42 protein-coding genes are annotated in these 42076 nt (G+C 73.2%); 7 read left to right on the forward strand and 35 right to left on the reverse strand.

Annotated elements, in window-relative coordinates; genetic code table 11:
• Positions 1–169: 169 nt before the first annotated feature.
• The 28 genes from AB0O40_RS26955 to AB0O40_RS27090 all read right to left on the reverse strand — a co-directional run bounded on the left by AB0O40_RS26955 (position 170) and on the right by AB0O40_RS27090 (position 28690).
• Positions 170–1612: a GuaB1 family IMP dehydrogenase-related protein gene (locus AB0O40_RS26955; RefSeq protein ID WP_365046880.1), complete on the reverse strand. Its 1443-nt coding sequence runs from the start codon at positions 1610–1612 to the stop codon at positions 170–172.
• 140 nt (positions 1613–1752) lie between these two features.
• The gene (locus AB0O40_RS26960; protein WP_365046883.1) at positions 1753–2916 is read right to left on the reverse strand and encodes an XdhC family protein; all 1164 of its coding nucleotides are present in this window, start codon (positions 2914–2916) and stop codon (positions 1753–1755) included.
• Positions 2917–2923: 7 nt separating this feature from the next.
• The gene (locus tag AB0O40_RS26965; RefSeq protein ID WP_365046886.1) at positions 2924–4210 is read right to left on the reverse strand and encodes a transposase; all 1287 of its coding nucleotides are present in this window, start codon (positions 4208–4210) and stop codon (positions 2924–2926) included.
• Positions 4211–4282: 72 nt separating this feature from the next.
• Positions 4283–4927, reverse strand: a complete 645-nt coding sequence (locus AB0O40_RS26970) for a TMEM175 family protein (protein WP_365046888.1) — start codon at positions 4925–4927, stop codon at positions 4283–4285.
• 94 nt (positions 4928–5021) lie between these two features.
• Entirely contained in the window at positions 5022–5363 is a 342-nt protein-coding gene (locus AB0O40_RS26975) for a nuclear transport factor 2 family protein (RefSeq protein ID WP_365046891.1), read from the reverse strand.
• Position 5364: 1 nt separating this feature from the next.
• Positions 5365–6849 (reverse strand): ATP-binding protein, encoded by a 1485-nt coding sequence (locus tag AB0O40_RS26980; protein WP_365046894.1) that lies wholly within the window; start codon positions 6847–6849, stop codon positions 5365–5367.
• Complete coding sequence (locus tag AB0O40_RS26985; protein ID WP_365046897.1) at positions 6846–8111, reverse strand: MFS transporter; 1266 nt, start codon at positions 8109–8111, stop codon at positions 6846–6848. Before AB0O40_RS26985 ends, AB0O40_RS26980 begins: the two co-directional genes overlap by 4 nt.
• Before the next feature lie 129 nt (positions 8112–8240).
• Positions 8241–9062, reverse strand: coding sequence for an FAD binding domain-containing protein (locus AB0O40_RS26990; protein ID WP_365046900.1), 822 nt, complete (start codon positions 9060–9062; stop codon positions 8241–8243).
• Positions 9059–11449, reverse strand: a complete 2391-nt coding sequence (locus AB0O40_RS26995) for a xanthine dehydrogenase family protein molybdopterin-binding subunit (RefSeq protein ID WP_365046902.1) — start codon at positions 11447–11449, stop codon at positions 9059–9061. The genes AB0O40_RS26990 and AB0O40_RS26995 overlap by 4 nt, the downstream gene beginning before the upstream one ends.
• 5 nt (positions 11450–11454) lie before the next feature.
• The gene (locus tag AB0O40_RS27000) at positions 11455–11970 is read right to left on the reverse strand and encodes a (2Fe-2S)-binding protein (protein WP_365046905.1); all 516 of its coding nucleotides are present in this window, start codon (positions 11968–11970) and stop codon (positions 11455–11457) included.
• Between the two features lie 26 nt (positions 11971–11996).
• A complete protein-coding gene (locus AB0O40_RS27005) occupies positions 11997–12614 on the reverse strand; it encodes an NAD(P)-binding domain-containing protein (protein ID WP_365046908.1) in 618 nt (205 codons plus the stop codon).
• A 67-nt stretch (positions 12615–12681) separates the two neighbouring features.
• On the reverse strand, positions 12682–14166 hold the full coding sequence (locus AB0O40_RS27010; RefSeq protein WP_365046911.1) for an aldehyde dehydrogenase family protein: 1485 nt from the start codon (positions 14164–14166) through the stop codon (positions 12682–12684).
• 65 nt (positions 14167–14231) lie between these two features.
• The gene (locus AB0O40_RS27015; RefSeq protein WP_365046914.1) at positions 14232–14969 is read right to left on the reverse strand and encodes a type 1 glutamine amidotransferase domain-containing protein; all 738 of its coding nucleotides are present in this window, start codon (positions 14967–14969) and stop codon (positions 14232–14234) included.
• Positions 14970–15039: 70 nt separating this feature from the next.
• Positions 15040–15786, reverse strand: coding sequence for a MinD/ParA family protein (locus AB0O40_RS27020; protein WP_365046917.1), 747 nt, complete (start codon positions 15784–15786; stop codon positions 15040–15042).
• Positions 15786–17027, reverse strand: coding sequence for a PP2C family protein-serine/threonine phosphatase (locus tag AB0O40_RS27025; RefSeq protein ID WP_365046920.1), 1242 nt, complete (start codon positions 17025–17027; stop codon positions 15786–15788). The genes AB0O40_RS27020 and AB0O40_RS27025 overlap by 1 nt, the downstream gene beginning before the upstream one ends.
• Positions 17009–17482 carry an anti-sigma regulatory factor gene (locus AB0O40_RS27030; RefSeq protein ID WP_365046923.1) on the reverse strand — a complete coding sequence of 158 codons (474 nt, stop codon included), beginning with the start codon at positions 17480–17482 and terminating at the stop codon, positions 17009–17011. The genes AB0O40_RS27025 and AB0O40_RS27030 overlap by 19 nt, the downstream gene beginning before the upstream one ends.
• Positions 17475–17786: an STAS domain-containing protein gene (locus tag AB0O40_RS27035; RefSeq protein WP_365046926.1), complete on the reverse strand. Its 312-nt coding sequence runs from the start codon at positions 17784–17786 to the stop codon at positions 17475–17477. Before AB0O40_RS27035 ends, AB0O40_RS27030 begins: the two co-directional genes overlap by 8 nt.
• 59 nt (positions 17787–17845) lie before the next feature.
• Positions 17846–19987 carry a glycogen debranching protein GlgX gene (gene glgX, locus AB0O40_RS27040; RefSeq protein WP_365046929.1) on the reverse strand — a complete coding sequence of 714 codons (2142 nt, stop codon included), beginning with the start codon at positions 19985–19987 and terminating at the stop codon, positions 17846–17848.
• Positions 19984–20346, reverse strand: coding sequence for an STAS domain-containing protein (locus tag AB0O40_RS27045; RefSeq protein WP_365046932.1), 363 nt, complete (start codon positions 20344–20346; stop codon positions 19984–19986). The genes glgX and AB0O40_RS27045 overlap by 4 nt, the downstream gene beginning before the upstream one ends.
• 35 nt (positions 20347–20381) lie before the next feature.
• Positions 20382–22202 carry an AGE family epimerase/isomerase gene (locus tag AB0O40_RS27050; RefSeq protein ID WP_365046935.1) on the reverse strand — a complete coding sequence of 607 codons (1821 nt, stop codon included), beginning with the start codon at positions 22200–22202 and terminating at the stop codon, positions 20382–20384.
• On the reverse strand, positions 22195–22656 hold the full coding sequence (locus AB0O40_RS27055; protein ID WP_365046938.1) for a VOC family protein: 462 nt from the start codon (positions 22654–22656) through the stop codon (positions 22195–22197). Before AB0O40_RS27055 ends, AB0O40_RS27050 begins: the two co-directional genes overlap by 8 nt.
• Positions 22656–23267 (reverse strand): DJ-1/PfpI family protein, encoded by a 612-nt coding sequence (locus tag AB0O40_RS27060; RefSeq protein WP_365046941.1) that lies wholly within the window; start codon positions 23265–23267, stop codon positions 22656–22658. Before AB0O40_RS27060 ends, AB0O40_RS27055 begins: the two co-directional genes overlap by 1 nt.
• A complete protein-coding gene (locus AB0O40_RS27065; protein WP_365046944.1) occupies positions 23260–24858 on the reverse strand; it encodes a GMC oxidoreductase in 1599 nt (532 codons plus the stop codon). The genes AB0O40_RS27060 and AB0O40_RS27065 overlap by 8 nt, the downstream gene beginning before the upstream one ends.
• Positions 24859–24871: 13 nt before the next feature.
• Positions 24872–25261, reverse strand: a complete 390-nt coding sequence (locus AB0O40_RS27070) for a nuclear transport factor 2 family protein (RefSeq protein WP_365046947.1) — start codon at positions 25259–25261, stop codon at positions 24872–24874.
• A 12-nt stretch (positions 25262–25273) separates the two neighbouring features.
• Positions 25274–25729, reverse strand: a complete 456-nt coding sequence (locus AB0O40_RS27075) for a nuclear transport factor 2 family protein (RefSeq protein ID WP_365046950.1) — start codon at positions 25727–25729, stop codon at positions 25274–25276.
• A gap of 19 nt (positions 25730–25748) precedes the next feature.
• Positions 25749–26183: a nuclear transport factor 2 family protein gene (locus AB0O40_RS27080; RefSeq protein ID WP_365046953.1), complete on the reverse strand. Its 435-nt coding sequence runs from the start codon at positions 26181–26183 to the stop codon at positions 25749–25751.
• A 24-nt stretch (positions 26184–26207) separates the two neighbouring features.
• Positions 26208–27851 carry a thiamine pyrophosphate-binding protein gene (locus tag AB0O40_RS27085; protein WP_365046956.1) on the reverse strand — a complete coding sequence of 548 codons (1644 nt, stop codon included), beginning with the start codon at positions 27849–27851 and terminating at the stop codon, positions 26208–26210.
• Positions 27852–27865: 14 nt separating this feature from the next.
• On the reverse strand, positions 27866–28690 hold the full coding sequence (locus tag AB0O40_RS27090) for a type 1 glutamine amidotransferase domain-containing protein (RefSeq protein WP_365046959.1): 825 nt from the start codon (positions 28688–28690) through the stop codon (positions 27866–27868).
• Positions 28691–28935: 245 nt separating this feature from the next.
• Here AB0O40_RS27090 and AB0O40_RS27095 point away from each other — a divergent pair, with 245 nt between their 5' ends.
• The 6 genes from AB0O40_RS27095 to AB0O40_RS27120 all read left to right on the forward strand — a co-directional run bounded on the left by AB0O40_RS27095 (position 28936) and on the right by AB0O40_RS27120 (position 33412).
• Positions 28936–29214 carry a UBP-type zinc finger domain-containing protein gene (locus AB0O40_RS27095; protein WP_365046962.1) on the forward strand — a complete coding sequence of 93 codons (279 nt, stop codon included), beginning with the start codon at positions 28936–28938 and terminating at the stop codon, positions 29212–29214.
• Between the two features lie 68 nt (positions 29215–29282).
• A complete protein-coding gene (locus AB0O40_RS27100) occupies positions 29283–30959 on the forward strand; it encodes an FAD-dependent oxidoreductase (RefSeq protein ID WP_365047000.1) in 1677 nt (558 codons plus the stop codon).
• Positions 30960–31054: 95 nt separating this feature from the next.
• The gene (locus tag AB0O40_RS27105) at positions 31055–31549 is read left to right on the forward strand and encodes a hypothetical protein (protein WP_365046965.1); all 495 of its coding nucleotides are present in this window, start codon (positions 31055–31057) and stop codon (positions 31547–31549) included.
• Positions 31550–31650: 101 nt separating this feature from the next.
• Positions 31651–31980, forward strand: a complete 330-nt coding sequence (locus tag AB0O40_RS27110; RefSeq protein ID WP_365046968.1) for an antibiotic biosynthesis monooxygenase family protein — start codon at positions 31651–31653, stop codon at positions 31978–31980.
• Positions 31981–31996: 16 nt separating this feature from the next.
• Complete coding sequence (locus AB0O40_RS27115; protein ID WP_365046971.1) at positions 31997–32473, forward strand: group II truncated hemoglobin; 477 nt, start codon at positions 31997–31999, stop codon at positions 32471–32473.
• 120 nt (positions 32474–32593) lie between these two features.
• Positions 32594–33412 (forward strand): MBL fold metallo-hydrolase, encoded by an 819-nt coding sequence (locus AB0O40_RS27120; protein ID WP_365046974.1) that lies wholly within the window; start codon positions 32594–32596, stop codon positions 33410–33412.
• A gap of 26 nt (positions 33413–33438) precedes the next feature.
• Here AB0O40_RS27120 and AB0O40_RS27125 read toward each other — a convergent pair whose 3' ends face one another.
• The 6 genes from AB0O40_RS27125 to fmt all read right to left on the reverse strand — a co-directional run bounded on the left by AB0O40_RS27125 (position 33439) and on the right by fmt (position 38973).
• The gene (locus tag AB0O40_RS27125) at positions 33439–33864 is read right to left on the reverse strand and encodes a barstar family protein (protein ID WP_365046977.1); all 426 of its coding nucleotides are present in this window, start codon (positions 33862–33864) and stop codon (positions 33439–33441) included.
• The gene (locus AB0O40_RS27130; protein WP_365046980.1) at positions 33861–34322 is read right to left on the reverse strand and encodes a ribonuclease domain-containing protein; all 462 of its coding nucleotides are present in this window, start codon (positions 34320–34322) and stop codon (positions 33861–33863) included. The genes AB0O40_RS27125 and AB0O40_RS27130 overlap by 4 nt, the downstream gene beginning before the upstream one ends.
• Positions 34323–34398: 76 nt before the next feature.
• Positions 34399–35445 (reverse strand): sugar-binding domain-containing protein, encoded by a 1047-nt coding sequence (locus AB0O40_RS27135; RefSeq protein WP_365046983.1) that lies wholly within the window; start codon positions 35443–35445, stop codon positions 34399–34401.
• A gap of 139 nt (positions 35446–35584) precedes the next feature.
• Positions 35585–36271, reverse strand: a complete 687-nt coding sequence (gene rpe, locus AB0O40_RS27140) for a ribulose-phosphate 3-epimerase (protein ID WP_365046986.1) — start codon at positions 36269–36271, stop codon at positions 35585–35587.
• A gap of 175 nt (positions 36272–36446) precedes the next feature.
• On the reverse strand, positions 36447–37934 hold the full coding sequence (locus AB0O40_RS27145) for a transcription antitermination factor NusB (protein ID WP_365046989.1): 1488 nt from the start codon (positions 37932–37934) through the stop codon (positions 36447–36449).
• Between the two features lie 106 nt (positions 37935–38040).
• On the reverse strand, positions 38041–38973 hold the full coding sequence (gene fmt / locus AB0O40_RS27150) for a methionyl-tRNA formyltransferase (protein ID WP_365046992.1): 933 nt from the start codon (positions 38971–38973) through the stop codon (positions 38041–38043).
• Between the two features lie 255 nt (positions 38974–39228).
• On the opposite strand from fmt, the gene AB0O40_RS27155 reads away from it, so the two are divergent.
• Positions 39229–39753, forward strand: coding sequence for a hypothetical protein (locus AB0O40_RS27155; RefSeq protein WP_365046995.1), 525 nt, complete (start codon positions 39229–39231; stop codon positions 39751–39753).
• Positions 39754–39828: 75 nt separating this feature from the next.
• Here AB0O40_RS27155 and AB0O40_RS27160 read toward each other — a convergent pair whose 3' ends face one another.
• The gene (locus AB0O40_RS27160) at positions 39829–41937 is read right to left on the reverse strand and encodes a primosomal protein N' (RefSeq protein ID WP_365046998.1); all 2109 of its coding nucleotides are present in this window, start codon (positions 41935–41937) and stop codon (positions 39829–39831) included.
• Positions 41938–42076 lie beyond the last annotated feature (139 nt).

Here is a 42076-nt window from a genome sequence, read left to right on the forward strand (position 1 = left end):
GCCTGGGGCGGGCCGTCGGCGCGCCCGTGACCGTCGGGGGGGGCGGGCCGCCCCACCCGCCCCCGGGCGTCCCCGCCGCCGAACGGGGGGGGGGCCGCGGGCGGGGGGGCCCGGGCGCGCCGGGGCGGCGCCGGCGCGGCGGGGGGAGCCGGGAGGGCTCCGGAGGGGGTTAGCTCCAGGAGGCGTGGAGGGGCTTGCCCTCGGCGTAGCCGGCGGCGGACTGAATGCCGACGACCGCCTTCTCCTCGAACTCCGCGAGGGAGCCCGCACCGGCGTACGTGCAGGAGGACCGCACGCCCGCGATGATCGAGTCGATCAGGTCCTCGACGCCCGGACGCGCCGGGTCGAGGAACATCCGCGAGGTGGAGATGCCCTCCTCGAACAGCGCCTTGCGCGCACGGTCGTAGGCGGACTCGTCCGACGTGCGGTTGCGCACCGCGCGGGCCGAGGCCATGCCGAAGGACTCCTTGTACAGCCGGCCGTCCGCGGCCTGCTGCAGGTCGCCCGGGGACTCGTACGTACCGGCGAACCAGGAACCGATCATGACGTTGGAGGCACCGGCCGCCAGCGCCATCGCCACGTCGCGCGGGTGCCGCACTCCGCCGTCGGCCCAGACGTTCTTGCCGTACTTCTTCGCCTCGGCGGCGCACTCGAGCACCGCGGAGAACTGCGGGCGGCCCACGCCGGTCATCATGCGGGTGGTGCACATGGCGCCGGGGCCCACACCGACCTTGATGATGTCCGCGCCGGCCTCGATGAGGTCGCGCACGCCCTCGGCGGCGACGATGTTGCCGGCCACGATCGGGACCTTCGGGTCGAGCGCCCGGACGGCCTTGATCGCGTTGATCATCGACTCCTGGTGGCCGTGGGCCGTGTCGATGACGATGGTGTCCACGCCCGCGTCGAGCAGCTGCTTGGCCTTGCCGGCGAAGTCGCCGTTGATGCCCACGGCGGCGGCGATCCGCAGCCGGCCCTCGGCGTCGACGGCCGGGCTGTACAGGGTGGCGCGCAGGGCGCCCTTGCGGGTCAGGATGCCGACCAGCCTGCCGTCCGCGTCCACGGCCGGCGCCAGCTTGCGGTGGCCGGCGTCGAGCTTGTTGAAGGCCTCGCGGGGGTCGATGTCGGCGTCGATGAGCAGCAGCTCCTTCGACATGACCTCGGAGAGCTGGGTGAAGCGGTCCACGCCGGACAGGTCGTGCTCGGTGACGACGCCGACCGGGCGGTTGTCCGCGTCGACGACCACACCGGCGCCGTGCGCGCGCTTGGGCAGCAGCGAGAGGGCGTCGGCGACGGTCTGGGTGGGCGCCAGCGTGATCGGGGTGTCGAGCACGAGGTGGCGGGTCTTCACCCAGGAGATGACGTCGGTGACGACCTCGATCGGGATGTCCTGCGGGATGACCACGATGCCGCCGCGCCGGGCGACCGTCTCGGCCATCCGCCGGCCCGCGATCGCGGTCATGTTGGCGACCACCAGGGGGATGGTGGTGCCGGTGCCGTCCGGTGAGGAGAGGTCGACGCCCTGACGGCTGCCGACCGCGGAGCGGCTCGGCACCATGAAAACGTCGTCGTACGTCAGGTCGTACGGCGGCTTGAGGTCATTGAGGAAACGCACGTGCAGACATCCCAGTCGTTCGGAGGTGCCTCGGACAGGGCGACAGCCGAGGAAAACGCACGTACTTCATTCTCCCATGTCCGGACCATTGCCACGCCCGGGACGATCGTCCGAGACATACCGGGCCCGGTGGTCCTTTCCTACGGGACCTTGGTCCCGGACGCGACTCCGAGGAGGGCGGGACGGCGGTGCAGGGGGCCCCGGGCCCCGGTGAGCGGGCCCCCGGCGGCGCCGTGCCGGACGGCGACGATCTCGGAGGCGATCGACAGCGCGGTCTCCTCCGCGGTGGTGGCACCGAGGTCCAGGCCCAGCGGCGAGCGCAGCCGGGCCAGCGCCTCCCGCGGCAGGCCCGCCGCCCGCAGCCGGTCCAGCCGCTGGGCGTGGGTGCGCCGCGAGCCCATGGCCCCCACGTACCCGACCGGCAGCCGCAGGGCGAGCTCCAGCAGCGGCAGGTCGAACTTGGCGTCGTGGGTCAGCACGCACAGGGCCGTCCGGGTGTCGAGGCGGCCCGCGGCGGCCTCGGCGGCCAGGTAGCGGTGCGGCCAGTCCACGACCACCTCGTGGGCGTCCGGGAAGCGCTCGGGCGTGGCGAACACCGGCCGGGCGTCGCAGACCGTGACCCGGTAGCCGAGGAAGGCGCCGGCCCGGGCCAGCGCGGCGGCGAAGTCGATGGCGCCGAAGACCAGCAGCCGGGCGGGTTCCGCGGCGGACTCCACCAGGAGGGTGAGCGGTTCCCCGCACAGCCCGCCCGCGGTGCCCAGCTCGGCGGTGCCGGTACGGCCGGCCAGCAGCAGGGCGTGGGCCCGGCCCGCGGCGGCCCGGTCCAGTACGGGGCCGCCGCCCAGGCAGCCCTCGTACGTCCCGTCGGGCCGGACGGCCAGGGCCCGGCCCAGCTGGCCGGGCGGGCCGGTGACCACCCGGGCCAGGGCCGCCCGGCCGCCGCGCAGGGCGGTGTCCAGGACGGCGCCCAGCACCGGCCGCACCGGGTCGGTGCGCCGGACCGGGGTGACCAGCACGTCCAGCACTCCCCCGCAGGTCAGCCCGATGGCGAAGGCGTCGTCGTCGCTGTAGCCGAAGCGGTGCACCCCCGGCCGCCCGGAGGCGATGGCCTCCAGGCACAGCTCGTGCACGGCGCTCTCCACGCAGCCGCCGGAGACGCTGCCCAGGGCGGTGCCCCGGTCGTCGACGGCCAGTGAGGCGCCCGGGCCGCGCGGCGCGCTGCCGCTGACGGCGACCACGGTGGCCAGCGCGAACTCCCGCGGGGCCACACACCACGCGCGTAGCTCTGAAGCGATGTCCAGCACCGGGGCCTCAGCGGATGTACTCGTGCCGGGCGGTCTGCCCGGGGATGAGGGGGCGCCGGGCCGGGTGGACGGGGGGCGTCCGGGGCGGTCCGTACAGGCCGCGCTCATGGGTGGTGGCGCGCAGCGGTCCGGCCGGCAGCGGCCGGGCGGCGAGCAGCATCGCGGCGTGGGCGACGCTGGCGAGGGTGGCGTGGTGGTGCCAGCCGCGGAAGGACCGGCCTTCGAAGTCGCGGATGCCGGCCTGCTCGCAGACCTCGGCGAAGTCCAGTTGGACCCGGTCGATGAGCTTGGCCAGGAGGAAGATCTGGGCCAGCGGGCGGTCGCCGATGTTGGTGAGCCAGAACTCGGTGGGCAGCAGGGCCGCCTCGGTCCAGGCGCCCATCAGCAGCAGCGGTGGGCCGGCCGGGGCGGGCCGGTCCTCGCAGTGCGGGCCGAGCACGGGGGCCGAGGTCAGCAGGGTCACCGCGCCCTCGGTGCGGCCGTGCCGGGTCCACTCGACGACCCGGCGCTGGGAGCGCAGGGAGTCGATGAGCTCGCGGGCCGGGGCGACGTGCGGCCCCGGGCGCTGCCGGCCGGCGCCCCCGAAGGCCACCGGCAGCGAGCCGTCGACCTTGAGGACGTAGGGGATCTCCTGGACCGTCAGGGCCTCGATGCTGCGCGGGAGTTCGGCGTTGCTGAGGTCCATCACCACGGGACGGCGCTGGAGCTGCCAGGTGGCGGCCATCCGCTGGACGGCGTGCACGGCGTCCTGGGCGGGGGTGAGGGAGCGGGCGGTGTCCGGGATGCCGGCGCGCCGCCGGCGCAGGAGTTCGTTGGTCCAGGGGCCCGGGAGGGTGAGGGTCCATTCGACCGGGAAGCCCGCCTCGCTGGAGGTGAGCCAGATGCCGCTGGCCTGTTGGCAGTTGGCGGTGCGGCCGAGCTGGGGGACGAACTGCCGGCCGACGCCGACGGAGCGGTCGCCGGCCTTCTCGATGACCATCGGGCGCACCACCCAGGCCAGCGGCCGCTGCGCGGTGCGTTCGAGGTGCTGGGCCAGCGCCCGGCGGACCGGGGTCCAGTCCCAGGGGGATTTGCTGATGAACTGCTGGAGGCTCTGTTCCACCGAGCTGGCGCCCGCCCCGGCGATATTGCGAATTGTTTTCTTGCCCTGGGTGGAAACGAGGCCGTTGAGATAGACGCGGGCCCAGTTGCGCTGGTCCCGCCGGGGTAATGACTCGAAGAACAGACAAATCATTTCGTCGATCAGTTCGGAGACTTCCTTCGAGGATTCCTCCGGCAGGACTCCGCGAGCCATCTGCGCCTCCCCCGCCCACATCTAGATCCAATACCCTACTTGACCGAATAGCGGGCCTGTAGGCGCCCGCGACTACTTCCTGAGGTCGCTGGCGCTTTCGAGCCGCTTCTCTTCCACCACGAGCGGGACGGGGATCTGGTTCGCCGCGTAGTAGACCGCGATGAGTCCGTGTGCGACCAGTGTGGCGGGAGCGGAGAAGAACGACAGAATGACGGTGAAGGGATATGCGACGGCCCCCAGACCGAAGCGGACCCGGGTCGCCCGGGCACCCCCTTTGTCCACCGATTCGTGGAAAAGGTGTCCGACCCGGGTGACGTACCACCAGAAACCGAGGAACACGAGGGCGTAGACGACGGTCCAGGAGCTGTACAGGACCGCCGCGGCATTGGCCGATTCGCCGTCGCGGAGGTGTTCGGCCAGGACCGAGGTGGTCCAGGGGATGACCGAGACGACCATCAGCAGCAGGAGGTTGAGGAAGAGCAGTGGCCGGTCCACGCACTTGAGGTGGCTGAAGATCGTGTGGTGGTTCACCCACATGACGCCGATCACCATGAAGCTCACGATGTACGCGGCGTAGTGCGGCCACTGGGCACCGAGTGCCGGCCACAGGTCCTCGCCGTGGGTCTCGGGAACCTTGATCTCGAGGACGAGGATGGTGATGACGATGGCGAACACCCCGTCACTGAAGGCCTCGACGCGGTTGGTCTCCTGCTCCATGTACCACCCCTTGAATGATCCGTACGGGACCGCAGAGCGTGCGGAGGGGGCGCTTCCCGCACCCTCCCCGCACACGCTACCCAGATGTCGCCGGTCAGCCGCCGAAGCCCGCGGTCTGCCGCCAGATCCGGCCATCGCGGACGACCAGTGTCCCGAACGCGTGCTCAGGAGCGCCGTTCAGGTTCATGATCGCCCGGTAGAAGATGGTGTCCTCGGTCTCGATGTACTCCTGGAGTTCGACCAGCGTGGGCTTGAGGGTGAGATAGCCGGTGAACGTCTCGCGTACGGCGTCGATGCCGACCGAGACCCCCTCGAAGCGGAGCAGGACCGCGTCGTCGGTGTAGTTCTTCATCACCGCGTCGATGTCCAGGGCGGCCAGCGCGTCCATCTGCCGGACGAACACCGGGTGCAGCTTGTCGATCTCGTACTCGGGCATGTCAACTCCCTCTCTCCACCTGGTCGGTGGGGGTACTCGGTGCGATGGGCAGTCGTACGGTCATCCGGGTGTCGCCGGGTACCGAGCGGGCGGTGAGCGAGCCCCGGTGCCGCTGGGTGACGATCCGGTAGCTGAGGTGCAGGCCGAGGCCGGTGCCCTTGCCGACGTCCTTGGTCGTGTAGAAGGGCTCGAAGATCCGCGGCAGGGACGCCTCGGGGATGCCGCGGCCGGTGTCGTGGACCTCGACGACCATGCACCCGCCCTCGGCGCGGGCCCGCAGGGTGAGCGTGCCGGCCCCTTCCATGGCCTCCGCCGCGTTGTCCACCAGGTTGGTCCACACCTGGTTCAACTCGCCGGGGTAGCCGGTCAGTTCGGGCAGGTCCGGGTCGTAGGCGCGGACCACCGTGATGCCGGCGAGCTTGGCGCGCAGCACCACGAGGGTGTTCTCCAGGCCGTCGGTCACCGGGAAGCGCTGTTCGGGTGCCCGGTCCAGGTTGGCGTAGTCCCGGGTCGCGGCGACCAGCTGGGAGATCCGGGGGCCGGCCGCGCGCAGCTCGGCGGTCAGCGCCCGGGTCTCCAGGACGGCCGCCAGGTGGTCCAGGGCGGCCGGCAGGGCCGACTCGCCGACCCCTTCCAGGCGCTCCAGCAGCCAGCCCAGCTCGAGTCCGAGGTCGGCGACGCCCGCGGCGAGCAGGCCGGGGCGTTCGGCGCCGGTCTCCTCGGCCCAGTCGGCCAGCTCCTCCTCGGCGTCGGCCTGGGCGATCGGGTCGCTGGTGGCGGGCGGCGGGAGCTTGGCCAGCTCGTCGGTGAGCCGGTCCAGCACCCCGCGTTCGGCACCGCCGGCCTCGGCGCCCCAGTCGTGGCCGGTCGCGGTGAGCCGGTCCAGGGCGGGGGCCAGCTCCTGGGCGGCCCGGGCCACCGCGGCGGCCGGGTTGTTCAGCTCGTGGGCCAGTCCGGCCGCCAGGGTGCCCAGGGCCTCGACGGTGGCCCGTTTGCGGGCCTGCACCTCGGAGGACTTTATCCGCCAGGCCAGCACGGGCAGCAGCACGGCCGCCACGCCGTGGCAGCGGGTCAGCATCTCGAAGAAGACCGGCCGCGGGTAGCCGACGACCACGGTGGCCGGTCCGGAGCCGGCCGCGGTGGCCACGTACCCGCCCTCGGTGAGCAGCGGCAGCTCGCCGGTGAAGCGGTGCGCGGCGGCCGGCTTGCCGTCGTGGTCCTCGGCGCCCTCCTCCTCGGTGGAGTGCCGGGTCAGCACCTCCTCCCGGCCGTCGACGACCTTGGTGACCACCAGGCCGCCGCTGAGCAGGACGTGGAACTCGGTCGCCGGGTCCCCGTCCCGGAACAGCACCTCGCCCTCGGCCAGGGTCCGCGGCCGGGAGACCGAGACCAGCCAGTCGAGCTGGTCCTCGGTGAGCCCGGCGAAGAGTTCCAGGGCGTGCAGCGCGGTGCGCAGCCGGCCGGGGGTGAGCGGTTCGGCGGTCACGGGGTCCCTCCTTGCGCCGGGGCGGGCCCGCCGCGGGCGCCCAGCCGTACGGTGGCCAGCAGGGCCGCCGCGCAGACGACGGCGACGCCGGCCATGAAGCCGACCGAGGTGCGGTGCAGGCCGTGGATGTTGGTGAGCAGCCCGGCCAGCACCGCCGGGACGCTCATGGCCAGGTAGGCGAAGACGTAGACGGCGGCGGTGAGTTCGCCGCGCCTGGCCGGGTCGGCCAGGGCGCTCAGGGCCCGGAAGGAGCCGAGGAAGGCGGCCCCCCAGCCGCTGCCGAGGACGGCGGTGGCGACGAGGAAGAGCGCCGCCGAGGAGAGCCCGAGGGAGAGCAGCACCAGGGCGAGCCCGGCGAGCAGCAGGAGCAGTCCGACGACCGCCGTGCGCAGCGGGGCGACCCGGCCGAGCAGTAGCTGCGCCCCGGTGGCGGCCCCGGCCAGCAGGGCGACGGTGGCCCCGCCGACGAGGTAGTCGGTGCTCTTGAGGAGCGAGAGGGCCAGGTGGGGGCCGAGCGAGAGGTAGAAGCCGCCGACCGACCAGACGGCGACGACGGTGAGGACGAGCACCGCGAACCGGCCCCGGACCTCGGCGGGCACCCGGATCCGGTGCGGTGCCACCCGCAGCCGGCCGCCGGCCCCCGGGGCGCTCTCCCGCATCCGGGCCACGCCCACCAGGCAGCCGGCGAAGGCCCCCACCAGCAGCAGGTAGCTGAGCACGGTCGGGGCGGGGGCGTACTGCACCAGGGCCCCGGCCCCGAGACCGCCGAGGCCGATGCCGACGGTCGGTCCCGCGCTGTTCACCTGGGCGCCGAGCGCGGGTCTGGTACGGGGCGCCAGCTCCAGCAGGGCGGCGCCCATGGCGCCGGTGGCCAGGCCCACGGCGAGCCCTTGGACGGCCCGGGCGGCGAGCAGCCAGGCCAGGCCCCGGGCCCCGGCGAAGAGCAGCATGGAGACGATGGCGAGGACCAGGCCGGCGGTGAGCACCGGCCGTCTGCCGAGGGTGTCGGAGAGGGAGCCGAACACCAGCAGTCCGAGCAGCACGGTGACGGCGTAGAGGGCGAAGACGACGGTCACGGTGCCGGAGGAGAGCTGCCACTGCTGCTGGTAGAGGACGTAGAGGGCGGAGGGGACGGCGGAGGAGAGCATGAGGAGGACGAGGACCGTCCCGACCAGCCAGAAGCCGGCGCCCGGCCTGCGCGCGCCCCCCTGTGGCGCCCTTCGCAGCCCGCCGGGCCGGCGGTCGGACGTGTCGCTGAGCATGGCCCCTCCCCGTCTCGTTTCCCACGTCCGGCCGGTGGCCGGTACCGCTGCGCGGAGCCGGCCCCTCCCCGCCCCTTTCACCGTTTCCCGGGGCACGCCCCGGACCCCGTACCGACGCTCCGCGCCGGGTCACTCCAGGGCCACTGCCCTGGCGAGGGCGCGGGCGGTCAGGACGCCCGCCAGGTGGCCCAGGTACTCGGCGGAGTTGCCGCGGCCGGGTACGAAGAGCGTCCGCGGCTCCGCGCGGAAGGCGGCCAGCACCGCCTCGGTGCTGAAGGACCCGTCGCGCAGCCGGTCCTCCACCCCCCGCAGCCGCACCGGCCGCACCGTCGCCCCCGTGACCGCGATCCGGAGCCCCGCGGGACCGACCCGGACCGCGGCCGCGCAGACGGGGTAGCGGGTGGCCCGGTCGGCGGTCTTCTCGAAGGCGCCGGCCCGGGCGGGCGGCACGGTCAGTGCGGTGACCACCGAGCCGGCCGGCACGCCCTGGGCGGCGAACTCCTCGGCCGGCACCGAGCGGCGCCCGCCCGGCCCGGCGACGAGCACCCGCGCGTCGGTGGCGATGGCCGCGGCCGGCAGGTCGGTGGCCCGGCCGCCGGCGGACAGGTTGCCGCCGACGGTGCCGAGGTTGCGCACCTGCGGGTCGCCGTTGGCCCGGGCCGCCGCGGCCAGTGCCGGGGCCTCGTCCAGCACCCGCCGGTCGGAGGCGAGTTCGGCGAGGGTGGTGGCCGAGCCGATCCGCAGGTGGCCGCCCTCGGTGCGGCGCACGCCGCGCAGTTCGGCCAGCCGGCGGACGTCGACCAGCAGCGGGGCGGTGGTCTCCCCGGTGCGCAGGTCGGCGATCAGGCTCTGGCCGCCGGCCAGCACCCGCGCGCCGGGGGTGCCGGCCAGCAGCTCCAGCGCCTCGGCGAGGTCGGCGGGCCGGACGTAGTCGAAGTCGGTGAGGATCACTGGGCTTCCCCCTGGAGGCGGCGCCAGACCTTCTCCGGCGTCAGCGGCATGTCGATGTGCTGGACGCCGAGGTCGGACAGGGCGTCGACGACCGCGTTCACCACGGCGGCGGCCGGCGGGACGGTGGCGATCTCGCCGGCCCCCTTGGCGCCGAGCGGGTTGTGCGGGGTGGGCGTGGTCGTCTTGTCCAGGGCGAAGAAGGGTGCGTCGAAGGCCCGCGGCAGGGCGTAGCTGCGCAGGTCGGAGCTGACCAGCCGGCCCTCGTCGTCGTAGACGGCGGCTTCCATGAGGGCCTGGCCGAGGCCGTGCAGGATGCTGCCCTCGATCTGTCCCTCGACGACCTTCGGATTGCCGATGTTGCCGGCGTCGTCGACCGCCGTGTAGGCCACCACCTCGGTCTCGCCGGTCAGTTCGTCCACCTCGACCACGGCCACGTGCGTGCCGAAGGGGTAGTTGAAGTCCGGCGGGTCGAAGTGGGTGGTCTCGTCGATGGCCGGTTCGATCTCCGGGGGCAGGTTCCAGCCGTACCAGAGCGCCATCGCGAGGTCGGCGAAGGCCTTGCCGTTCTCCGGGTTCGCCCGCTCGAAGACCCGGCCGCCCTCGTAGGCGACCTGCTCCTCGGGCAGCTTCATCAGGGCGGCGCCGGCCAGCCGCATCTTCTCCTTGACCTTGCCGGCCGTGATGGCCACGGAGGGTCCGGCCATGCTGTAGGAGCGGCTGCCGTAGGTGCCCTGGCCGTAGGGGGCCTTGAGGGTGTCGCCCTCGTAGACCTGGACCTGCTCCGGGGTGATGCCGAGGACGTCGGCCGCGACCTGGGCGAAGACGGTGCCGTGGCTCTGGCCGGTGGAGGCCGAGCCGACGGTCACGGTGACCTCGCCGGTGGGGTGGACCCGGATGTTGGAACTCTCCCAGGTCCCGCCGAGCATGCCCTCCTGGGACATCCGGGTGGAGGGGCCGACCCCGCAGATGGCGACGTACGTGGCGATGCCCACGCCGAGCCGCTTGCCGCGGGCCCGGGCGCCGGCCTTGCGGGCGGCCATGTCGCCGTAGCCGGCCAGTTCCAGGGCCTTGTCGAAGTTCTCCCGGTAGCTGCCGGAGTCGTAGGTCCAGCCGAGGCCGTTGTCGTACGGGAACTTCTCCGCGGGGACCAGGTTCCGGCGCCGGACCTCGGCGGGGTCCTGCCCGATCTCGGCGGCGTACCGGTCGACCAGCCGCTCCATGAGGAAGGCCGCCTCGGCCCGGCCGCTGCCGCGCTGGGCGCCGAGCGGGACGGTGTTGGTGAAGGCGGCGTAGACCTCGCAGAAGGCGGCGTCCACGGCGTACATGCCGGTGATGGAGCGGCCCATCAGGGCGGTGGCCACCCCGGGCCCGATGGTGGAGGGGTAGGCACCGAGGTTGGCGTAGCTGGTGCAGCGCACGGCGGTGATCCGGCCGTCGCGGGTGCCGCCGAGGGTGACGTGCTGGCGGTGGTCGCGGCCCTGGACGGTGGAGTTCATCAGTCCGGTGCGGGTGTCCACCCACTTCACCGGCCGGCCCAGGGCCTTGGCCAGCAGCAGGACCAGCGCCATGTCGGGGTAGAGGTACCCCTTGGTGCCGAAGCTGCCGCCGACGGTGGGGGCGATCACCCGGAGTTTGTTGAAGGGGATGCCCAGGACCAGCGCGGAGAGCAGGAAGCGGTGGTTGTGCGGGCCCTGCGTGGAGGCGTGCAGGGTGTACTCGCCGGTGGCCGCGTCGTACTCGCCGACGGCGCCGCGCGGCTCGATGGGGCTGTTGATGGTGCGCTGGTTGACCAGGTCGAGCTCGACGGTGACCTCGGCCTCGGCGAGGGCGCGGTCGGTGCGCTCCTGGTCGCCGCAGGTCCAGTGGGCGTTGAGGTTGCCGGGTACGGCCTCGTGCAGCTGCGGGGCCCCTTCGGCCAGGGCGTGGTCGGCGCGGGTGACCACCGGCAGCGGTTCGTACTCCACGGCGATGGCCCGCAGCGCCGCATGCGCCTGTTTGGGCGTCTCGGCCACGACCAGGGCGATGGCGTCGCCGACGTGCCGGACGGTGTCGCCGGTCAGGACCGGGCGGGCGCCGGGCAGGCCGTACGGGTGCGGCGGGAAGTGGCTCTCCACCCCGCCGGGTATCCAGATGCAGGGCAGCGGCATGACGTCCGGGAAGTCCGCGGCCGTGGCGACCTTCAGGACGCCCGGCATCTGGGCGGCGGCCTTGGTGTCGATGGCCAGGATGCGGGCGTGCGCCCGGTCGCTGCCGAGGATGGCCATGTGCGCCATGCGGGGCAGTTCGATGTCGGCGACGTACCGGGCCTGCCCGCGCAGCAGCTGCGGGTCCTCGCGGCTGTCGAGCGGCGCGCCCAGCGGGCCGGTGTGGTCCCCCACCACGGTCATGTCCGTCATCCCTCCGTCGTCGCGGCCGGTCTGGAGGCGGCGGCCGCCGGTTCCGCGGCGGCGGCGCAGGCACGCTGCACCCCGCGCACGACGCTGTGGTAGCCGGTGCAGCGGCACAGGTTGCCGGTGAGCCATTCGCGGATCTCGGGCTCGGTGGGGGCGGGGCCCTGGCTGCTGTCGTCGAGGAGTTCGCCGAGGGACATGACCATGCCCGGGGTGCAGAAGCCGCACTGGGTGCCGTGCTCCTGGCGCAGCGCCTCCTGGAGGCCGGTCAGGTCCTGGCCGGCCGCGACGCCCTCGATGGTGGTGACGCGGCTGCCGTCGGCCTGGACGGTCAGCAGCAGGCAGCTCTTGACGGACCTGCCGTCGAGCCGGACCACGCAGCTGCCGCACTGGCCGGTGTCGCAGCCGACCTTGGTGCCGGTGAGGCCGAGCCGGTCGCGCAGCCGCTCCACGAGGAGTTCGGCGGGTTCGGCCGGAAACCGCTCCGGCACCCCGTTGACGTTCAGTTCGACATTCATGACCACGCCCCTTCGCTGTGCTCTGTTCACCGCGCGCCGATTGCGGTGAGCGCCTGCTGTTCCGTGAGCGCCCGGTTGAACAACGGACCACCGGGTTGCTGGAGAATGCCGCCGGTGTGCAGGGATCCGGTGTCGAGTACCGGGAATCCGAGGTCCCGGATGATTCCGGCGACGGTCTTCTTCGCCTCGGCGTCGTCTCCCGCGACGTAATGCGCCGGTCGCGTTCCGGTGTCCGTGCCCGCCGTGGCGAGGGTTTCGAAGTGCATGGTGTTGAGGGATTTCACCAGCCGGGCGCCGGGGTACCAGTCGGCGACGATCTCGCTGGAGGCGCGCCCGCCCAGGGACCGGGGGGCGCCGCGGCCGGCGAAGGCGTTCATGGCGTCGACGAGGACCTTGTCCCGGACGGCCGCGGCGGGCAGCAGCCCTTCGGCGCTGTCGAACGGCACCATCAGCACCAGCAGACCGGCCTCCTCGGCCACCTCGGCCGGCGTGCCCGCGCGGGCCCCGGGGCCCAGTTCGGCCAGGAGCGGGGCGAGCGCGGCCGGACCGGCGGCGCGGGCGAGGAGCACGGGGTGGCCGGCGGCCACGAGGATGCGGGCGAGGACGGTACCGATCCGTCCGGTGCCGATGATGCCTGTGTTCATCAGGGGATACGCCTTCCGGGTCGTCGCGGGCCGCGCTCCGCGCCCTGCGCAGGAGCCGTGGCCCGGCTCAACTCATGCCGATCCAGACGGATTTGGTCTGGGTGTAGCTTTCGAGCGATTCGGGGCCGCACTCGCGGCCGAAGCCGGAGGCCTTGTAGCCGCCGTAGGGCACGGAAGGGTCGTACTGGTTGTAGCAGTTGACCCAGACCGTGCCGGCCTTGATCTGCGAGGCGACGCGGTGCGCCCGCTTGAGGTCGGTGGTGTGCACCCCGGCGGCCAGTCCGTAGGCGCTGTCGTTGGCGATCCGCACGGCGTCCTCCTCGGTGTCGAAGGGGATGATGCCGAGCACCGGGCCGAAGATCTCCTCCTGCGCGATGCGCATGGAGTTGTCGACCCCGGTGAAGATCGTGGGCAGGAAGTACAGGCCCTCCGAGGAGGCGCCTTCCGGGGTCCAGCCGGTGCCGCCGGTGCGCAGCGTGGCGCCCTCCTTCTGGCCGACCTCGATGTAGGAGCTGACCTTGTCGAACTGCGCGCGGTGGGCGAGCGGTCCGAAGAGGGTGGCCGGGTCCCGGGGGTCCCCGGGGCGCAGCGCCGCGGCCCGGGTGACCAGGCGTTCGACCAGCTCGTCGTGGATCGGGCGCTGGAGCAGCAGCCGGGAGCCGGCGGTGCAGATCTCGCCCTTGTTGTAGTAGATGCCGAAGAAGGCGAGTTCCTCGGCGAGGTCGAGGTCCGCGTCGGCGAAGACGATGTTGGCGGACTTGCCGCCCAGTTCCATCGTGACCTTCTTCAGGGTGCCGGCGGACTTGCGGATGATGTTCTGGCCGACGGCCGTGGAGCCGGTGAAGGCGATCTTGTCGATCCCGGGGTGGCCGGTCAGGGTCTCGCCGAGCTCGACCCCGGGGCCGGTGACGACGTTGAGCACCCCGTCCGGGATCTCGGCCTCCTGGAACAGCTCCGCGATCTTCAGGGCGGTCAGCGGGGTGGCCGGGGAGGGCTTGTGCACCACCGTGTTGCCCGCCGCGAGGGCCGGGGCGATCTTCGTCATGGACAGCAGGAGCGGGAAGTTGAACGGGGTGATCGCGCAGACCACGCCCAGCGGTTCGCGCAGCGTGTACGTGAGCTGGCCGCCGGCCGGGGCGCGGGAGGCGCCGTCGACCCGGGTGACCGCGCCGGCGTAGTAGTGCATCAGCTGGGCGGCCATGGGCGCGTCGACCGTGCTGGAGAAGGCGAAGGGCTTGCCCATGTCGACGGTCTCCAGCAGGGCGATCTCCTCGAGGTCGCGCTCGATGAGCTCACCGACCCGGTTCAGCCGCAGCGCGCGCTCCTGGGCGGAGAGTCTGCTCCAGGGACCTTCCTCGTAGGCGGTGCGGGCCGCGGCCACGGCGGCGTCGGCGTCCGCGGCGGTGGCCTGAGCCACCGGTACGATCTCCCGTCCGTCGATGGGGCTGAGGTCCGGCTCGGTGCGGCCGTCTTCGGCCGCACGCCATTCGCCTCCGATGAACAGCTTGCCCGGGTTGGCCAGGGGCTGGTCGCTGAGCGCGCGCTTGGTCATGGCTGCCTTCCGGTGTCGGTGGGGGGTGCGGATGCCCCCTGGGCCGTGCGCCGTGGCGCGGTGGCCTAGGCGCCGAGCTGCGCCAGGAACGTCTCGGCGAGGGCCTTGGAGGAGTACGGGTTCTGCCCGGTGGTCAGGTTGCGGTCCACCACCACGTGGGAGTCCCAGATGGCTTCGGCCTTCTCGTACCGCGCGCCGAGCCGGGTGAGTTCGACCTCGAGGATCAGCGGCAGCCGGCCCGCCATGTTGGTGACCAGCTCCTCGCTGTGCGAGAAGGCGGTCATCCGGTAGCCCTCGAAGGGCCAGCGGCCCTCGCCGTCGCGGAGCGCGAGCAGGGAGGTGTGGCCGTGGCAGACCGTGGCGATCTTCTTGTCCTGGGCGATGGCCCAGCGCAGGATCTGGGCGAGCTCGTCGGACTTGGGCAGGTCGCCGATGGCGCCGTGGCCGCCGCTGACGTAGATCCCGTCGTAGTCGGCGACGTCCTTCTCGCCAAGGGCCTCCAGGGCGATCGGGTGCGCGAGGGCGGGGGTGCTCCCGATGACGCGGACGTACTCGGCGGCGTTGGCCGCGTCCTCGTCCGGCGAGCCCTCGGGGCGCACCCACTGGAGGAACTGCGGGTCGATGCTGGTCTGGTCGACCGTGGGGGCCCGGCCCCCGATCGTCGCCACGTCGACGGAGTGGCCCGCGGCGCGGAAGAGCTGATAGGGCACGACGAATTCCTCGGCCCAGAATCCGGAGGGGTGGAGTTCCCCGTCCAGCAGGTGGAGCGTCGCTTTGGCCGTCATGACGACGAGAATCTTCATGACTGTTCTCCTCTTTCTGGAGTGGTGCCGATTCAACACGCCAGGTTCGGTCGGCGCGAGGGGTGTGCGGTCAGGCCCGTGATACTTCGTCACGTGCGTCGAGTACCGAGATGATGCGCCGGAATTCATCGACCAAAGGGTGGTCCGGGCGGGCTTCCGCGAATATGCGTTCGCCGCACAGGGCCGCCATTTCCGGTACGTAGGGGAGAATTCCGGCCAACGGGGTTCCGTAGACGTGCTCGACCCGTTCCCGCACCAGGTCCCGGTCGACGCCCTCCGGCGCCATGCTCATCACGAGCGTGCGCCGGCAGGTGAGCCGGCCGGCCAGCTCGATGGTCTCCTCCACGCCCGTGAGGTCGATCCGGTCCGCCCTCGCCATGATCACCAGCACGTCCGCGCTGGCCATGGCGGTGACGGTCTCGTTGTTCAGCCCGGCGTGCGTGTCCAGCAGCAGGACGTCCAGCCGGTAGCGGTCCACCAGCCGGCCGAAGGCCTCGGGCAGCAGGCCCACGTCGTAGCCGGTGGCCATGATCTCCGGGAGCGAGGAGGTGGTGGTCCGGGCCGGTACGAGGTACAGCCCGGGCGGGCCCACCGGGTGGGCGGCGGCCTCGATCTCGCACCGGCCGAGCAGGTAGTCGGTCAGCGACCAGGCCCGGGGCCCGACCCGGAAGAGCACGTCGAGCGTGGGTGACTGGATGTCGGTGTCCACCAGCGCGACCCGGCGGCCGGCCGCGGCGATCAGCAGGGCGAGGTTGGCCAGGACGGTGGACTTCCCGGTACCGCCCCGGTGCGAGTGCACCACGATGGTGGTGGCCATCACGCCACCGACCGCCCGGTCGCATGCGGCCCCCGCGCCGCACGTGGCCGGTGCAGGGCCAGCATGGTGACGTCGTCGTGCTGTTCGGCCCGCCCGGTGTGGTCCCGGACGGCCCGGTCCATCAGGTCCACCACCGCCCGGCCGTCGCCGACCGCCCCCGAGAGCATGGCGAGCATCCGCTCGTCGCCGAGGAAGCGGCCGTCCGGACAGCGCGCCTCGGGCACTCCGTCGGTGTAGACGAACAAGGTGTCCCCCGGATCAAGTTGGGCGTACCCGAGGGCGTAGGAGCAGTCCGGCAGCACGCCGACGGCCGGTCCGGTCGGCTCCAGCGGGAGCGGGTCGCGGCCGTCGCCGGCCAGCAGCAGGGGCGGGTTGTGGCCGCCGTTGATGTAGACGAGGCTGCCGGTGAGCGGGTCCAGCACCCCGAAGAAGAGGGTGGCGAAGTAGCCCTGGCGCAGGTGGTTGCGGGTGAGGTAGCCGTTGGTCGCGGTGACCGCGTTGAGCAGCGGGGTGGCGCCGACCACCGGGATACGGCCGCCGGAGCGGTCGGCCACCAGGTGCTGGAGGCCGCTGCTCTCGGCGGTGTGCCGCAGCAGGGACCGGATCAGGGCCATGAAGAGGGCCGCACCGACGCCCTTGTCGCAGACGTCCGCCACGACCAGGGCGAGTCTTCGGCGGTGCACCAGCTCGAAGACGTCGTAGAAGTCCCCGGCGACCTGGCGGGCCGGGCGGAAGCGGACGTCGATCTCCCAGCCGTCCGGGACCGGCAGCGCCTCCGGCAGGAAGCCGGCCTGGATCTCCCGGCCGATCTCCAGCTCCTTCTCGTACCCCATCAACTCCGCCCGGGCATCCGCCTCCTGGAGGGTGCGGCCCAGCTCGGCGCGCTCGGAGCAGCTGTGCAGCCGGGCGCCGACCAGGGCCGGCAGGAAGGGCGGGACGAGGTATTCGTGGCCGAGCCTGACGTGGGCCTCCAGCGCCCCGAAGTCGTCAGTGGTCCACACGACCGCGATCGGCGCCCCGGCCCGGCGGCGCAGCCGCCGCACGGCGGTGCGCACCGACTCCCCCGGCGCCCCGGCCGGCGCGAGCAGCACGTCCGCGGCCGGCAGGGCCGCGACCGGCCCGGACAGCAGCTGGGCCAGGGAGCGCACCGAGAGTTCCGCGTCCATGCCGGCCAGGGCGTCGAGCAGGGCCCGGGGCGGCTGCGGGGACTCGTCCAGGATGATCACGGAGGTGGAGGGCATGCGGGCGTCCTTCTCACGTCGTCGCCGATGACCGTCAGTGCACTGATGTTGCGGTCCTCGATCCGTACGTAGCTGAACTCGTCGACGCTGGTGAGCGCGAGGTGGATGCCCAGGCCGCCGACCCGCCGCCGCTCGGGGGGCACCCCCGTGGCGGGCGGCAGGCAGCCGGCGACCGGGTCGAAGGCCGGGGCCGTGTCCTCCAGGAGGACCCGGACCCAGCCGGCCCCGGCGCGGCCCCGGACGGTGATCCGCCCGTCGCCGCCCCGGTAGCCGTGGGTCACGACGTTCGTGGCGAGTTCGTCCACCGCCAGCCGCAGCCGGTAGGCGGGGCCCCGGCCGAGCCCGGCCGCGTCGGCCAGGCCCAGCACGAAGCCGGCGATCTCCGACAGGGCGGCCAGGGTGGCCGGCACCTCCAGGGCGACGGGCCGGTCGGTCAGCCGGACCGCCTCACTCATCGGAGAGGACGATGCTGTGGTGCAGGCCGGCCGTCCGGATGGTCCGGGCCACCGGCTCGATCGCACCGACCACCTTGAGGGTGACGTCCGGGGCGACCTTCTGCTGGGCGAAGACCAGGGAGCGCAGGCCGGCGCTGGCCATGTAGCCGACCCCGGCCATCCGGATCTCGACGGTGCTGGTGCCGTGGCCCGCGGCCTTCTCGAGCGTCTGGTGGAAGTCCGGCGCGGTGTTGGCGTCCAGCTCGCCGTTGAGCTCGATGACGGTGGTGTCGCCGGTGATGGTCAGGGACACGGAAAGCGGCATGTCAGGCTCCTTCGACTGCGGTCCCCCGGCGGGGCCGGGGGGTGGTGGCGTTCGGTCGGTCACTCCTCGCCGGGCGCCCGGCCCACGAGGATCACCACCGAGCGCGGACCGATGAGGTACGTGCCGGCGTTCTCCAGTTCGCTCTCGCCGCCCGGGGTGCGGATGTCGTACGGCGCCGCGGCCCCGGTGTCGGCGAACAGGTGCCAGCTGCGGCCCCCGGGCAGGGCCGGCAGTTCGAGGTCGTGCGGCTCCCAGTGGGAGTTCATCGCCACGTACACCACGTCGTCGTCGCCGGCCCCGCACCGCGCCACCGCCAGCAGCCGGGACTCGGGCGACCAGTCGGGCAGCCAGGCCCGGGCGCCGTGCCAGCTGATGTCCGGCAGGCCCAGGCCCTCCCGGATGGCCCCGGTGGGGTGGGTGGTGGACCGCAGTTCGCGGTGGCGCTTGCGGAAGGCGATCATCTGCCGGACGAAGCGCAGCAGTTCGGAGTTCTCCTCGACCTGGTCCCAGTCGAACCAGGAGAGTTCGTTGTCCTGGCAGTACGTGTTGTTGTTGCCGTACTGGGTGCGGCCCACCTCGTCGCCGGCGAGCAACATCGGGATGCCCTGGCTGGTGAGGAGGATGGCGACGGCGTTCTTCATCTGCCGCAGCCGCAACGCGTTGACCTCCGGGTCGTCCGTGGGGCCCTCGGCGCCGCAGTTCCAGCTGTTGTTGTCGTTGGCGCCGTCGTTGTTGTCCTCGCCGTTGGCCTCGTTGTGCTTGCCGTTGTAGGCGACCAGGTCGGCGAGGGTGAAACCGTCGTGCGCGGTCAGGAAGTTGACCGAGGCGGCGGTCCCGCGGGTGGAGTAGAGGTCCGGGGAGCCGGCGATCCGGGTGGCCAGTTCGCCGGTGACGCCGGGGTCGCCCTTGACGAAGCGGCGCACGGTGTCGCGGTACTTCCCGTTCCACTCGGCCCAGCGGCCGTAGGCGGGGAAGTTGCCGACCTCGTAGAGCCCGGCGGCGTCCCAGGCCTCGGCGATCAGCTTGGTGTGCCGCAGGACCGGGTCGAAGGCGAGCGATTCCAGCAGCGGCGGGTTGGGCAGCGGCGTGCCGTCCAGGGCCCGGCCGAGGATGGCGGCGAGGTCGAAGCGGAAGCCGTCGATGTGGTAGTCCGCGACCCAGTGCCGCAGGCAGTCCAGGACGTAGTTGCGCACCACCGGGTGGTTGCAGTTGACGGTGTTCCCGGTGCCGCTGAAGTTGAAGTAGTACCCCTCGGGGGTGAGCATGTAGTACGTGGCGTTGTCGAGGCCCTTGAAGGAGATGGTGGGTCCCATCTCGTTGCCCTCGGCGGTGTGGTTGAAGACCACGTCGAGGATGACCTCGATGCCCGCCGCGTGCAGGTCCTTGACCAGGGTGCGCAGTTCGTCGCCCTGCATGCCGTACCGCCCGGTGGCCGCGTAGCCGGCCTTGGGGGCGAAGAAGGCGACGGTGTTGTAGCCCCAGTAGTCGTACAGCTTCTCGCCGGTCTGCGGGTTGCTGCGCGGGTTGTCGGTCTCGTCGAACTCGAAGACCGGCAGCAGCTCGACGGCGTTGACCCCGAGCTCCTTGAGGTACGGGATCTTCTCCCGGAGCCCGGCGAAGGTGCCCGGGGCGGTCACCCCCGAGGAGGGGTGCCGGGTGAAGCCGCGCACGTGCGTCTCGTAGACCACCAGGTCCTCGGCCGGGATCCGCAGCGGTCCGTCGTCCCCCCAGTCGAAGTCCTGGAGGCAGACCCGGGAGCGGTACTGGTAGCCGCGGGTGTGGTCGGGCTCGGTGCCCCACACGTCCCGGCCCGCGATCAGCCGGGCGTACGGGTCGGAGAGGACCTGGCGGGGGTCGAAGCGGTGCCCGGTGACCGGGTCGTAGGGTCCGTCGGCCCGGTAGCCGTACTCGATGTTCTCGTGGTCGAGGCCGAAGACCGTCATGGCGAAGACGCTGCCGGTGCGGAACTCCAGCGGGAACTCCAGTTCGGCGAAGGGCTCGGGCTCGGCCCTCTTGTAGAGGACCAGGGTCATGGCGGTGGCCTGGTCGGAGTAGACGGAGAAGTTGACCCCGCCGGGGACCACCCAGGCCCCGAAGGGGTAGGGCTTGCCGGCCCGGACGCCGTACCCGCCCACCTCGTGGGTCGGGTACGCGTCGATGCGGACCTGGTCGGCCCGGGACAGCACGGGCTCCGGGCTCACCGGGCGGCCCTCGCGACCGGCCGCCGGGTGCGGGCGGCCTCGGCCGCGGCGGCCTCCCCGGTCTCGAAGAAGTCCAGGAAGCCGGTGGCCGACATGACGAACCGGACCTCGTCGCTCACCCCGCTGAGGGTGACCGCGACCCCGGCGTGCTGGGCCTCGCGGTAGACGACGAGCAGGGTGCGCAGGCCCGCGCTGGAGACGTACGTGACCGACTTGAGGTCGATCCGCAGCGTCTGGCCCTCGCGGACCAGGGGCAGCAGCTTGTCGAGCAGCTGCCCGGAGGTCTCGCTGTTGATCTCACCGGTGGCGGCGAGCACGGTCGCCGCCTTGGTCCGGCGTTCCTTGAGCGTGAGAGTCATCATTTCCCCTTGGTGTGGGGCGCCCCCGTCGAGCGCTACTTGGCCACCGGCCGCAGCCGGACCTTGACCTTGACCCGTCCCTGGACGTCCGGAAGCGTGATGGTGAGCGCTTCGGCGTCGAAGTCGTCGTACGGCTTCTCGTCGATCTCCACGGCGGCGATGCGCACCGAGCCGGCCGGCAGCAGGTCCGGCGAGACCCGCAGCAGGCGGCCGGGCAGGTCGGCCGGGTCGGGCTTGAAGTGGAAGTCCATGTCGCGGCCGTTGACGAGCAGGTTGTTGTACACGGCGGCCAGGTAGCACAGCTCCGCCGAGTGGTACATGGACATCGAGTGGCTGCCCTTGAGCCGCTCGGTGCCGAGCAGGTACGGCGTGCCGCTGGCGAGCACGTTGAAGTAGACGGCTCCCTCGTCGTGGTCGAGGAAGAAGGTGTTGTAGAAGGCCTCCGCCTGGCGGGCCTCCTTCTTGAAGAGGTCGCCGCCCAGGGTGCCGTCCAGGATCAGGTAGGCGAGGATCGCCTGCTCCTGCTGCCACCAGGCCTTGCGGTCGTGCCAGGCGAAACGATACGTCTCCTGGTCGCCGTCCTTGACCCGCTCGACCACGTCGTACCAGCCGCCGCGCTGCCGGTCGCTGCCCACCTCGGGCATGATCTCGCCGATCCGCCGGGCCAGCTCCTCGTAGGCCGGCTTGGCCTTCAGGGAGTTCATCCGCAGCAGGTTCCAGGCGATCTTGAGGTTGTGGCCGACCACCGCGCGGTCCTGCTGCCAGCTGTGGCCCTTGTCGTGGGACCAGTCGCGGAAGAACCGCTCCTGGACGAAGGGGCTGTTCTCGTAGTCCGGGAACCGCTCGGCGATGGTGTCGAAGGTGTACTCGAGGAAGTCCGCGTACTTCTGGTCGCCGGTGGCCAGGTACAGGTTGATCAGGTAGGCGGGCGCGTGGTCGCCCACCGAGTTCCAGTTCTTGCGCTCGGCGTTCTCGCCCAGGGACTCGTGGTCCGCGCTGAAGAGGATCGGGTCGATGTGCGAGTAGTAGCCGCCCTGCTCGCGGTCGAAGAAGAACTTGTCGAAGAGCCGGATCGTGCCGTCGGCGTCGTCCTTGATCCGCGCGTCGCCGGTGACCCGGTAGGTCTGGATCGGGCCGGCCAGGGCGTAGATCTGCTCGTACATCGGGATCGCGTCGAAGTCGTCGTAGAACTCCGAGGTGAAGAGCTTGCGCTCGGCGTCCCCCTCGACGCTGATGCCGTGGTACCAGTACGTGACGTCCTCTTCGGAGTCCACCACCCGCATGTGGGCGCGCAGGTACTCGGTGCCCCGCTCGGCGACCTCCAGGTACTCGTCCTTGCCGGTGAGCAGGTAGGCCGAGGCCATGCCGTAGACCAGCCGGGAGATGGTGTCGGTCTCCTGGACGTGGCTGGCGGTCTTGTCGCCGCCGAGCCGGATCTCGGTCCGGTACTGGGCGAAGTCCACCGGCCCGTCGCCGAACTGCGCCCGCTTGTAGAAGGCGGCCAGCGACTCGATCTGCTTGATCCACCAGCCGGACTCCTCGAAGCGGTAGTCCTCGGCGCCGCGGCCCAGGAAGACCAGCCGCTTGGCGTCGAACCGGCCGCCGTGCTCCGGGTAGTGGACGCCGTAGACGAAGAGGAACCGGCCCGGCGACAGCATCTCGTCGATGTGGCCGGAGGCGTCGGCGTACGGCTCGTCGAGGTTGCGGACCAGCTCCGCGCTGGGGCCGGAGGCCAGCGACACGGTGAACTCGCGGCCGTCGGTGGTGGTCAGCCGCAGCTGCCGGCTCTCGGAGTCGAAGTGGCCGACGTAGCCGGCGATGGTGTCGGAGAAGGAGAAGCTCACGGCGTCAGCCATGTCGGGCACCCTTCATGTCGTTGGTCCGGTCAGCGTCGGTACGGTCCGCTTGCGTGTGCTCGTCCTCGAAGCCCTGGCTCACCTCGACGATCACCCCGTCCGGGTCGCGGACCCAGACGGTCCGCCAGCCGCAGACGAAGTCGTCGAAGTCCAGCGGGCCCAGGGTGACCTCCGCCCCGTCGCCGAGGTCGGCGAGGAAGGCGTCGACGCTGTCGGTCTGGAAGGCGAGGTGGCGCATCCGCCCCGGGGTCCGGGGTCCGTCGTCCACCGCCGCCCGGGCCGGCTCGGCGTCCGCCGGGAACAGCTCCAGGTACGCGTCGCCCTTGCGCAGGAAGACGATCTGCGAGGCGCCGAGGTCGACCACCCGGGCCCGGGCGAAGCCGAACCACCGCGTGTAGAACTCCTCGGTCACCTTCTGGTCCGTGCAGTTGAGGCCGACGTGCGACCAGCGCATCAGTCGGCCCTCCGGCCCCGGCCGGCCGCCACCAGCTCGATGATCCGGCGGGCGAAGAGGTGGTGGTGGGCGCCGGTGCGGCCGGTGACCAGGTCCCCGTCGACCACCACGTCCTCGTCGACGTACTGGGCGCCCATGTTGCGCACGTCCCCGATGAGGTTGTTGTGGCAGACCACCTTGCGGCCCCGGACCTTGCCGGGGATCGAGGCGGCCAGCCACATGCCGTGGCAGATGATCCCCTTGAGGACGGTCGGCTCCTCGAAGGCGCGGCGCAGCAGTTCGGTCGCGGGCGCCAGGACGTCCACGTCCTCGGTGTAGCGCAGCCGGTCGGCGACCATGCCGGAGGGCACGATCAGCGCCGCGTACGCGCGCAGTTCGTCGTCGGAGAGGCCTTCCAGGCTCCGGTCGGCGGTGAACGGCGCCCGGTACTCGTGGCCGGTGAAGGTGATGGAGTCCTGGCCCCACAGCCGGGTCAGGAAGTCGACCCGGGCACCCTCCTCGGCGAACCGGTGCCCGTAGTAGAAGATCTCGGGCTCGTAGAAGTCGCTCTCCACCAGGACCGCGATCCGGGTCCCGGTGAGCGCTCCCTCGCGCAGCACGGGGTCAGGCACGGGACACCCCCTTGATGAGGTCGGCCGCCCGCTCGGCGATCATCGCGATGGCGGTGTGGCAGTTGCCGGACGGGACGGCCGGCATCACGCTGGCGTCGGCCACCCGCAGGCCGCGGACGCCGTGCACCCGCAGCTCGGGGTCGACGACCGAGAGCCCGTCCACGCCCATCCGGCAGGAGCCGGCCTGGTGGTGGTAGCTCTCCGCCTTGCGCCGGACGAAGGTGCGCAGCTCGTCGTCGGTGACGGTGCCGGGCCCGGGCTGCAGCTCCTGCTTGTACCAGGGCGAGAAGGCCGAGGTGGCGAAGATCTCCCGGGCCAGCCTGACGCCCTGCACCATCCGGTCGAGGTCCCAGTCGTCGCCCAGGTAGTTGGGGTGGATCAGCGGCGCGGCCAGCGGGTCGGCGCTCGCCAGCCGGATCCAGCCCCGGGAGACCGGCCGCACCACGCCGGGCAGGATGGAGACGGTGTTCGGGTGCGACTGCCCGACGATCACGTCGAACGGCACGTGCACGAAGGCGATCTGGAGGTCGGGGGCGGGCAGCCCGGGCCGCGAGGCCAGGAACAGCGCGCTCTCGGAGAGGTTCTGGGCGGGCGGCGGGAGCTCCTGGGTGACCTCCGCCATCAGCCCGGTCAGCACGTGGTTGTGGAAGTTCTCGCCGACGCCCGGCACCGCCGCGGTCGGCGCGATGCCGTGCTCGCGCAGCCGGTCCGGGTGGCCGATGCCGGAGAGCAGCAGCAGCTTGGGCGACTCGATGGCGCCGGCCGCGACGATCACCTCGCGCCGGGCCCGGACGGTGTGCGTGCCGGGGGTGCCGGTGGTGCCGGCCACGTCCGCGACGGTCCGGCCGGCGAAGTCCGCCGGCGGCTCGCCCTGGACGTACTCGACGCCCGTGCAGGTGTCGCCCTCGAAGAGCAGCCGGGTGGCCTGCGCCCCGGTCCGCAGGGTGAGGCCGGGGCGGGTCAGGGCCGGTTCCAGGTAGGAGACCAGGGCGCCCTGCCGGCGGCCGTCCGCGACGTCGATGTGGTGCCAGCCGGTGCCGAACAGCCCGCGCCGCGGACCGTCGGTGTTGAAGTCGGCGATCTCCTGGTGGCCCAGCTCCACGGCCGCGTCGATGAAGGCGCGGGAGACCGGGTTCGGGCCGTGCCGGCCGGCGTTGGTGACCCGCTGCGGGCCCGCGGTGCCGATGGCGGCCGTGGTGCGGTCCTCCTGGGACTCCAGCAGCGCGAAGTACGGCAGCACGTCTTCGTACGACCAGCCGGCGGCGCCCTGGTAGGCCCAGTTGTCGAAGTCCGAGGCGTGGCCCCGGATGTGCATCATGATGTAGAGGTTGCTGCTGCCGCCGGGGGCCTTGCCGCGCGGCTCGTAGGTCTGCCGGCCGTCCAGCCCCGGCTGGGGCACGGACGTGTAGCCCCAGTCCACCGGCCCGCCCAGCAGCTTGTACCAGGAGGACGGGTCGTCCACCTCGGGCGGGATGCGGGGGCCGCCGGCCTCCAGCACGAGCACGGTGGTGTCCGGGTCCTCGGTGAGCCGGTTGGCCAGCACGCTGCCGGCCGTGCCGGACCCCACGATGACGTAGTCGTACTCCGTCACGACGCCCGCCCCCTCAGCCCTGGCCGAGGACCTGGAAGGGGACCGTGTCGTGGAAGTTGGCCATGTAGGCGATCTTCCCGTCGGCGATCTCGAAGAAGTTCATCACCTCGGCCTCGATGGCCTCGCCCGAGGCACTGACCGCGGTGAGGTGGGAGACCGCGGCGGCCTTGACGGTGCCGTCCGGTCCGGCGGCCTCGACGACCAGGTGCCGGGGCTCGTTCCGGAAGACCCGGTACATGGTCCCCATGCCCTTCATCATCGAACGCAGCGTCTCCAGGCCCTCGATGTGGCCGGCCAGCTGCTCGTCCATGACCTGGGCGTCGGCGAACAGGTCGCACCAGCGGTCCCAGTCACCGGCGTTGGCGCGCTCGTAGTAGTCGGTCAGGATCTGGCGTGCGTCCATCGCGCTCATCCCCTATCGGTCCCTGCGGAGGCCGTCCGGAGCGAACGGCGCCCAGAACTGGCTGAAGGCGCTGGCCGTGTCGCCGAAGAGGCCGTCCCGGCCCTCCACGACCCGGCCGTCCCGCCAGCGCATGAAGTGGAAGACCGGGTAGTCCATCCGCTCGTACGGGGACTGCGCGTCCTCCGGGGCGCCGGCCCGCAGCCCGGTGTTGCGGCACACGTCGGCCGAGCAGTCCGGACCGGTCAGGACGGCCTCGATCTCCATCCGGAAGGTGCCCCCGGTGAGCTTGTGGGTCTGCCCCATCAGCTCCAGGAAGGCGTCCAGGCTCTCGTACCAGCCCGCCAGCGGGTGGTTGCCGGGGACCAGCCACCGCAGGTCCTCGGCGTAGTACTCGAGGATCCGGGCGCGATCGCCGGAGCCGAGCGCGCGGTAGGCCGCCTCGACCCGCTGCCGCGTCACATTGGTCATGGTCCGCTCCTTCGGCGCGTCAGAGGGAGGCCGAACCCGGCATCGGGGCCAGCTTGTTGACGGTGTACGTCTTGATCAGCGGACGCCCGTCCGGGCCGGGCACCACGGTCCAGGTCTGGTCGGCGTCGAAGCCGAGCCAGACGCTGCGGGCGGCCGGTGCGTCCCAGATCTTGGCCTGCCAGTTCACCAGCACCCGGACGACGGCCCGGCCGCCCTCGATCACCGGCTCGACCTCGGTGACGGTGTGCACCTCGTCGAAGAACCGGTGGGTGACGGCCTCGTACCAGCGGCCGAAGCCGTCGTACCCGCGGAAGGTGTCCTCGGGCACCGCGAACTCCAGGTCCTCGGTGATCATCGCGAGCACCTCGGACGGCGGTACGTGCCGGTCGAGGGCGGTGTACCAGTCTCCCGCGAAGGTCCGGATCGCGTCCTCGGTGAGCCGCTCGGCGGACATGCGCGCCTCCGTGTCGTGTGTGGGTCAGATCTGGATGTCGACGAGGTAGGGGCCGGGGTGGTCGAGCATCAGGCGCACCGCGGCCGCCGCCTCGTCCGGCTTCTCCACCCGGGTGCCGCCGGCGCCCAGGGAACGGGCCAGGCCGGCGAAGTCGATCTCCGGGCGGGAGAGGTCGAAGGAGTCGGGGAAGGCGTGCTCGGGGATCTCGCGCTCCCGCCAGTACTGGGCGATGTTGTCGTCCAGCAGCCGGTACTTGCGGTTGTTGCAGACCACGAACTTCGCGGCGATGCCGTGCCGGACCGCCGTCCACAGCGCCTGGTAGGTGTACATGGAGCCGCCGTCCCCGGCGAAGCCGACGACCAGCCGGTCCGGCCGGGCCAGCTTGGCGCCCACCGCGCCGGGGAAGCCGACGCCGAGGGAGCCGCCCCGGGTGAGGTGGTAGTCGCCCGGCCGCTCGGCCGGCAGGTGGGCGGTGACCAGCGGGGAGGTGGTCAGGGCCTCGTCGAAGACGATCAGGTCGCCGCCGGTGCGCTCGGCCAGGGTCCGCAGGAAGACCGCCATGGGCGAGCCGTCCTGCTCCGTGCGCGCCGCGCCGAGCGCGGCGGCCCGCTCCCGGGTGCGGGCCGCGAGCCGGGCCCCGGCCGCGGCCCGGGCGGGCGGGTCCATCTCCCGGGCCAGTACGGGCGCCAGGGCCCGCAGCGCCTGGCGCGGGTCGGCGACCAGGCCCAGGTCGACCGGGTGGTTCTTGGCGATCTCGTAGCCGTTGAGGTCGACGTGCACGATCCGCGCCCCGTCCGCGAACGGGCTGACCAGCTCGGGGAAGACCTCGGGGAAGACGTACGTGCCGACGATCAGCACCGCGTCCGCCTCCCGCACCAGCTCCGCGCTGTGCCCGCCGAACATGTGGCCGAGCTGGCCCCGGCGCAGCGGGTGCGAGGCGGCGATGTTCACCTCGGAGGAGTCCACCTCGTACACGTCGGCGCCCAGCAGCTCGGCGACGGCGGCCAGTTCGGCCTGCGCCCCGGAGAGCGCCACCCCGTCCCCGATCAGCACCAGCGGCCGGCGCGCCCCGGCCAGCAGCCGGGCGGCCCGGCCGACGGAGGCGTCCGAGGGCGTCACGTCGGTGAGCGGGACGGTGGCCGGCAGCACCGGCTCGTCGTTGAGCTCGTCCAGCACGTCCATCGGCAGGGCCACGAAGACCGGGCCGCGGGGCGGGGTGAGCGCGATCTTCACGGCCCGGCGCACGGTCCGCAGCACCGAGCGCGGATCGGTGACCCGGGTCGCGTACTTGGTGACCGGCTTGGCCATGGCCACCAGGTCGGCCGCCATCTGCGCGTCCATCGCGTCGTACCGCACCCCGGCGTCCCCGGCGACCACCACGAGCGGGGTGTGGCCGCGCAGCGACTGGTAGAGCATGCCGATGCCGTTGCCGAGGCCGACCCCGGAGTGCAGCTGGAGCAGCGCGGCGCCGCCGGTGGCCCGGGCGTAGCCGTCCGCAATGCCCGCGGCCACCGTCTCCTGGAGGGTCAGGACGTAGCTGAAACCCTCGGCCGCGTCGGCCGCGTCGAGGAATCCCTGTTCCACTGTCCCGGGATTTCCGAACATCACGTCGAGGCCGTCGGCCTTGAATTGTTCGATGAGCCTTTCCCGGCCCGGAGTCGCACTCATGAATTCCCCCTGATTCACCACCCGTAACGGGTGAGGCCGTCCTCGAGGACTTCCACGATCTTCTGCCCCGTGAGGTACGAGTCGGGGGTGGAGCGGCCGGTGACGAACGGGAAGTCCACGATCACCGACACCGGTTTTCCGAAGTTCCCGTGGTACCTGCCGCGCGGCCCGGTCGCATCGCGCAGGATGTACTCCAGCGGGTAGGGCGGGGGGCCCATGTTGAAGTCGGTGCCGAGGAATCCGGTGCCGTCCTTGTAGTCGTACTCCTTGCAGTGGCCGGTGACGTGCTTGCCCCGGATGATGCTGGCCCGGTCGTCCCAGTCGCGGGCGAAGGCCAGGCAGGCGACCCCGTAGCACTCGGCGGCCACGACCTTGCCGGCCTTCTTGAAGGCCAGGATCAGGGCGTGCACCCGCTCGTTGTTGGCGAGGTCGACGATCGGGCCGGAGCCGCCGACGATCAGGACGGCGTCGTAGCCGGCGATGTCGGCGTCCAGCCGGTCGAGGTCGCGGTGGTACTGCTCCAGCTTCCGCAGGTAGCCCTCGTCGCTGGTGTACGGCCGCTCGGGCACCCAGGCCTCGATGTCCAGCGGGGTGTCCAGCCGGCTGGACTGCTCGAACTCGCGGCCGAGCCGGGCGTTCTCCTCGGTGGTGACCGAGCGGCCCAGCGGCGGGTCCACGTAGCTCGCGTCGAGACTGGGCGGAAGTGCGTGCGCGCGCTTTCCGGTCGGCGTCGCGAAGACGACTTCGTAGCCACGCTCGTCGAATTGGGAGACGGGCCCGATCAGTTCCTCGGCCCAGTAACCGTGTTCGGAGACAATGACCAGAATCTTTCTGCTCACGTATTCCTCCTGGCGCCGCCTGTTGTCGTTGGCGAGCACCACACTGCTGCGCTCTCGAGCCGTCGTCAAAGGCCCCGCGTGCGACTTGGTGAGGTAGCGGGCAGGGTCCCCGGGGCACCTCAGGTAGTCGGCCGCCGACGTCATGAAGTAGCCGTCGGACTCCATGACTTCGGCCGAATAGCTGAACCCGCGGCAGGGGTCCGACTTATGGTCATGACGATTTCCTCAGGGAAGGACGGGGTCCGATGGAGAACGACTCGGAGAACGGCTGCGCCCACATCGACCAGATCCGCCAAGTGACCGCCGGCTCGGAGGGCTGCGAGGAGTGCCTCGCCCTCGGGGACTCGTGGGTCCACCTGCGGCTCTGCCTCAGCTGCGGCCACGTGGGCTGCTGCGACTCGTCCAGAAACCGGCACGCGACCGGGCACTTCCACCGCACCTCCCACCCCATCGCGGCCTCGTACGAGCCGGGCGAGGACTGGGCCTGGTGCTACGCCGACAAGCTGCTGCTGGAGACGGCGTGAGCACCGCGCGGGAGCGGGCGCCCCGGGGCCCGGCGCAGGGGACCGCCCGCAAGCCCGCCGCCGGGCCGGTGCGGCCGGACGCGGAGAGCCGCAAGCCGGTCATCCTCGCGGTGGACGACGACCCGCAGGTGCTGCGGGCGGTCCGGCGCGACCTGCGCAGCGCGTACGGGGACCGGTACCGGGTACTGGGCGCCTCCTCGGCCGCCGACGCCCTCAAGATCCTGGACTCGCTGGACGAGCGGGGCCACGACCCGGCGCTGTTCCTGGTGGACCAGCGGATGCCGGACGTCACCGGCGTGGAGTTCCTGCTGGAGGCGGTCAGCCGCTTCCCGGACGCCCGCCGGGTGCTGCTGACGGCCTACGCCGAGACGGACGCGGCGATCACCGCGATCAACCGGGTCCGGCTGGACTACTACCTGCTCAAGCCCTGGGACCCGCCGCACGAGCGGCTGTTCCCGGTGCTGGACGACCTGCTGTCGGACTGGCTGGCCACCTATCGGCCCGCGTACGACGGGATCATCGTGGCCGGCCACCTGGTCTCCCCCGGCACCCATGCCGTGCGGGACTTCTTCACCCGCAACGGACAGCCGTTCCGGTTCCTGAACGTGGAGCGGGACCCGGAGGCGCTGACCCTGCTGGCCGTCCAGCCGGACGCGGCGCTGCCGCTGGTCCGCTTCCCGGACGGCAGGCTGCTGTCGGCGCCCACCGACGCGGAGCTCGCCGGCGCCCTGGGGCTGGCCACCACGGCCTCCCGGCCGCACTACGAGTGCGTGATCGTCGGCGCCGGCCCGGCCGGCCTGGCGGCCGGGGTGTACGCGGCCTCCGAGGGCCTGAGCACCCTGATGCTGGACTCCCGGGCGCCGGGCGGCCAGGCGGGCACCTCCAGCCTGATCGAGAACTACCTGGGCTTCCCCTCGGGGCTCTCCGGCGGGGACCTGACCCGCCGGGCCACCATCCAGGCGTCCCGGTTCGGCGCGGAGATCCTGCACCCGGTGGAGGTGGTCTCGCTCACCCGGGCCGACCCCGCCAAGATCCTCACCCTGGCCGACGGCACCGAGATCAGCGCCGAGACGGTGCTGCTGGCGACCGGGGTGGCCTACAACCGGCTCCAGGCCCCGGGCGCCGAGCGGTTCGAGGGGGCCGGGCTCTACTACGGCGCGGCCACCACCGAGAGTTCGGCCTGCATCTCGCAGCACGTGTTCATCGTCGGCGGTGCCAACTCCGCCGGCCAGGCCGCCGTCCACTTCGCCAAGTACGCGGCCCGGGTGACGATCCTGGTCCGGGCCGCCTCACTGGACGCGAGCATGTCCCACTACCTGATCGACGAGATCGACCGCACCCCCAACATCGAGGTCCGCACCCGCACCACGGTCACGGCCCTGGCCGGCGAGGAGCACCTGGAGCGGATCACCCTGCACGACGCGGACACCGGCGCCGACACCGAGGTCCCGGCCCGCTTCATGTTCACCTTCATCGGCGCCCGCCCGCACACGGCCTGGCTGGAGGGGGTGGTGGAGCGGGACGAGTTCGGTTTCGTGCTCACCGGCTCCGACCTGATCGCCAACGGCGGCGAGCTGCCGGCCGAGTGGAGCCTGGAGCGGGCCCCCTACCCGCTGGAGACCAGCGTGCCGGGGGTGTTCGCAGCCGGCGACGTGCGGGCGCACTCGGTCAAGCGGGTGGCCTCGGGGGTGGGCGAGGGGGCGATGGCGATCTCCCTGATCCACCGGTACCGGTCCATGGGCTGAGGCCCCGGCCGCAGGACGGGAGCGGGGGCGCGCGCCGGAACCGACCGGCGCGCGCCCCTTGCGTTCACCGGCCCGGCGGGTGCAACGTTGATTACATGATTACGCCAGAGCAGCGAGAGCAGCTCCGCGGCTGGTTCGCCGAGCGGCTTCCCATCGACGTCTACGAGAGCCTGGTCGAGGTCGCGGTCGACCGGGAGGAGATCACCGTCGTCGGCCGGCCGCCGGCCGGCGAGTCGGTGAAGGAGTTCCGCGCCCGCACCCGCGAGGCGCGCATCGAGGTGGCCCGCGAGGCCGAGGGCCTGTACCGCCGCAAGGTCGCCTGGGGCGTGGAGTCCGCCGAGGGCGAGCGGACCCTCTTCACCCACCTCGCCGTCCCCGTGATGACCCGGCTGCGCCAGTCCGAGCGCCGGGTGCTGGACACGCTGGTCGAGGGGGGCGTGGCCCGCAGCCGCGCCGACGCGCTGGCCTGGTGCGTCCGGCTGGTCGGCCGCAACACCGACGCCTGGCTGGCCGAGCTGCGCGAGTCGCTGGAGGCCGTCCAGCGGGTCCGCGCCCAGGGCCCCGACTCCATGGAGTCGGAAGAGGAATGAGGCGAACGGCTGACGGGAATCGATGATCGCGCGAAGGTTGCCGCAGCAGCTGATCACCACGGCCGGCCGATGCGGCCGAACCCACGGAGAGGCAGACCGACATGGCCACCACCGTCGAGTACATCCGCTACCGGATCGCGTTAGAGGACCAGAACGCCTTCGAGGACGCCTACCGCACGGCCGCGCAGTCGCTGGCCGCCGCCCCCGAGTGCGTCGACTACGAACTGGCCCGCTGTGAGGAGGAGCCCGAGCGGTACATCCTGCGGATCCGCTGGACCTCGGTCCGGGACCACCTCGAGGGCTTCCGCCGCGGGGAGCACTTCCCGGGCTTCTTCGGCGCCATCCGTCCGTACGTGACGGCCATCGAGGAGATGCAGCACTACCAGGTCACCGATGTGGTGGGCCCCGGCAAGGCCGCCGGAGCGGCATGAGGCGAGGCGGAGCACGATGAGCACACCCACGATCTACGAATGGATGGGCGGGGCCGAGGCGATGAACCGCCTCACCGACGCCTTCTACGGCCACGCCCTGCAGGACGAGATCCTGGCCCCGGTCTTCGCCGGGATGGACGCCGAACACCCCCAGCACGTCGCGGTCTGGCTCTCCGAGGTCTTCGGGGGCCCGGCCGAGTACACCGCCCGGCACGGCGGCCACATGCACATGGCCACCAAGCACCTGGGCCGGGGCATCACCGAGAAGCAGCGCCGCCGCTGGGTGGACCTGCTGATGGACACCGCCGACGAGGTGGGGCTGCCCACCGACCCGGAGTTCCGCGCGGTCTTCGTCTACTACATCGAGTGGGGCACGCGGATGGCCCTGATCTACTCGGGCGAGGACCCTCCGCCGGTGGACGCGGCCAAGGTACCCGTCTGGGGCTGGGGCCAGACCCCGCCCTGGATCCCGAAGGACACCGCCGCCCCGTGACCCCGGCGCCGGGTGGGGGCCCACCGCCCCCACCCGGTCGCGCCGGACCCGCCCGGGGCGCAGGATGGTGGGCAAGGGCGCGAGCGGTCGACCATCCCTGGGGGTTCCGGAGGGTCCGCCATGCCCGTGCACAGGGTCCGGCCCGATGTCAGCGTCCTCAGCGACAGCCTCGAGGTCCCCGGGATCGGCCACCTCCCCGTCAACGCCTTCGTCCTGCACGCCGCCGAGCCGGTGGTGGTCGACACCGGTCTGGGGCTGCCCGACCGGGACTTCCTGGCCCTCCTCGGCCAGGCCCTCGACCCGGCGGACGTCCGCTGGATCTGGCTCACCCACCCCGACCGGGACCACACCGGCGGGATCTTCGCCCTGCTGGAGGCGGCCCCCCGGGCCCGGGTGGTGACCACCTTCATGGGCGCCGGGATCATGTCCTGCGAACGGCCGCTGCCGATGGACCGCCTCTTCCTCCTGAACCCCGGCCAGACCCTGGACGTGGGCGACCGCACCCTCACCGGCTTCCGGCCGCCCCTCTTCGACAACCCCGCCACGGTCGGCTTCTTCGACGACGCCACCGGCGTCTGCTTCAGCTCGGACTGCTTCGGCGGCCCGATGCCGACCGCCGAGCTCGCCGAGGGCGAGGACGTCCGGGCGCTGGACGCCGCGTCGGTACGCGAGGCGCAGCTCCTGTGGGCGAGCGTGGACAGCCCCTGGGTACAGCAGGTCGACCCGATGGCCTTCGCCGGCAGCTTCGGCGAACTGCGCGCCCGGGCCCCGGAGCTGGTCCTCTCCACCCACCTGCCGGCCGCCCCCGCCATCACCGGCCCGATGATCGACACCCTCGCCTCAGCCGCCGGCCAGGCCCCCTTCGTCGGCCCCGACCAGGCAGCCCTGGAAGCTATGCTGGCGGGGTTCGAGCCGCCGACCGCGCCGGCTGCGGCGTGACCTGCGGGCCGGCCCGCCCCCCTCTGTCAGTCCACCCCGCTCACCAGCAGCGTCGTGAAGGCGGCCGCGCCGGACTCGCGCCAGTGGTCGACCACCGACTCCAGTACCTCCTGCAAGACCTCGGCCTCGCGCGGACGCGCGGCGGCGTACCGGGACCAGGAGGTGAGGGCCAGCAGCCGGCCGGGGACCTCCGGCTCCCAGGACAGGTCGGTCAGGCAGTCCGCCAGCGCGTCCCAGTTGCGGCCGAACCACGGCGGCAGGTCCAGGACCTGCGCGCACCGGTCCATCAGCGCGGCCCGGGAGCGCACCCCCGCGAGGTCCAGCCGGTACGTCCGCCAGCCGGCCTCGGCCGCGGCGGCCAGCGCCGGGGCCAGCGGATCGCCGTCCGCCCACACCCGCAGCCCGGCCGGCTCGCCCAGCGGGTCCGTCGGCTCCAGCGGATCCACGGTCATCGGAGCACCGCCTTGAAGCTCTTGTAGTGGTCGCCCGTGTAGAAGAGCTCACCGCCCTGCCCGGTCACCAGCCGGCGGGCGCCACGGTCCCGGGAGCCGGGGGTGCGGACGGTGTACTCGTGGTAGTAGCCGCGCTTCTGACGGGGCAGCACCCGCTCGAAGTTGCCGAAGACCGTGCCGTCCTGCCGGTACGGATAGGGTCCGCCCCGGTCGATCAGCAGCAGCGTGTCGCGGGCCTGCGGGGGCAGCTCGGCCGCCCGTACGACGGGCAGTCCGCCGGCCCAGTCCGGGGTGCGCACCGGCCCGGTGGAGGCGGCGGCGCTCGGCCGGGCACTCGCCCCGGCGGAGGCGGAACCGCCCGCGCCGCCCCCGCAGGCGGCCAGCGCCGCCGTGACGAGGCACAGCAGCGCCGCCGCGAGCGTCCGGCGCAGCCGACGGGTCGCATTGCGCACGATCATGCCCCCGATGCTGCCAAACAACCCGTCGGGGCGCGAACCAGGCGTTCCCGGCTCCCCTCCCCGCCCGGCCACCGGCTCAGTCGTCCGGGTCGGCCCGCTCCAGCGCCGGCCGGGCGCCCGGCGCGGACTCGGTCAGCAGGTAGTCGGCCACCGCGGTGTCCGTGACCAGGCTGGTCACCAGCCCGGAGCGGAGCACCGCGCCGATGGCCGCGGCCTTGCGCAGCCCGCCGGCGATCGCCACGACCTCGGGAATCCGGCGCAGCCGGTCGGCCTCGACCGTGATGCACCGCTCGCCCAGGTCCCGGCCGACCCGGCGGCCGTCCTTGTCGAAGAGGTGAGCCGACATCTCGGCGGCCACGCCCAGCGAGGCGTAGTGCGCCCGCTCCTCGTCGGTGAGCATGTCGTGGACGGTGGAGATGCCCGGCTCCCAGGAACCGATGGAGACCGCCGCGACGGTGACCTTGTCGAAGTACTCGAAGGCCCGGGCGATGCCGGTCTGGTTGCGCAGCGCGGCCGCGGTGGCCGGGTCCGGCAGCAGCATCGGCGCGTAGATGGGGTGCGCGTCGCCGCCGGAGACCTGCGCGGCGCGGCGGACCGCCTCCACCGAGCCCCGCTCGGCGGTCCCGGCGTCGTACACGCCGGTCAGCTGGACGACGGTGCAGGGCGGCAGCCGGTGCAGGGCCGCCGCCATGTGGATGGTCGAGCGGCCCCAGGCCAGGCCCAGCACGTCGCCTTCGTTGACCAGCTCGCCGAGCAGGTCGGCGGCGACCGCGCCGAGGTTCTCCGGGTCCGGGGCGTCCTCGGAGGTGTCGGCCGGGGACTCCACGACGACCGCGTGCCGCAGCCCGTAGCGGGCCCGCAGCGCGTCGGAGCGCTCCGCGTCCAGCTCGGCCGGGACGCGGATCTCGATCCGCACGAGGTCGCGCTCGAGGGCGGTCTCCAGGACCCGGGCCACCTTGAAGCGGCTCACGCCGAACTCCTCGGCGATCTGGATCTTGGACTTGCCCTCCAGGTAGAAGCGACGGGCCATGGCCGCCGCCTGCACCAGCTCCGCGGGTCCCATCCGCAGGGCTGAGCGTCCCGCCGATACACCAGACACCGCGATCTCCTCACTGCTGTTCACACTCTCGACTCGCCGTTCATCCTGTCAGATCCGGCGGCCGTTGATCAGCCCGGAAGGCAGTCGTTCACCGAGCTGTTCACCGAGCTTTCTTCTGCTTGCGCCCGGGCCGCGCCCATGCGTCCCGGGCGTCTCCCGGCCCTCAGTGGTCGCAGGCCCAGGGGGCCGCGGCGATGGCCGCACCGGCCTGCTCGCGCAGGGTCCGGACCGCCTCGGCCGGGTCCGCCGCGCCGTACACCGCGGAGCCGGCGACGAACACGTCGGCGCCGGCCTCCGCGCACCGCTCGATGGTCGAGGCCGAGACCCCGCCGTCGACCTGGAGCCAGAGCTCGAGACCGTGCTTGGCGATCAGCTCCCGGGTCCGGCGGATCTTGGGCAGCATCACGTCCAGGAAGGACTGGCCGCCGAAGCCGGGCTCCACGGTCATGATCAGGAGCATGTCCAGCTCGGGCAGGATGTCCTCGTACTGCTCGATGGGGGTGGCGGGCTTGAGCGCCATCGAGGCCCGGGCGCCCTTGGCCCGGATCTCCCGGGCCAGCCGGATCGGCGCTCCCGCCGCCTCCGCGTGGAAGGTGACCGACCCGGCGCCGGCCTCGACGTACTGCGGGGCCCAGCGGTCCGGGTTCTCGATCATCAGATGCAGGTCCAGCGGGATGTCCGTGGCCCGGCTGAGCGATTCCACGATCGGCACGCCGAGCGTCAGGTTGGGGACGAAGTGGTTGTCCATGACGTCGACGTGGAGCCAGTCGGCGCCCTCGACCGCCTTCGCCTCCTCGGCGAGCCGGGCGAAGTCCGCGGACAGGATGCTGGGATTGATCTGAACGGCCATGCCCCAAGCCTGCCATGCCCTGGGCCTTCCCCGGGTGCCGGCCCTTTCGCGCGCTCCGCCCCCGAACCTCGCGGGGTCCCCCGGCGGGCGGTCGGGACGGGCGGGTCCCCGGAACAGGCCCAAGCCCTCCACGACCTCTCCGGCCGACCTCAAGCCCTGACCTCAAGCACTGACCTCAGGCAGTCCGCCGCAACAGCGCCAGATACATCGCGTCCGTCCCGTGCAGATGCGGCCACAGCTGTACGTCCGGCCCGTCGCCCAGCGCCGGGATGCCGCCCATCAGCGGGCGGGCGTCGATGAACTCCGCCGAGACCGGCTCGGCCTTGGCGCCCCGGCCCTTGAGGACGTCGTCCACCACGATCCGGGTCTCGGCCAGGTGCGGCGAGCAGGTCGCGTAGCCGACCACGCCGCCGACGCGTACCGCGCTCAGCGCCTCGCGCAGCAGTGCGCGCTGGAGCGGGGCGAAGCCCTCCAGGTCGGCCGGGCGGCGGCGCCAGCGGGCTTCGGGGCGGCGGCGCAGGGCGCCCAGGCCGGAGCAGGGCACGTCCATCAGGACCCGGTCGAAGGAGCCGGGGCGCCACGGCGGCCGGGTGCCGTCGGCCGCGATGACCTGGTAGGGGCCGGGGTTGCCGGCCAGCGCGCGGGCCACCAGCCCGGCGCGGTGCGGCTGCTTCTCGGAGGCGAGCAGCATCGCCCCCCTCTCGGCGGCCAGCGCGGCCAGCAGGGCGGCCTTGCCGCCGGGGCCCGCGCAGCCGTCCAGCCAGCGCTCGTCGGACCCCTCGACGGGTGCGTTGGCCAGCGCGATGGCCACCAGCTGGCTGCCCTCGTCCTGGACGCCGGCCCGGCCCTCCCGGACCGCCTCGATCGCACCCGGCTCGCCGCCCTCGGCCAGTCGGACGGCGTACGGCGACCAGCGGCCGGGCAGCCCCGAGTCCACGCCGGCCGCGCCGAGCAGTTCCTCGGGGGTGGACCGGCCCGGGCGGGCGACCAGGGTCACCTCGGGGCGTTCGTTGTCCGCCTCCAGCAGGTCCTCGATGCCGGCCCGGCCGCCGCCGAGGGCGTCCCACAGGGCGGAGACCACCCAGCGCGGGTGCGAGTGGACCACGGCGAGGTGGTCCTCGGCGTCGTCCTCGTACGCGGGGGCCACCTTGGCCAGCCAGCCGTCGAGGTCGTCCGCGGCGATCTTGCGCAGGACGGCGTTGACGAACTTCGCCCGCCCGTCGCCGAGCACCACCCGGGCCAGCTCCACGCTGGCGGAGACCGCGGCGTGGGTGGGGATGCGGGTGCCCAGCAGCTGGTGGGCACCGAGGGAGAGGACGTCGAGCACCGGCGGGTCGACCTCGCGCAGCGGCCGGTCCACACAGGCCGAGATCACCGCGTCGTAGGTGCCCTGGCGGCGCAGGGTGCCGTAGACCAGCTCGGTGGCGAGCGCCGCGTCCCGCGCGTCGAAGGTGCCGCCCTTGGCCTCGGCGGCCTCCCGGGCCTTGCGCAGCAGCGGGGGCAGGACGAGGTTGGCGTAGGCGTCCCGCTCGTCCACGGCCCGCAGCGCCTCGAAGGCGAGGATGCGGACCGGGTCCTTCTGGGGGCGGCGGTAGGGCTTGGCCGGGCGCTTGGCCTGGCCGCCCTGCTGGGCGGCGGGACGGCGACGGGGCTGGTCGGTCACGTGAAAGGTGCTCCGCTGAGGATGGTGGTGCGAACGTGCGAACCCCCTCAGCGTACGTCGGCGCCCGCCGCCCGCCCTCTCAGGGTGCGGGCGGCGGGACCGCTGCTCAGCCGCCCAGCGACTCGCCGGCGGCGATCCGCACCCCACGGGCCCAGTCGGCGGCCTTCATCGGCTTCTTGCCCTGGGGCTGCACCCACAGCAGTTCGACGGCGTGCGAGCCGGTGCCGACGTACACGTTGTTCTTGGCCGGGGCGAGCTCGCCGGGCGCGAGATCCGTGCGGTCCGGCACCAGCGCCAGCGAGATCAGCTTCAGCCGCTCGCCGCGGAAGAGCGTCCAGGCGCCGGGCGCCGGGGTGCAGCCGCGGACGATCCGGTCGGCGCGCAGCGCCGGCGCCGCCCAGTCGACCTGGGCGTCCTCGACGTTGATCTTGGGGGCCAGCGAGATGCCGTCGGCGGGCTGCGGGACGGCGCGCAGGGTGCCGTCCTCGATCCCGTCCATGGTGGCCGCCAGCAGTCCGGCCCCGGCGAAGGCGAGCCGGGTCAGCAGGTCGCCGCTGGTGTCGGTGGCCCGGATCTCCTCGGTGAGCACGCCGTAGACCGGGCCGGAGTCCAGCCCCTCCTCGATGAGGAAGGTGGAGGCGCCGGTCACCTCGTCCCCGCCCATGATCGAGTGCTGGACCGGGGCGGCGCCGCGCCAGGCCGGCAGCAGCGAGAAGTGCAGGTTGACCCAGCCGCGGGCGGGGATCTCCAGGGCGGACTTGGGCAGCAGCGCGCCGTAGGCCACCACGGGGCAGCAGTCGGGGGCGATCTCGCGCAGCCGCTGCTGGAAGTCGGGGTCGCGCGGCCGGACCGGCTTGAGCACCTCGATGCCGGCCTCCTCGGCGCGCTGGGCCACCGGGCTGGCGACCAGCCGCCGGCCGCGGCCGGCGGGCGCGTCGGGACGGGTCACCACGGCGGCGACCTCGTGCCGGCCGGAGGCGATCAGGGCGTCGAGGGCGGGCACGGCCACCTCGGGGGTGCCTGCGAAGACGAGCTTCACTTGGGGTCTTACCTCGCTTTGCGGCGGGCGGCTGGGGCGGGCGTCCAGTCTATGGGCCGTACCGGGGACCGCCATCGGCGGGCGCCCGGCCACCGGTGGGGGCGTACGCACACACGCGCGCCTCTCGCATATGCCGACACGCCCCTGGAGCGTGACTTCCTCGGCATTTGGAGCGTTGGTCAAGAGAGATTGACCGAAACGGGCCGCAATGTGCGCCGCCCGATCCGATCCAACGCCGGTTCGAGAGGCTTGTTCATGGCCGACCACGCCACCCACGACGCTCAAGCGAGGGCCAGCCTGCATCTGCTGGTGCGGGACATCGAGCGGGTCCGCCGTCAGGTGGACGCGCTGCGTACGCTCACCGCCCAGCTGGGCAACGTCTACCGCCCCCGTCGTTCCGGGCCCTCCACGGGCTTCGTCGTGTACGGGCGGGCCCCCGCCCCCACCGTCCGACTGGCCCAGGAGCTGCGCGACAGCGTCGAGACGCTGGTGACCGCGGCGGTGGACTTCGACCGCTCGCTCGGCTTCTCGTGGGACGCGGTGGGCTCCGCCCTCGGCGTCACCAAGCAGGCGGTGCACCGGCGGTACGGCGCCCGCCGGGCCGGTGCCGCGACCGCCCCGGAGGCCGCGGAGCCGCTGGTCGAGGGCACCACCACGCGCACCCTGGGCATGCCGACCGTGCCCGCGGCGCGCTCGATGCCGGCCCAGCTGACCGCCTCCCCCGCGCTGCGCGAGGACGGCCCCCGCCCCGCCGCCTTCCCCGGCCCGCGCACGGGCTGAGCCGCCCCGGCTCCGCGGCACCCTCCGGCCCCCGCCGGGGGGTGCGGAGCCCGGACCGGCTCAGCCGATGTCCGCTCAGCCGATGTCCGGGGGGTCGATGCGGATCCGGATCGGATCCCCGGCGGGTGCCCCCCGGGTGAGCCGGGCCACCTGCGCGGCCTTCAGCGCCGCGGCCAGCGCCGCCCCGGACCCGGGCGGCACCCGCACCAGCGCCCGGACGCCCGGCGAGCGGGGTCCCGCCACCGGCACCGGGCCCAGCACCTCGGCGTCCGCCGGCAGTCCGGCGGTGGCCAGGAACTCCTCCACCGACTCGGCCCGGCCCGCCACCGCCGCCATCCGCGACACCGGCGGGAAGCGCAGCTCGGCCCGCTCCGACAGCTCGCGCACCGCGTGGCCGACCGGGTCCCAGCGGACCAGCGCCTGGACCGGCCGGAGCGTGGGCTCGGCCACCACCACGACCGTGCCGGTCCCCCGGACCAGCGCGGCCGCCCCGATCCAGCGGCGCAGCGCCTCCTCCCCCGCCCGCAGGTCGGGCCGGCCGAGCATCGCCCAGCCGTCCAGCAGCAGGGCGGCGGCGTACCCGGACCCCTCGGCCACCGGCTCGGCCCCCGGGGTGCTCACGATCAGCGCCGGCCGGTCCGGTACGGAGTCCAGGACGTGGTCCCGCCCCGAGGTGCGCACCGGGACCGCCGGGAAGGCGCGCCCCAGTTCCTCGGCGGTCCGCCGGGCGCCCACCACGCTGGCCCGCAGCCGCACCGCACCGCAGGCGGTGCAGTGCCAGGAGGGCTCCCCCCGGCCGCACCAGCCGCACCGCAGCGCCCGCTCGTCCGGGGCCTCCAGCGGCCCCTGGCAGGCCCGGCAGCGGGCCGGGGTCCGGCAGCGCTCGCAGGCCAGCCGGGGGACGTAGCCGCGCCGGGGCACCTGCACCAGCACGGGGCCGTGCGCCAGGCCCTCCCGGACGGTCTGCCAGGCCAGGCTGGGCAGCCGGGCGGCCCGGGCGGCGCCGTCCCGGGCCAGCTCCTCCTCGCCGACCGTGCGGACCAGCGGCGCGGCGGTGCGGACCTGCTCGCGGCCGGCCACCAGCGGGCGCGCCCAGCCGGTCTCCACCAGCTGGGCCGCCTCGACCGTGCAGCCGGTGGCGCCGAGCAGGAAGCCGCAGTCCTCGTGGGCCGCGCGCAGCTCCAGCACCTCCCGGACGTGCGGGAAGGGGGCGTGGTCGTCGGCGTGGCTGGAGTCCCCGTCGTCCCAGACGGCCACCAGGCCGAGGTCGCGGACCGGCGCGAACATCGCGGCGCGGGTGCCGATGACGGCCTTGACCGCCCCGCGGTGCACGGCCAGCCACTGCCGGTAGCGCTTCTCGGGACCGGACTCGGCGGTCAGCAGGGCGTGCCGGCCCGGGCCGAGCAGGGCGGTGAGCGCGGCGTCCAGCCGGGCCGCCGCGCGCCCGTCGGGCAGTACGGCGAGCGCGCCCCGTCCGGAGGCGAGGGCCGCGGCGATGGCGCGGGCCAGTTCCTCGGGCCAGGTCGGGCCGGGCAGCGCGGTCCACACCGCCCGCGGGGTGCCGCCGGTGGCCAGGGCGCGCAGGAAGGCCGGGCCGGCGGGGTACCGGCTCCAGCTCCCGAGCTCGGGCACCGGCGGCGCGGGCAGCGGCTCCGGGGAGGGCTTGGCCTCGGCCTTGGCGTTGCGCGGCGGCAGGGCGAGCTGGAGGACGTCGGCCAGGCTGCCGGCGTACCGGTCGGCGACCGCGCGGGTCAGGGCGAGCAGGGCGGGGGTGAGCACCGGCTCCGGGGAGACCACCTGGGCCAGGGCCGCCAGGGGGCCGCTGTAGTCGCTCTCGGCCCGCCGCTCGACGATGAAGCCGTCGATCAGCCGGCCGCCCTCCCGGCGTCCGCCGCGGACCTGGCCGGCGCCGGCCCCGAAGCGGACCCGGACCCGGACCCCGGGCTGCGCGGTGGCGGCCAGCTCCTCGGGGACGGCGTAGTCCCAGAGCTGGTCGAGGTGGAGCACGCCTTTGTTGACCAGGATCCGGGCGACCGGGAGCTCCTGGGCGAGGGCGGCGCCGCGCCAGGTGCGGGGCTTGGCCTTGGGCGCGGCGGCCTGCGCCGCGCGGACCGTCTCGCGGATGAGAGCAAGCTGCTCGGGCGGCCCCCCGGCCTGCTCGCCTGATTCGTTCTCGCTGCTCACACCAGCATTCTTACCAAAGCGCACCGACAGCGCGGGCGCCCCCGGGGCACGGAACGCGGACGGGGGCCGGCCGGGGGGGGGGGGGGGGGGGCGGCGGGGGGTGGGGGGCGGGGGGGGGTGAGTGCGGGGGGGGGGGGCC

The sequence above is a fragment of the Streptomyces sp. NPDC089919 genome (genome assembly GCF_040684615.1).
GTDB lineage: Bacteria > Actinomycetota > Actinomycetes > Streptomycetales > Streptomycetaceae > Streptomyces.

Bases quoted from the DNA above. Each gene is read 5' to 3' on its own strand.
- AB0O40_RS26965 (WP_365046886.1), bottom strand. From the start codon at position 4,210: ATGGCTCGCGGAGTCCTGCCGGAGGAATCCTCGAAGGAAGTCTCCGAA.
- AB0O40_RS26970 (WP_365046888.1), bottom strand. From the start codon at position 4,927: ATGGAGCAGGAGACCAACCGCGTCGAGGCCTTCAGTGACGGGGTGTTC.
- AB0O40_RS26975 (WP_365046891.1), bottom strand. From the start codon at position 5,363: ATGCCCGAGTACGAGATCGACAAGCTGCACCCGGTGTTCGTCCGGCAG.
- AB0O40_RS26985 (WP_365046897.1), bottom strand. From the start codon at position 8,111: ATGCTCAGCGACACGTCCGACCGCCGGCCCGGCGGGCTGCGAAGGGCG.
- AB0O40_RS26995 (WP_365046902.1), bottom strand. From the start codon at position 11,449: ATGACCGTGGTGGGGGACCACACCGGCCCGCTGGGCGCGCCGCTCGAC.
- AB0O40_RS27000 (WP_365046905.1), bottom strand. From the start codon at position 11,970: ATGAATGTCGAACTGAACGTCAACGGGGTGCCGGAGCGGTTTCCGGCC.
- AB0O40_RS27005 (WP_365046908.1), bottom strand. From the start codon at position 12,614: ATGAACACAGGCATCATCGGCACCGGACGGATCGGTACCGTCCTCGCC.
- AB0O40_RS27010 (WP_365046911.1), bottom strand. From the start codon at position 14,166: ATGACCAAGCGCGCGCTCAGCGACCAGCCCCTGGCCAACCCGGGCAAG.
- AB0O40_RS27015 (WP_365046914.1), bottom strand. From the start codon at position 14,969: ATGAAGATTCTCGTCGTCATGACGGCCAAAGCGACGCTCCACCTGCTG.
- AB0O40_RS27020 (WP_365046917.1), bottom strand. From the start codon at position 15,786: ATGGCCACCACCATCGTGGTGCACTCGCACCGGGGCGGTACCGGGAAG.
- AB0O40_RS27025 (WP_365046920.1), bottom strand. From the start codon at position 17,027: ATGCCCTCCACCTCCGTGATCATCCTGGACGAGTCCCCGCAGCCGCCC.
- AB0O40_RS27030 (WP_365046923.1), bottom strand. From the start codon at position 17,482: ATGAGTGAGGCGGTCCGGCTGACCGACCGGCCCGTCGCCCTGGAGGTG.
- AB0O40_RS27035 (WP_365046926.1), bottom strand. From the start codon at position 17,786: ATGCCGCTTTCCGTGTCCCTGACCATCACCGGCGACACCACCGTCATC.
- AB0O40_RS27045 (WP_365046932.1), bottom strand. From the start codon at position 20,346: ATGACTCTCACGCTCAAGGAACGCCGGACCAAGGCGGCGACCGTGCTC.
- AB0O40_RS27050 (WP_365046935.1), bottom strand. From the start codon at position 22,202: ATGGCTGACGCCGTGAGCTTCTCCTTCTCCGACACCATCGCCGGCTAC.
- AB0O40_RS27055 (WP_365046938.1), bottom strand. From the start codon at position 22,656: ATGCGCTGGTCGCACGTCGGCCTCAACTGCACGGACCAGAAGGTGACC.
- AB0O40_RS27070 (WP_365046947.1), bottom strand. From the start codon at position 25,261: ATGGACGCACGCCAGATCCTGACCGACTACTACGAGCGCGCCAACGCC.
- AB0O40_RS27075 (WP_365046950.1), bottom strand. From the start codon at position 25,729: ATGACCAATGTGACGCGGCAGCGGGTCGAGGCGGCCTACCGCGCGCTC.
- AB0O40_RS27080 (WP_365046953.1), bottom strand. From the start codon at position 26,183: ATGTCCGCCGAGCGGCTCACCGAGGACGCGATCCGGACCTTCGCGGGA.
- AB0O40_RS27085 (WP_365046956.1), bottom strand. From the start codon at position 27,851: ATGAGTGCGACTCCGGGCCGGGAAAGGCTCATCGAACAATTCAAGGCC.
- AB0O40_RS27095 (WP_365046962.1), top strand. From the start codon at position 28,936: ATGGAGAACGACTCGGAGAACGGCTGCGCCCACATCGACCAGATCCGC.
- AB0O40_RS27105 (WP_365046965.1), top strand. From the start codon at position 31,055: ATGATTACGCCAGAGCAGCGAGAGCAGCTCCGCGGCTGGTTCGCCGAG.
- AB0O40_RS27110 (WP_365046968.1), top strand. From the start codon at position 31,651: ATGGCCACCACCGTCGAGTACATCCGCTACCGGATCGCGTTAGAGGAC.
- AB0O40_RS27115 (WP_365046971.1), top strand. From the start codon at position 31,997: ATGAGCACACCCACGATCTACGAATGGATGGGCGGGGCCGAGGCGATG.
- AB0O40_RS27120 (WP_365046974.1), top strand. From the start codon at position 32,594: ATGCCCGTGCACAGGGTCCGGCCCGATGTCAGCGTCCTCAGCGACAGC.
- AB0O40_RS27125 (WP_365046977.1), bottom strand. From the start codon at position 33,864: ATGACCGTGGATCCGCTGGAGCCGACGGACCCGCTGGGCGAGCCGGCC.
- AB0O40_RS27130 (WP_365046980.1), bottom strand. From the start codon at position 34,322: ATGATCGTGCGCAATGCGACCCGTCGGCTGCGCCGGACGCTCGCGGCG.
- rpe (WP_365046986.1), bottom strand. From the start codon at position 36,271: ATGGCCGTTCAGATCAATCCCAGCATCCTGTCCGCGGACTTCGCCCGG.
- AB0O40_RS27155 (WP_365046995.1), top strand. From the start codon at position 39,229: ATGGCCGACCACGCCACCCACGACGCTCAAGCGAGGGCCAGCCTGCAT.